We start from the raw sequence: 41,284 nt of genomic DNA, 5'->3' as shown, positions 1-41,284 counted from the left end.
CTTCAAGCCTTTAGGCCGCAAGCCCCCTCCGTCGCGCTACGCGCGCCACCTCCCCCAGCGGGGGAGGATCTGCGTCACCTCTACGCCGGCGCGAACACCGGGACCGGCGGGCCGTTCTCGGTGGGCTGGAACTTCACCTTGACCTTCTGGCCGATGGAGAGCCCGTCGGGCGCCACGTCGACGAAGTTGGTCAGGACGGCGGGGCCTTCCTTCAGGGTCACGTAGCCGATGGCGTAGGGGCCGGACGGCGAGCGTTGCATGACGCTGTAGGAATAGATCACACCCTCGCCGGGGCTCTCTTCCCAGACGGTTTCGTCGGAGAAGCAGAACGGGCACAGCGCGCGCGGATACCAGTGGGCTTCACCGCAGGCGGTGCAGCGCTTGATCAGGAACCGGCCTTCGGTCGCCGCGTCCCAGAAGGGCTTGCTCTCGATGGTCACGGCCGGGGCCGGGATGTTCCGCGTCATGTTGGCGGGACGGTCTTGAACGTCGCTCATGGCTCTTAGGCCTCCCGTTCCATGATGAGGGTCGCCGCGCCGTGGCGGGTGCCGAGCGAGCCGCCCGTACCGTGGGCCAGGGCGATATCGCAGTTGGGGACCTGCACCTTGGGGTGGGCCTCGCCGCGCAGCTGACGGACCGCCTCGATCACCTTGGTGATGCCGCCGCGGTTGGTCGGGTGGTTGTTGCAGAGCCCGCCGCCATCGGTGTTGAAGGGCAGCTTGCCGACGCCGGAGATCAGGTTGCCGTCGGCGACGAACTTCCCGCCCTCGCCCTTCTTGCAGAAGCCAAGGTCTTCCAGCTGCATCAGCACGGTGATGGTGAAGCTGTCATAGATCGAGGCGTACTTGATGTCGGCCGGGGTGACGCCGGCTTCGCCGAAGGCGATCGGGCCGGACCAGACCGCGCCCGAATGGGTGAGGTCGAGGTTCCTGCCGCCCATCGGGCCCTTGGGGGACTCGCCCGCGCCCATCACCTTGACCTTCGGACGGTTCAGGCTCCGGGCGATTTCCGGCGTGGTGACGATCAGCGCGCCGCCGCCGTCGGTGACCACGCAGCAGTCCAGCAGGTGCAGCGGGTCGGAGATCATCCGTGAATTCACCACCTGCTCGACGGTCACCACGTCCTTCAGGAAGGCGTTGGGATTGTACTGGGCGTGGTGGCTGGCGGCGACCTTGATCCAGGCCAACTGCTCGCTGGTGGTGCCGTACTCATGCATGTGCCGCATGGCGCACATGCCGTAGGTGTTGTGGGTCGAGCCGCCGTAGATGTTCTCATACCCGGCCTCGGGCGGGCCGTCGGTCAGCTGGCCGGGCTTGCCCGCGCCGCCGCCCCAGCCGCCCTTGTTCTGGCGCGGACGGCCGGCCAGGGTGACCAGCGCCACCTTGCACTTGCCCTCGGCGATCGCCTGGGCCGCGTGGCCGACATGCAGCAGGTAGGACGAGCCGCCGGTCTCGGTGGAGTCCATGTGCCGCACATTGCGCAGGCCCATATAGTCGATCATCGACATGGCCCCGAAACCGGGCGCGTCGCCGGCGCAGAAATAGCCGTCGATGTCGTCCTTGCTGAGGCCCGCGTCCTCCAGCGCGCCCTTGGCGCATTCGGCGTGGAGCTGCGGCGTCGACTTGTCGGGCGCGTCGCGGAGCGGATGCTCGTACGCCCCCACGATGTAGGCCTTGCCTTTAATGCTCATGCGTTTCCCCGGAAATTATTTTTGAAGAATGGAATTGGCATATCGCGGTGCAGCATGGGCTTCAACTGTCCTCGCGCCGGGCTTCCAGATCCTCCCCGGCTGGGGGANGGAGGGGCTCTTCTCCTGCAGGAGTCAAAGTCCCCCTCAGTCAGCTTCGCTGACAGCTCCCCCAGCGGGGGAGCATCTCTACGCCGGCTGTTGCTGCTTCAGCTGCGCGATGCGTTCGTCGCGCAGGGCGCTGCGGCGCACCTTGCCGGCGTCGTCGCGCAGCGGTTCGTCCACGAACTCATAGGTCCGCGGCTGCTTGTAGGTCACCAGCCGGGTCGCCAGGTGGGCGCGCAGCGAGGCCTCGTCGCGCGATCCCTTGGTCTGGACGATGGCGTGGATCAGCGCGCCCAGATCGTCGTCGGGGATGCCGATCACCGCGCAGGACTGCACGTCGGGATGCTCCTCCAGCGCCGCCTCGATCTCGGCCGGATAGACGTTGGAGCCGCCGACCAGGATCATGTCGGTCCGCCGGTCGGCCAGGTAGAGATAGCCGTCCTCGTCGAACCAGCCGATGTCGCCCAGGCTCTCCCAGCCGCCGGGCATCACCTTGGCCGTGGCGCCGATGTATTGGTAGGTGGCCGGTGCGCCTTCCGGGCGGCGCATATAGATCTCGCCGACCTCGCGGGCCGCCAGGGGCTGGCCGTCCTCGCCGACCGCCATCATCTCGCCGACCGTGACCTTGCCGACCGAGCCGCGATGCTCCAGCCATTCGGCGCCGGAGATCGTGGTCACCGCCTGGGCCTCGGTGCCGGCGTAGAGCTCCATCACGGTTTCAGGGCCGACCCAGTGGATGAAGGCCTCCTTCAGCCAGGCCGGGCAGGGCGCGGCCAGGTGCCAGAGGGTCTGCAGCGACGACAGGTCGTACTTGGCGCGGGTTTCCTCCGGCAGGTGCCAGATGCGGTTCATCATGGTCGGCACCAGATAGACCCAGCTGGCCTTGTGCTTCTCGATGGCGGCCAGGGTCGCCTCGGCCTCGAAGCGCGGCAGCAGCACCATGTGCGCGCCCATGCCGAAGGCCGACATCATCATGCCGAAACCGGCGTTGTGATAGAGCGGGGCCGGCAGCAGGGCGATGGAATCGGCCTTCAGCCGCCAGCCGCCGACCTCGGGAATGTCCTTGGTGCTGACGCCCGGCTGGCCGGCCAGGATCAGCTTCGGCCGTCCGGTGGAGCCGCCGCTGGTCGGCGCCTTGGAGATCGGGGCGGTGACGTCGGGCAGGTCGCTGTCGTCGTCCGACAGCGCCAGCAGGTCGGCCACCGACAGCAGCGGCCGGTCGATCTGGTGTTCGAACTGCGCGATCACCACCGGCGTCTTGGCCAGCTCCATGATCGCTTCCAGTTCGGCCTTGGGCAGGCGGAAGGCCACCGGCTGCGGCGTCGCGCCGATCTTCCACATGGCCCAGCAGGCCACGGCGAAGTCCGTCGAGTTGGGCAGGCCCAGCGTCACCAGGTCGCCCAGCTTCACGCCGTGGGCCAGGAGGCCGCGCGCGGCGCGGTTGGAGAGCTTGTGGAATTCCAGATAGGTCAGGGTCGTATCGCCGCAGCTCACCGCGGGGGCGTCGGGCTTGAGGTCGGCCAGCAGCTTCAGCTTGGCCCCAAGCGAGATCATCTCGTCAGCCATAATGTGGTTTCGTCCCAGAAGAATGCGTGGGCTCTAACGGCCCCATGGGTCTTGAATGTCGGTGCGCCGCCGAAATGCGGGGGCGGGCCTCGATACTTTCCCTCGCGGAAGCGCCGCGCGGCAAGCGCCGATTGCGGGCCGGGCGGATTCGGGCTTTAGAACCCCGGCAGATTTCAAACAACCATTCGGGAGTAGGCATGTCCGCGGAACAGATTCTCACCCAGGACTTCGGGACGCTGGCCGATGTGATCCGCGAGCAGGCCAAGGAGCTGGGCGCCACGCCCGCCCTGATCGACGCCAACCGCACCATCTCCTACGCCGAACTCGATGAGCTGATGGACCGCATCGCGGTCGCCCTGCAGCGCGACGGCGTGAAGACCGCCGACGTCGCCGCGGCCTGCGCCACCACCTCGGCGGAGTATGGCGCGACCTTCTTCGGCATCCTGCGGGCCGGGGCGATCGTCGCGCCGCTGGCGCCGTCCTCGACGGCCGAGAGCCTGGTCATGATGCTGAACGACAGCGGCGCGAAGGTCTTCTTCCTCGACGCCGGAGTCGCCAAGCAGTTGGAAGGCGTGGCGGGCCAGATCACCGCCAAGCGCGTGGCCCTCGACGGCTCGGCCGCCGGCGTGGCCTTCGAGGACTGGCTGGCGCCCAAGGGCTCCAAGCCCGAGCCGGTGACCATCGACCCCGACCAGGGCTTCAACATCATCTATTCGTCGGGCACGACCGGCGCGCCCAAGGGCATCATCCAGCCGCACCGCATGCGCTGGGGCCAGATCCGTCGCGGCGCCTATCCGATGGGCGCGGTGACCATGGTCTCGACGCCGCTCTATTCGAACACCACCCTGGTCTCCTACCTGCCGACCATCTCCAACGGCGGGACCGCCGTGCTGATGCCGAAGTTCGACGCCGAGCAGTTCCTGAAGCTGTCGGAGAAGCACCGCGTCACCCACGCCATGCTGGTGCCGGTCCAATACCGCCGGATCATGGAGCGGGCTGATTTCGACAGCTACGACCTCTCCGCCTTCCAGATGAAGTTCTCGACCAGCGCGCCCTTCTCCCCGGAGATCAAGGCCGACGTGCTGAAGCGCTGGCCGGGCGGGCTGGTCGAATATTACGGCATGACCGAGGGCGGCGGCTCCTGCGGCCTGGTCGCCCACGAACACCCCGACAAGCTGCACACGGTCGGCAAGCCGCTGCCCGGCCACGATATCCGGCTGATCGACGAGGACGGCAAGGAAGTCGCCCAAGGCGAAATCGGCGAGGTCGTCGGCCGTTCGGGCGCGATGATGGTCGGCTACCACAACCAGCCGGGCAAGACCTCCGAGGCCGAATGGTACAACCCTGAGGGCCTGCGCTTCATCCGCACCGGCGACGTCGGCCGGTTCGACGAGGACGGCTTCCTGACGCTCATGGACCGCAAGAAGGACATGATCATCTCGGGCGGCTTCAACATCTATCCGTCCGATCTGGAAGCCGAGATCGTCGTCCATGAGACGGTGCTGGAAGCCGCCGTGGTCGGGGTGCTGTCCGACAAGTGGGGCGAGACGCCGGTGGCGTTCGTGGCCCTGCGGCCCGGCCAGACGATCGCGCCGGACGTGCTCAAGGACTGGGTCAACGCCAAGCTCGGCAAGACCCAACGCCTGGCCGACCTGCAACTGGTCGACCAACTGCCGCGCAGCCATATCGGCAAGGTGATGAAGCGCGAACTGCGCGACGCCTACAAGGGACCCGCCACCGCATGAACCAGATCTCCGTCGCCGACCTCTGCGATCAGCACGAACAGACCATGGCGGTCTGCGAGACCCAGTTCCGCGACCTGGGCGGCCGGATCGCCTTCTCCGGGCCGATCCGCACCGTGCGCTGCCATGAGGACAACTCGGTGGTGAAGGCCACGCTGGCGACCCCCGGCGCGGGCTGCGTGCTGGTGGTCGACGGCGGCGGCTCGCTGCACCGCGCCCTGGTCGGCGACATGCTGGCTGGCGACGGGGTCAAGAACGGCTGGGCCGGGATCGTGGTGTTCGGCGCTGTGCGCGACACCGCGGTGCTCGCCACCCTCGACATCGGGGTCAAGGCGCTGGGGACCAACCCCATGCGCAGCGTCAAGCGCGGCGAGGGCGTGCTCGATACGCCGGTGGCGTTCGGCGGGGTGATCTTCACGCCCGGCGACATCCTCTTCGCCGACCAGGACGGGATCGCGGTCCTGGCCGCCGACGCCTGATCTTTGAAGGAGCTCCCCATGGGCGACGTCTTCCCCACCCTGAGCGACGACCCGGTCGCCGACCTCAACGCCATGCAGGAGGGCTTCCTGCCGGGCGAGCTTGGCCTGCAGGTGCTGGAGGCGCGCCAGGGCTATCTGCGCAGTCAGATGAAGGTGGCCAAGAAGCACATGGCGCCGAACGGCTTCATGCACGCGGCCAGCGTCATCGCCCTGCTCGATTCGGCCGCCGGTTACGGCTGCCGGATCTCGCTGCCCGACGGCGGGAGCGGCTTCACCACTATCGAGCTGAAGAGCAATTTCCTGGGCACGGCGCGGGAAGGCGACACCGTCGTCTGCGAGGCCCGGATGGCGCACGGCGGCCGCATGACCCAGGTCTGGGACGCCGTGGCGACCCATCAGGAGAGCGGCAAGACCATCGCCCTGTTCCGCTGCACACAGATGGTTCTCTATCCCCGTTGAAAAACAACGAAACAGCCGCTTGATCTGGAGGGGCCGGATGAGTAGGTTCCGCGCCTCGCTCAGCGGGCCCTCTCTTCCGAGGCCCGGCGTCGTCTCTGGAGAGGTGGCTGAGTGGTCGAAAGCACCGCACTCGAAATGCGGCGTACCTTTACGGGTACCGTGGGTTCGAATCCCACCCTCTCCGCCATACCGCCCCGCGCGCTGCGCCGGGCGGTGACGAAATCCCTAAAGTCTTACCGCGCCATCCAGGGCTTGGACTTCGACGACGAGTGCGCCGCCGCGGCCTGCTCGCGCTGGAACTTGCCGCCGCGCGGGGGTTTCGCCTTGGCTTCGATGGCGGCCTTCTTCAGGCGCAGGGCGCGCTGGATCGGGGTTTCCGCGGGCGAGGCCGGGTCATCAGGGGTGTCGGCCATGTTCGTCGTCCTCCGTGAAGCCGAATCCTAGCGGCCTAAGGGCCGGCGCGCCCGTGAAATCTTCCGGTCGGGCGCCCGAATGGCCTTGCCGTCGTGGGCGGCGGGCGGGCATGGGATGGCCATGAAGCAAGTCATCGTCGTCAATCAGGCGCTGAACCTGCCGCCGGGCAAGCTGGCCGCGCAGGTGGCGCACGCCGCGGTGGGCGGGCTGCTGCGCGCGCCGCGCGAGCAGCAAATCGGCTGGCTCGACGTCGGCATGCCCAAGGTGGTGCTGCGCTGCGAGTCCGAGGCGGCCTTGTTCGACCTGGTCGCCCAGGCCGAGGCGGCGGGCCTGCCGGTCATGCTGGTCCGCGACGCCGGCCGCACGGTGGTGGAGGCCGGAACCCCGACCTGCGTCGGGATCGGGCCGGGCGAGATCTCCAAGGTCGACGCGATCACGGGCACGTTGAAGCTGGTGAGGTAGAGAGATGGTTCACACGACACGCCGCGGCACCGGCATCATCGGTACGGTCGAAAAGCCGCTGGAGGCGGTGAGCTTCGAGGCCTCGGTCGAGCATAGCGCCACGGCCCTGCTCAGCTTCATCGGCAAGATCCGCGCGCTCAGCGGCGCCAGCCTGGCCGACTATGTCGGGCAGAACATGGTGCTGGAGATCGACGGCGGCCCGGCCCTGGGGGTGGTCATCGTCCACATCGAGGGCGACGACGCGGTGATCAACCTCTCGCCGCGCTGAGGATCGTCCGCCTACGCCCGGTCCGCGCGAAAAACGCTTTTCCGCCGCCCCCTATTCGTGCCCCCTTGTCGGCAGTGAAGCGACGGGGGGAGTGATGACGGTTTCCAAGTTCCTGACGGCCATGTCGGTGGCCGGGCTGATGTGCGCGGCTGCGCCGGCGGCCCTGGCCCAGACCTATTCGGCCTCGACCATCGCGGGTTTGAAGACCCGCGCCGAGGCCGGCGTCGTCGCCCGCGCCAAGCTGGCCCAGCAGATGAACGACTCGATCTTCTCGTTCGGCGAGCTGGCGTTCCAGGAGGTCGAGACCTCGAACTACGTCACCGCCGTGCTGGAGAAGAACGGTTTTACGATCGTGCGCGGCGTGGCCGGCCTGCCGACCGGCTGGACCGCGACCTGGACCCACGGCAAGGGCGGCCCGCTGATCGCTCTGGGCAGCGACATCGACGGCATCCCCAAGGCCTCGCAGAAGCCGGGCGTGCCCTGGCACGAGCCGATCATCGAGGGCGCGCCGGGCCATGGCGAGGGGCACAATTCGGGCCAGGCGCTCAACGTCGTCGCCGCCCTGGCGGTCAAGGAGCTCATGGAGAAGGAGAACATCTCCGGCACCCTGATGCTCTGGCCCGGCGTGGCCGAGGAGCTGCTGAGCGCCAAGGCCTATATGGTTCGCGACGGGGTGTTCAAAGGCGCCGACGTGGCGATCTTCACCCATGTCGCCTCCAACCTCGCCACGGCCTGGGGCCAGCCCAGCGGCACCGGCCTGATTTCGGTGAAGTACACGTTCAAGGGGGCGTCGGCGCACTCGGCTGGGGCGCCGTGGCGCGGGCGCAGCGCGCTGGACGCCGTCGAACTGATGGACATGGGCTGGAACATGCGCCGCGAGCACCTGCGGCCCGAGCAGCGTTCGCACTACGTCATCACCGACGGCGGCGACCAGCCCAACGTCGTGCCGTCGTCGGCCACCGTCTGGTACTATTTCCGCGAACAGACCTTCGAAGGCATCAAGAAGAACTACGAGATCGGCAACACCATCGCCGAGGCCGCCGCCAAGATGACCGACACCTCGGTCAGCCGCCAGGTGGTCGGGTCGGCCGCGCCCCGGCACTTCAACCGTCCGCTGGCCGAGGCCGCCAAGGCCAATATCGACAAGGTCGGGCTGCCGAAATGGACGCCGGAAGAGCAGGCCTTCGCCAAGGCCGTGCAGAAGAACATGGGCGCGCCGGAGAAGGGGCTAGCCGTCGAGCTGGCCAAGACCGAGGCTCCGGTCGAAAAGCCGGAGAGCGGCGGATCGGACGATATCGGGGACATCTCCTGGACCCTGCCGACCATCACCATCCTCTACCCGGCCAATATTCCTGAGCTGCCGGGCCACCACTGGTCGAGCGCCATCTCCATGGCCACGCCGGTGGCGCACAAGGGCGTCGTCGCCGGATCCAAGGTTGTGGCCATGACCTTGGTGGACGTGTTGACCCGGCCCGACCTACGCGCCAAGGCCAAAGATTACTTCGTCAACGTACAGACGAAAGATCAGAAGTATCTGCCAATGTTGAGCGCAACCGATAAACCGCCGATTGAAATAAACACCGATGTAATGGCTCGGTATCGGCCGGAAATGCGGAAATACTACTACGATCAAGATCGTTATCCGACCTATCTCGATCAATTGGGGATCAAGTGGCCGCCGACCGAACTGACGCCGCCAAAGGGTAAGCAAGTCGACTGAGCGGTGGTCGGTTCAACTCAAAAACAAGCGCTGCAATAGAATATTATTGAGGCTCAACTTGGGGTGTGTGAGGCTGGCCGCGGATTAACCATTGTGCGGGGGGCGGCGGACGCGTTCGCAAGTCTCTCGGCGCGCCGCGGAGAGACTCGATGAGGAAGCTCCTGGTATCGGCGACGGCCGTCCTGGCCGTCGCCGCATTCTCGACCCCGGCCCTGGCGGCCAAGATCGTGCTCAACGATGTCGGCGGCGTTGAAAGCGGCAGTCAGGCCTATAAGGGCTTTAGCATCGCCTCGAAGTTCTGGGAGCAGCGGCTCACCAACGACGTGACGATCAATCTCGACGTCGGGTTCAGGCGACTCGGCGACCGGATCCTCGGCCAGACCCTCAGCAGCTCGACGGTCGCGCCGATCGAGGTGGTCCAGGGCCAGATCGCCGCGGTCGGAAATTCCCAGCTCGACGCCATCGCCGCCGCCAATCTCCAGGTCCTGAAGCCGGGCGTGGGCGGTTACGGCGCGCTTGACGTCATCACCTCCGGCTACAAGCTGCCGACCGGCCAGGGCGTGGACACGACCACCCGGGTGTTCGACAACGACCTCAGCGGCAACAACGCGTTCCTGGACGCCAACACCGCCAACCTGAAGGCGCTGGGCTTCTTCGGCTTCGGCGACGCGGCCGACGGCCGGATCGAGTTCAGCAACCAGTTCAAGTTCGACTTCAACCCGGGCGACGGGATCGCGTCGGACTCGATCGATTTCATCAGCGTCGCCATCCACGAGATCGGCCATGCCCTGGGCTTCGTCAGCGGGATCGACACCTACGACATCCTTGGCGCCCCCAACGGGCCGCTGGCCACCGATCCGAATTTCGCCCTGCTGAACCTCAACGACTACGCCATCGCCTCGGTGCTGGACCTTTATCGCTACAGCGACAATCTCGGCGGACTGGGCGACGGCGGGCCGGCGCTGGACTGGTCTGTGGGGGGAAGTCCCTACTTCTCGATCGACGGCAAGAGCGCCTACCAAGGCGGTTACTTCTCGACCGGAAACTACAACGGCGACGAGAACCAGGCGTCCCACTGGCGCGACAACATCCCCGGCCAGTCGTCGCTGGGCATGATGGACCCGACGGTCGCCTATGGTCAGATGGGCCGGGTGACGTCGCTCGACCTGGCCGCCTATGACGCCATCGGCTGGAACATCGACTACGACGTCTTCGGCTCCGACCGAGCGTTCTCCACGCGCGACATCTATCTCTCCGCCGTGCCGGAGCCGGCGACCTGGGCGATGTTGGTCGCGGGCTTCCTCATGACCGGCGGCGCGGTCCGTCGGCGTCGGCGTCCGACATTCGCCTGAAGCCGTAAGGTCGTGGCGGCGCATTTCCGCCACGACCCGCCGTCAGGCTGCGCGGGCTTCACGGAGGACCTTCATGCGTTTCACCAAGTTCTGCCTGGCCGCCGCCGTCGTTCTGGCCGGGTCGGCCACCGCGGCTCTCGCCGCCGAAGGCCGGTTCATCCATCCGGCCGACACCAGCAAGGACGACCGGATCAGCAAGGCCGAGTGGGTCGCCTACAAGCTGCCCGCCGACGACTTCGCCAAGGCCGACAAGAACAAGGACGGCCTGATCGACGGGCCCGAATTCGTGGCTTGGGACACCGCCCGCAAGGCCCACGCGGGGCACTAAATTCAGCGCTTGGATCTTGCCTTTCCTCCCCTGCGCAGCGGGGGAGGGGGCCCGCGCGGCGCGCGTGGTGGAGGGGGCGAGACTGGGCTCTGAGTTTGTGACCGCCCCCTCCACCGCTTCGCGGTCCCCCTCCCCCATCAATGGGGAAGGAAAGACGGCCGCAGCCTGTATACGCCGTCCCGGCTGACCGGAGGATGACGAGTGGTGGGTGGCGGGCGCTAGGCCAGCGCCTGCTCCAGGTCGGCGATCAGGTCGTCGGCGTCCTCGATGCCCACCGACAGGCGGATCAGGCCGTCGGCGATGCCGATCCGGGCGCGGGTCTCGGCCGGGATCGAGGCGTGGGTCATGATCGCTGGATGCTCGATCAGGCTCTCCACCCCGCCCAGGCTCTCGGCCAGGGTGAACAGCCGCGTGCGCTCCAGCATCCGCCGGGTTCCGGCCAGGTCGCGGTCCAGCACCGCCGAGATCATGCCGCCGAAGCCGCCGGTCATTTGCCGCCCCGCCAGGGCGTGCTGCGGATGGCTCTCCAGCCCCGGATAGATCACCTGGGCGACGTCGGGGCGGGTCTCCAGCCAACGGGCGATCTTCATCCCGCTCTCGCAGTGACGCTGCATGCGCAGGGCCAGGGTCTTTAAGCCCCGATGGGCCAGGAACGAGTCGAACGGCGAGGCCACCGCCCCGATGGCGTTCTGCAGGAAGCCCAGGGTCTCGGCCAGTTCGGCGTTCGCGCCCGCCACCAGGCAGCCGCCGACGATGTCGGAGTGGCCGGAAATGTATTTGGTGGTCGAGTGCATGACCACGTCGAACCCGAACTCCAGCGGCCGCTGGCAGTAGGGGCTGGCGAAGGTGTTGTCGGCCGCCGCGATCAGGCCGCGCGACTTGGCCAGCGCCGCGATCGCCGCCAGGTCGGCCAGCCGCAGCAGCGGGTTGGTCGGGGTCTCCACCCAGATGACCTTGGTGCTTGGCTTGATCGCCGCCTCGATGGCCGCGACGTCGCTCATGTCGACGAAGCTGAACTCCAGGCCGGCCGAGCGCCGGCGCACCTTGTCGAACAGTCGGAACGAACCGCCATAGAGGTCCTCGCTGGCGATCACGTGGTCGCCGGCGTCCAGCACCTCCAGGAAGGTCGAGATCGCCGCCAGGCCCGAGGCGAAGGCGTAGCCGCGCGTGCCGCTTTCCAGGTCGGCCAGGGCGCGCTCGAAGGCGAAGCGCGTCGGGTTCTGGCTGCGTGAATACTCGAATCCCTGGTGCTCGCCGGGGCTCGACTGGCCATAGGTCGAGGTGGCGTAGATCGGGGTGATCACCGCCCCGGTTGTCGGGTCCGGGAACTGTCCGCCGTGGATCGCGCGGGTGGCGAAATCGAGTCGGTTCTTGCCGTGGTCGGTCACGCTGCGCGCCTGAGATAGTTGATGAGGTCGATGCGGGTGATCAGGCCGACGAACTCGCGGCCGTCCAGGACGATGGCCACCTGATCCTTCTCGAACACCGGCAGCAGGGCGTCCAGCGGATCGCCGGCCTGCAGGGTGTCCAGCTTGGCGGTCATGGCCGCCGCGACGCTTTGGGCGAAGCGCTTGTCGGGCTTGGAGTCCTCGACGGCTTCCAGCAGGTCGCTCTCGTCGATCAGGCCGATCAGCCGCCCGCCGTCCAGCACCGGCAGCTGGCTGACATCGGCCTGGCGCATTCGGTTATAGGCGGTCAGCAGGGTGTCGTCGGGACCGACCGTCACCGCCCCGCCATCGGCTGGCGAGCGGGCGATCAGGTCGCGCAGGTCGCCATGCAGGCTGCGCTGGGTCAGACCCTGCTCGGCCAGCCAGCTGTCGTTATAGACCTTGGACAGGTACTTGGCGCCGGTGTCGCAGACCAGGGTCACCACCCGTTGCGGCTGCGTCTGCTCGCGGCAATAGCGCAGCGCGCCGGCCAGCAGGGTGCCCGAGGACGAGCCGCCCAGGATCCCGGCCCTGGTCAGCAGCTCGCGCGCCGCACCGATGCTCTCGGCGTCGGTGATCGTATAGGCCTTGGCGACCAGGGCGAGGTCGCAGTTGGTCGGCACGAAGTCCTCGCCGATGCCCTCGACCACCCAGGAGCCGGGTTCGATCAGCTCGCCGGTGTTGACCAGCGGGGCCAGGATCGATCCCAGCGGATCGGCCAGCACCATCCTGGTCTTGGGCGAGGCCTTGGCGAAGTAGCGGCCCAGCCCCGTCAGGGTGCCGCCGGAGCCGACCCCCACCACCACGGCGTCCAGGTCGCCCTCCATCTGCTCCAGGATCTCCGGGCCGGTGGTGGTCTCGTGGGCCTTCGGATTGGCCGGGTTGGCGAACTGGTTGATGAAGATCGCGCCGGGGATCGCCGCGGCCAGCCGCTCGGCCATGTCCTGGTAGTATTCGGGGTGGCCCTTGCCGACGTCGGAGCGGGTGATGCGGACGTCGACGCCCATGGCCCGCAGGTGCTGGATCTTCTCGCGGCTCATCTTGTCGGGGACGACCAGCAGGATCTTGTAGCCCTTCAGCACGCCGACCTGGGCCAGGCCCAGGCCTGTATTGCCGGCGGTGGCCTCGACGATGGTCCCGCCGGGCTTCAGCGAACCGTCGGCCTCGGCCGCCTCGATCATCGAGCGGGCGATGCGATCCTTGATCGAACCGCCGGGATTGGCGCTCTCCAGCTTCACGAACAGGCGGCAGGGGCCGGTGTCGAAACCGATCAACTCGACCATCGGGGTGCGCCCGATTAACTCCAGCGCCGAGGCGGCTGGGGGCGGCAGCGGGCTTGAATCTCGTGGCATCGGGTGGCGGCTCCATGCGGTCGCGTTACGGAAACGCTCAAGGTCGGTTTCCGCGCCAGCACCGCCAGCATATGGGCGATTTTTCTCAGTCGACCAGACACAACGGCGTTTTCCCGTCGCCGAAACCGGCATGACGCGCGAAATCGCGCCCGCTCCCCATTCGCGCGGGGGGCTCGGCGACTAGGCGCGAGCCGTGCGTCCGGCTAAAGCCGAGGCATGGCCAAGACGACTCCTGCGACGCTGGCCTTGGACAAGGCGGGCGTCGCCTATGAACTGCACACCTACGACTACGATCCCGATGCGCCGCGGGTCGGGCTGCAGGCCGCCGAGAGCCTCGGGGTGTCGCCTGACCAGGTGCTGAAGACCCTGATGGCCCAGGTCGACGGCAAGCCGGTCTGCGCGATCCTGGCCTCCGACCAGGAGGTGGCGATGAAGAAGCTGGCCGTGGCGACGGGCGGCAAGTCGGCCCAGATGATGAAGCCCGCCGACGCCGAACGGATCACCGGCTACCGAGTCGGCGGGGTCAGTCCGTTCGGTCAAAAGCGGGCCGCGCCCACCGTGATCGACGAGGCGGCGCTCGTTCACGCCAAGGTGTTCGTGAACGGGGGACAGCGTGGCCTGCAGGTGCGCCTCGACCCCGCCGATCTCGTGAGCGCCCTGGGCGCAAAGGTCGCCGGCCTGACCTAGGTCTCTTCGGCGTCGCCGGGCCGCCCTTTTCGACCTAGAGTCGCGAGGCGCTCACAAGCCGGGCGTGTAGCGGAACCGTTGATATCCATTGCGTGCGGCGCAATAAACGGCCTTAAGTTAGCGTTGATAACTTTGGCCGACGAGCAGGGGTGATCCCCAGGATGGACGGGGCGGCGTGGGCATCATCGAGCGGGCGAGCGTCATGACCCCGGCGACTGCGGAACGTCGTCGCACCTATCACGTGGGAAATGTTCGCGGACAACTTCTAGCTGCGGCGCGGGACATCCTGCACGAGAGCGGCCGAAGCGGGCTTTCGCTGCGGGCCATCGCCGATCGGGCCGGCGTCGCGCCCGGGACCGTCTACTACCACTACGCCGACAAGGCCGCCTTGCTGGCCGGCCTGGCCGTCGACGGCTTCCGCCAACTCGCCGAGACGATGCGCGCGGCCTACGAGACCGCCGGCCCGGGTGAGGGGCTGCGCACCACGGGCTCGGCCTATCTGACCTTCCTGCGCGAAAAGCCCGAGCTCTACGAACTGATGTACGAGGCCAGGGACGCCGGTCGCCGCGAGGACGTCGCCGCCGCCGAGGCCGAGGCCTTCGCGGTGTCGCGCGGCGCGATCATGGCCGACTTCGCCGACCAGCACGCGCCGGAGGTGGCCGACAAGATCGCCGAGGCGATCTGGGCCTGGGGGCGGGGCATCGCCGCCGTGGCGCTTTCCCGGGGCGAGCCGGGATGCGGACCCGAAGATGAGGCGGTCGTCTCGGCGGTCCGCGGATTGGAAGCCCTGATCTTCCGCCGCTAGGGTTGCGCGGTTTCGAGCCCAATCGTCCTGTCTTTTCCTTAGCTTAGCCATATGGCGCCCCGATGGGGTCGCGACCCTTACGCCACAAGGCGCGGGAAAGTGCCGGCCTGGGGCTTTTCCCTCTATTCGAACACTGTTCGAGACCTCCAGCCTGGGTACATTAAGCACACGCGACGGACGGCATAACGTCCGCGTCTGGCTGGGAGGTAACACATGATCCAATCACTGCCGTTGCGCAGATTCTTCATTATGGGCGCATCCGTCGCCGCCCTTACCGCCGTCGCGGCGCCCGCGATGGCTCAAGACGCCTTCACCATTGAAGAGCTGGTGGTCACCGCCGAAAAGCGGGAACAGAGCCTGCAGGACGTGGCGGTCGCCGTCACCGCCTACACCAGCGAAAAGCGCGACCTCATGGGCGTCGCCACGGTCGAGGACCTGGCCCGCGTCACGCCGAGCGTCGCCTACACCAACAATGACCGCCTCTCGATCCGGGGTTTCGGTCGTCTGACCAACGCCATCGGGACCGATCCCAGCGTGGCGCTCTATTCGGACGGCATCTTCTCCAACTCGATGGCCGACTCATCGACCCCGTCGCTGTTCATCGAGCGGACGGAAATCCTGCGTGGTCCGCAGGGCACCCTCTACGGTCGTAACTCGATCGGCGGCGCGCTGAACATCATCGGCAAGCGCCCGAGCTCGGAATTCCAGGCTGAGGTTCGCGCCGCGGTCGGCAACTACGGAACCTGGCGCACCGACGCCCTGGTCACCGGCCCGATCACCGAAGGCCTGCGCTTCCTGGTCGGCGGTTCGGTCGAGCGTCGCGACAAGGGCTTCATCGAGAACGTCGGCCCCGGCGGGGACACCAGCGCGGTCAAGCGCTACATCCTCGAAGGCCAGATCGAAGCCGACCTCGGCGAGAACATCACCGCGCGTCTGCGCTATACGAAGTTCGACTGGGACGACAGCTACGGCGTCGGCAACATCCACGAAGCGGCGATCAACCCGTACGACACGGTCTCCGCGACCGGCCTGGGCAACTCGGCGCTCTATTACAACCCGACCTTCGGCTACACCAAGGTCAACCCGTCCATCGCCGATCCGTACAAGATCGACATGGACCAGACGATGGAAGGCAAGCTCAGCAACCACAACCGCTTGCACTTCGACGTCACCTGGGACCTCGGCGGCATGACGCTGAAGTACCTCGCCGGGTACCAAGCCTATGTCTACAACACCAACGGCGACGAGGACCGCTCCTCGCGTCAGGGTCTGATCAGCGTCAACGCCTTGACGCCGTTCGGCGCCTACACCGCCACCAACGTCTCGCCCAACGAGCGCTTCTTCTATCAGGAGAAGCAAGAGTGGTACTCGAACGAGATCAACCTCTCGTCCAACTCCGACGGCCCGCTGCACTGGATCGTCGGCCTCTATCAGTACCACCAGTCCTATTCGCAGCCTCAGGGCCTGCGCGTGCTGGGCGATGCGGCCATGCTGCAACCGTTCAGCCTGGCGACCGGCGGCCTGGCGGCCCCGAACCCCAAGGGTAACTACCTGTTCGTCGACGGCACGCTGGAGGTCGACTCCTACGCCGGCTTCGGCCAGATCGACTACGAGTTCGCCGAGAATTGGACCCTGACCGCGGGCCTGCGCTACAGCAAGGACGAGAAGACCGGCACCGACTCCGCCCGTTACGTCTCGCGCAGCAACACCACCACCACCTTGCTGCGGCAGTTCGCCAATGTTCCGCTGGCCGTCGGCCAAGGCATGGCGCTGGACTTCACCACCTTCGTGGTCTGCGGCGGGGCGACCCTCGCGGCCTGCCATGCGCTGCCGCAATACGCTAATCTGCGTGAAAAGGCCGGCGGTGGTCTGACCCGTGATCTGTCGGCCGAATACGACGCCTGGACCGGTACGCTCGGCGTCCAGTGGCAGCCGGACGGCGACACCAACGCCTACGCCCGCTACAGCCGCGGCTACAAGTCGGGCGGTTGGCTGGCTTCGAACGGCCTGACCCCGGTGCCCTACGCCGACCCCGAGTACGTCAACAACTACGAACTCGGCCTGAAGAAGACCATCGGCGGCCGCTTCCAGCTGAACTCGGCGATCTTCTACGCCGACTATAAGGGCTTCCAGGCTCCGATCAGCGTGATCCTGAACCCGGCGACGGGCTCGACCGGCACGCAGTTCCTCAACCTGGATGCGCGCAACTGGGGTGTCGAACTCGAAGGCCAGTGGGCCCCGCTCGACAACCTGATGATCTTCGCGAGCTACGCCTACATCAACGCCGAGATCAAAGACGGTTGCTGCTTCGTCGACACCAACGACCCGACCGCGAGCCGTCCCGGCGCCAAGCCGGTCGGCGCGGCCGGCCCGGCTCGCCAACAGGATCTGGTCGGCAACCGCCTGCCGATGACGCCCGAGAACAAGTTCAACCTGGGCGCCAACTACACCTTCCACTTCGACGCCGGCAGCCTGACGCTCGGCGGGACCTACACCTACACCGACGACATGCAGACCGGCATCTTCAGCCAGGCCAACTACACGGCCCCGGCGAACGAGATCGTCGACTTCCGCGCCCTCTGGAAGGACGGCCAGGATCGCTTCACCGTCATCGGCTACGTGAAGAACGCCTTCGACGAGGTCGCCTATCAAAGCGCCACGCCGACCGCGGTTACGTCCAACGGCACCTATCGCGAGACCGTGAAGCTGAACTTCCCGCGCACCTACGGCGTGGAATTCCAGTACCGCTTCTAGGGCTTCGCAGCCTTCTGAACGAACGGAGCGCCGCGGGAAACCGCGGCGCTCTTGTCGTTTCGGCGCCAGATCATCAGCCGACAGATCGTCGGGAGGACGTCATGAGACTGCTCCGCTCCAACCTCGCCGTAATCGTCGCCGGTCTGCTGGCTGCGACCCCGGCGTTCGCCCAGCCCGCCGCCGCCGGACCCGAGCCGTTCGCGCCGGAGATCGAGGCCTTCGCGGCCCACGATCGCGCCGCGCCGCCGGCCTTCTGCCAGATCGTCTTCACCGGCTCGTCGTCGGTGCGCTTCTGGACCAGCTTGGCGCGCGACATGGCGCCGATCCCGGTGATCAACCGGGGTTTCGGCGGCTCGCAGATTTCCGATGTGAACGCCTATTTCGATCGTGTGGTCGGCGCCTACCATCCCCGCGCGGTGGTGTTCTACGCCGGCGAGAACGACATCCACGCCGGGGAGGGCGCCGCCGAGGCGGTCGCTGACTTCGAGCGGTTCATGGCCCTGAAGACCGCCAAGCTTGGCGCCACGCCGGTCTATTTCATCTCGCTGAAGCCCTCGAAGGCGCGGCTGGGCGAGAAGCCCCGGCAGGACGAGGTGAACGCCAAGATCCGCGCCCTCGCCGACGCCCGCGCCGACCTCGACTATATCGACGTGGTCCCGGCCATGCTCGAGGCCGACGGTCGCCCGAAGGACATCTTTATCGCCGACGGCCTGCACATGACGCCGGCCGGCTACGCGCTATGGACCGCCGTCGTCCGCCCGGTGGTGGAGACGGCGGCCAAGATCCCCTGCGGCTAGAGCGCCCCTATCCGAGCGAGGAGCGCAGCATCCAGACGTGCTTCTCATGGGCGGTGAGGCGGTCGGAGATCAGGCTCGCGCTGACCTCGTCGCCGGCCTCCTGCGCGCTCGGCAGGGCGGCGTAGAGGGTGGCGATCAGCATCTCGTGGCTCTCGATCAGGTCCTTCAGCATCGCCTCGGCGCTCTTGGCCGGGTCGCCGTCCTTGATGGCCGAGAGCGCGCCGAACGCGACGTAGCCCTGCGGGGCCAGTTCGCCCAGGGCGCGGATGCGTTCGGCGACTTCGTCGATCGCCGTCCACATCTCGGTGTACTGGGTCATGAACAGCGAATGGAGCTGGGAGAAGTTCGCGCCCCTGACGTTCCAGTGGTAGCCGTGGGTCTTCAGGTAAACCGCATAGCTGTCCGCCAGCAGTTTCGACAGGCCTTCGGCGACCGCCTTGCGGTCCTTCGCGCTGGGTCCGACGTTCACGCTCATCTTGCAGCTCCCTCATATGCTTCGACGCTCGCCGAACGAATGCCCGCTGACGAGGTTCCCTTGGCCGCAATCCGGGCCCAGACCCGTTCGTGCATGACGAAGGCCATGGTCTGGAAGATCGGCTCGATCATTCCGATCGCCAGCGCCGCCCGCCAGTCACGCGTCAGCGCGTAGGCCACGGTGATCGCCACCACGAGGTGCATCAAACTGTAGCTCAGGGTCTTCTTGGCCGTCTGCATCGTTCCGAACCTATTTGCGAGTAAGTCGCAATATAACATTCATCAGCCTGATGGGAAGCGGTCGGTCGATCAGATTTTCTTTGGATGGGCTTTGAGGGGCTTATCGCTTTGGGCAGGCCGCTCCGACCTCGCGTGACATCCATCGTCTCGCGTGATGCACTTGCCTGGAACACCATGACCTGGCGCGTTCAGATCGCCAGGTCGCCTTGCATATCAAGTAAGAGCGGGAAGCCCGCCTTGGGGGAGGACGTTTGAAACACCTAGTCTCGCTGGCCGCGGCCAGCTTGCTGCTTGTCGCCTGCGCGCCGAAGTCCGGCCCCCCCGCCGACCCGGCCAGCCTGGCGCCGGCCGATCCGCGTCTGGCCGAGCTCTATGCCGGCGCCTGCAAGGCCTGCCACGTGGTCGCCGATTCCGGGGCGCCGCTGGTGCATGACGCCAAGGCCTGGGCGCCGCGCTGGAAGCAGGGCGAGGCGGTGCTGCTCGATCACGTCGTTCAGGGTTACAAGGCCATGCCCGCCATGGGCCAATGCGCGTCCTGCACGCCCGATGATTTCAAGGCTCTGACCCGGTTCATGGCCAACCAGGAGGGCAGGTCGTGATCTCGCGTCGCACCGCTCTGATCGCCGGGGGCGCCGGCGTGGTCGCCGCGGCCGGCGGCGGGGTCTATCTGGCCTCCCGCGACAAGCCCGAGCCGCCGGCCCCGCCCAGCGTCGATGGCGAGAACCACCTGCTGTGGCGCAACTGGTCGGGCGTCGCCTACGCCTATCCCGCCGTTCGCAGCGCCCCGCGCGACGAGGCGCAGGTCGCCGAGGCGCTCAAGACCTCGGCCGCGCCGGTGCGGGTGGCCGGCGCCGGCCACTCCTTTACCGCCCTGGTCCCCACCGACGGCACGCTGATGACCCTGGACAACCTGTCCGGCGTCGCCGGCTGGCAGGGCGATGAGGCCGTGGTCTGGGCCGGCACGCGGCTCGGCGCGCTCGGCCCGGCCCTGGCCGAACGCGGCCGGGCGATGGCCAATCTGCCCGACATCAACAAGCAGTCGCTGGGCGGCTGCCTGGGCACGGCCACCCACGGGACGGGCGCGAAGATCCAGGCGATCCACGGCGATGTCGTCGCCCTGCGGCTGGCGACGGTCGCCGGCGAGGTCATCGACTGCGACGCCGTCCAGAACCCCGACATCTTCCAGGCCGCCAAGGTCTCGCTGGGCGCGCTCGGCGTCATCACCCAGGCGCGGCTAAAAACCATCGCCAACCGCAACCTGCATCGCCGCGTGTGGATCGAGCCGTTCGAGGAGACCCTGGCCAAGGCCGAGGAACGCTGGGCCAAGCATCGCAACTTCGAGTTCTACGCGGTTCCGTTCACCGACCTGGCCGCCAACATCTCGCACGATGAAACCGACGCCCCGGCCAAGGCCCGCGGCCCCGACACCGACTCGGCCTTCCTCGAGGTGCTGAAGCAGCTTCGCAACCTGACCAGGTTCTCCACCCCGCTGCGCAAGTCCGCCGCCAAGGCGCTGCTCGGATCGGCCGCCCCGGAAGAGGCCATCGATCAGGGCTGGAAGCTGCTCTCGACCGAGCGCCCGGTGCGCTTCAACGAGATGGAGTACCACCTGCCGGTCGAGAACCACCTGGCCGGGCTGAAGGAGGTGGTGGCGACCATCGAGGCCAATCGTCCCGACGTGTTCTTCCCCATCGAGGTTCGCCGCATCGCCGCCGACGACGCCTGGCTGTCACCGTTCCAGGACGGACCGCGCGGGTCGATCGCCGTGCACTGCCATTACAAGGACGACTACGACTTCCTGTTCAGCCTGATCCAGCCGGTGCTGTTGAAACACGGCGGCCGCCCGCACTGGGGCAAACTGCACAGCCTGAAGGCCCACGAACTGGCCGTGCTCTATCCCAACTGGAACGATTTCCTGGAGGTCCGCCGTCGCCTCGACCCGCAGGGCCGGCTGCTCAATCCGTACCTGAAGACGCTGTTCGGGGTCTGAGCGGGTCGCGGAGGAAACCGTGCTATGGTCCCCAATGACCGAAAAACCAGTCGAGAAGCCCGCCGCCGCCGCCATGTCCGCCCTGCGTCACCGTCCAGGCGGCTTCGCCAATGCGAACCTGAACAACAAGGGCGGCATTCACCGCAGCGAAAAGGCCGCCTCCGCGCGGTCGGCCGCGAAGTCCAAGCCGTGGTCGGGCGCTAAGCCCTGACCAGGGCCTGATCGCCCGACAACATCAGGGCGTGGAAGCGCTCGCCCATCAGTCGGTAGCCCTGCGTGTCGGGGTGCAGATCGTCCGGCAACAGATGGGCGTCGGCCTTGCCGAACAGCGAGAGGCCGTCGAGATACCGGATCGCGGTGTCGCCGGCGGCCGTCCGCGCCGCGACGACCTCCTGCAGCAACTGCCGCATCCGGACCAGGGACGGGCCGCCCAGCGACTCCTCGTCCTCACGACGCGGAGCGTAGATCGGCGAGGCGATGACCAGCGGAGTCGCCACGTGCCGTTCGCGGATGATCGAGATCATCGCGTGGGCTGAATCGGGGAAGGTGCGTTCGCGCAGCTGGCCGCCGCCATGGACATTGATCCCCAGCTTCAGGACGATGGCGTCGGCGCGGGCGTCGCGGATGATGCGCGCCGCCTGGCCCGACAGCAGGCATGATCCGGCCCAGCCGAGGTTGAGGTGGTCGAGGCCCGCCAGCCGCGCGGCCACGGCCGGCCAGCCGCTGCTGGCGCCTTCGGCCTCCATGCAGTGGGTGATCGAGCTGCCGTGGAACAGGATGCGCGGCCGAGGATCGACGGCCGGCTGGGCGCTGGCTCCGTCGTCCAGCTCCAGCCTCGTGATCGAGACGGTGGCCGATTGCGGCAGCCAAAGCTCGACGAGCTTCTTGCCCTCCGGCAGCCCGTCGAAGGCGACCGCGAAGGCTTCGTCGCCGTCGAGCGTCGCGGTCTCCAGGGCGATCTTGGCGCCGCCCTCGCCGTAGGATCGGGCGAAGAGCTCGCCGTCCACATAGAGATCGTAGGCGCCGCGCCGCTCGTTTCCAGCGGGCTGGGCCAGCAAGCGCTGGGCGCCGGTCATCCGCAGGCTGCGCGAGGTCGTGGACAGGCGGATGCGGCAGCCCGCGGCGCACGAGGCGACCCAGCGGTTGAACGGGTCGTAGAAGCCCAGTTCGGCGACCGGCAGGCGCAGGGGCTGCAGCGAGCCGCTGCGCCGCCGCACATCCACCTGACCGGCCAGCAACGGCTCGATCTCGTCCAAGGACAGGGATTTCATGTGCGTCTCCCGACTAGCGCCAAACCTTTCTAAGGACGACGGCGGAAGGCGCAAACCGAAAGCCGTGCTGAGCGTCAGTTCGGATGCAGCGCGATCGGGGCGTCGGGATCGACCGGCATGGCCGGACGCGGCGTGAAGGACGGCGCCGTGGTGGCGGGCGGCGGCGGGGCGACGGCGGGGACTGGAATGGGCTCGGGGGCGGGGACCTCCAGGCGCGGCGCGGCGACTGGTGCGGCGGCCCGCGGCGGCTCGGCGCGCCGTGCCGGCCGGGGGCTGGCGGCGGCCACGACGGTTCGAGCGGGGGGCGTGGCCACCGGCGCCGGGGCCGGTTCGGCCTCGACGGGCGGCGGCAAGGCTTGCGTCGTCTCGATCGGCGCTGCGGCGGTCGCCACGATGGCAGGCTGCTGCGGCGGCGCGGCGACCGGGGCCGGGGCGTCCTTGCTGGTCAGGATGAAGAAGGCCGCGAGCCCCGCCATGGCGGCGAGCCCGGCCCCCAGGCCGAGGATCAGCGGCGTGCGGGACTTGCGCGGCCGTGCGGCCGTGCGCGACGCGAAGACGACGGGGGCAGGCTCGGGCGCGACCACCGGCGGCGGCGGACGCGGCGCCTCCATGGCCGGAGCCGGAGCCGGAGCCGGAGCAGGCGTCGGCGCCTGGGGCGCTGGCCTCGGCGCGGCCTGCGGGATCAGCGAGCCGCTCAGAATCCCCGACGGCCGCGCCGCCGGGGTCGGCGAGAACGCCGCCGCGCGCGGCGCCGGGGCCTGGGCGGGCGCCGGTCGGGGCCGGATCTCCGGCGCCGTGCGGTCCGCCGCCTTGGGCAACGGACCGATGCTCATCGGCTTCTGGGACGGCATACGGCCCCAGGGGCTGGAGCGCGTGAAGGGATTGTCGTCCTGGTCGGGCGGCGGCATCGATGATCTCCAGCGCCGATCGGTTGGCGCGGGCCAAGTCTAGGCCAGACTTCGACGGTTGTTAGGCGCCGTCTATCTCTGCGCGGTCCGTATCGGCGCCCCGGCCGCCTTGGTCGCGCATCCGCTGGGCTCCAGCATGCCGTGCTGGGCCAGGCAGTAAATGTCCTCGTAATAGGGACCGGCCGCGGCCAGGCACTGATAGAGGTTCAGCTTGGCCACCCGCAGGCACATGCCGCTCTTGGGTTCGCTCATCAGGCCCCTGGCCTTGCCGTCCTCGCCCAGCACGGTGAGCGCGGCCACCGCCAGGCCGCGACTGACCACGGGACTGGCGCCGCCGCCACGCCGCCCGCCCTCGGAAACCGCCGCGTAGAGCCTGGCCTGGTCGCCGTCGACCGGCCGATAACCCGCGCCGGAGATCTGCTTCACCCGGGTCAGCCGGCCCTTGGCGTCGGGCACGAAGACCTTGGCCCAGGCCTGCCGCTGGATGCTGTAGGACGCCTTCTTCACCCGCGCGCCGCCGGCGGCCAGGGCCTCGCCCTGGCGATAGAGGGCGGCGTTGGCGCGGGCCGCGCCGGCGTCGGCGCCGGGCAGGCTGGCGGCCAGGTCCGGCCGGCTCGCCAGCTGCTTGGCCAGTTGTTTGTCGCGGCCGGCCTTGCGCACCCCGGCCACGAATTTCGGATCCTGCAGGGCGGCGATGGCGGCGTAGGCGATCATGCCGGCCTCCATCTGCTTGGGATCATAGGACGCCCCGACCCGCAGGCCCTCGGCGACCGAGGCCGGCCCTGAGAAGTCGGCGTCGATGGCGCGCGCATTGCGCATGAAGCTCTCGAAGGCGCTAGCCTGGGCCTCGACCTGACGATCGGCCCGGATCGCCTTGGCGTCCCGCAGCGGTGGTTTGGCCGCGCAACCGGCCAAGGCGACAACGGCGGCTGCGGCTGTGAGGCCGAGCCTGATCTTGAAGTCCATGACGGACCCCTCCCATACAAAAGGGCCCCCCCGTCAGGGACGAGACTTCACGCATTCATCATGAAAAAACGGTTGCCGAGCTTGGCCGTGGAGCGAGGTCGGCCGGGCCGCCTAGGACGCCAGGATGTCGGTCAGGGACGGTTCGTCGGGCAGCTTGGAGAACAGCAGCTTGTCGATCCGGCGGTCATCCATGTCGATCACTTCGACGCGGTAGCCGCCGATCTGGAAGACGTCGCCCTCGGCCGGCAGCCGTCCGACCTCGTGCAGGACCAGCCCCGCCACGGTGTGGAAATGGGAGCTCTCGGTGAAGTCGGCGCTCAGCGCCTTGGCCAGGTCGTCGACATCGGCGCGGCCGTCCACCAGGAAGCTGCCGTCCTCGCGGCGCAGGATGGTGGTGGGGTTTCCGGCGTCGTGGCCCTCGTCGAAGTCGCCGGCGATCATCTCCAGCAGGTCGGTCGGGGTGACCACGCCTTCCAGCGCGCCGAACTCGTCGACCACCAGGGCCATGTGCAGCGGCGTCTGCTTCAGCAGGTCGAAGGCGCGCAGCAGCGAGGTCGTCTCGACGATGTAGAGCGGCGTGGCCATCAGCTTGGCGACGTCCAACGGGACGCCGTCGAGCAGGGTGTCCAGCACGTCCTTCTTGTGGATCACGCCGACCGGCTCCTCCACGTCGGCGCCGCTGGTGACGACGATCCGCGAATAGGGGCAGGCGCGAATGTCTTCCTTCTGTTGCTCGGGGGTGTCGGCCAGCGAGATCCAGTAGACGTCGCGGCGCGGGGTCATGGCGACCCGCACCTGGCGGTCGCCCAGGCGCAGCACCTCGCCGATCATCGCCTGTTCCTCGGGCTCGATCAGGCCGGCGCTGGCGCCCTCGGCCAGGGCGCTCTCGACCTCTTCCTGGGTGATCTTCTCGCCGCGCTGGTCGCGGATGCCCAGCAGGCGCAGCACGCCGACCGTCGACGCCGTCAGCAGGGTGACGAACGGCCCCATCGCCTTGGCCATCACGGTCAGCGGGCGGGCCACCAGCGAAGCGATGGTCTCGGGGAAGGCCATGGCGAAGCGCTTGGGCACCAGCTCGCCGACGATCAGCGACAGATAGGTGATGATCACGACCACCACGGCCGTCGAGATCAGCTCCGAATAGTCGTGCAGGGCCGGGATGGTCTCCAGCATGTGGTCGAGTTCGGCGGCGATGGTCGCCTGGCCATAGGCGCCCGACAGGATGCCGATCAGGGTGATGCCGACCTGGACGGCGGCCAGGAAGCGGGTGGGGTTTTCAGACAGGCGCAGGGCGGCGGCGGCGCCCTTGTCGCCCCGCTCGGCCCGGCTTTGCAGCTTCGCGCGTCGAGAGGACACCACGGCCAGTTCGGACATGGCGAACAGGCCGTTGAGCACCAGAAGCAGGAGCACGACGACCGAGGCGAAGACGATCATTAAAGGTTGGACCCAGACGAGGCCCTCTGGGAACCCCGGCCAAAGCCTAACGGCAATGCCGCCGCCGCGCGAGAATTGATCTCGGCGGCTTGGGGCTGGTGGATCGCGATCTGGCTTTCCTCCTCCCCCGCTGCGCAGGGAAGGAAAGAGGGCTGGTCGACTTGGTTCTAACGCAGGGTGCAGGCCACCAGGTAGTCGCCCAGGCGATAGGTCATTGGGATGGCCTGGCCGCCGGCCGGCAGGCGGGCGGGCCTTCACAGCTCCTTACCGGCCTCGGCGGGGCTCCCAACGAAAAAGGGCCGCCCCGAGGGACGGCCCTTCGTCTCATGGATGTCGTTCGAGCTTAGAAGATCTCGAACAGGCCGGCCGCGCCCATACCGCCGCCGACGCACATGGTGACGACGCCGTACTTGGCGCCGCGACGCTTGCCTTCATGCAGGATGTGGCCGGTCGCGCGCGCGCCGGTCATGCCGTAGGGGTGGCCGATCGAGATGGCGCCGCCCGAGACATTGTACTTCGCTGGGTCGATGCCCAGGTGGTCGCGGCAGTACAGGACCTGCGAGGCGAAGGCCTCGTTCAGCTCCCACATGTCGATGTCGTCGATGGTCAGGCCGTTGCGGGCCAGCAGCTTGGGGATCGCGAACACCGGGCCGATGCCCATTTCTTCCGGGCCGCAGCCGGCCACGGCCATGCCGCGATAGGCGCCGAGCGGGGTCAGGCCGCGCTTTTCAGCTTCCTTGCGTTCCATCAGCACCACGGCGGCGGCGCCGTCGGACAGCTGCGAAGCGTTACCGGCGGTGACGAACTTGCCTTCCTTGACGAAGATGCCGCCCTTGAAGACCGGGGCCAGCTTCTGCAGGTCGGCCAGGGTGGTCGAGGGACGGTTGCCCTCGTCCTGGGTGAGGGTGACTTCCTTTTCGGAGAACTCGCCGGTCTCCTTGTTCTGCACCATCATGACCGAGGCCAGCGGCGCGAGTTCGGCGTTGAACACGCCGGCGGCCTGGGCCGCGGCGGTGCGCTGCTGCGATTGCAGGGCGTATTCGTCCTGGGCTTCGCGGCTGATGCCGTAGCGCTCGGCCACGATCTCGGCGGTCTCGATCATCGAGGTGTGGATTTCCGGCACGTGCTCGTTGAGCCACTTATCGCTGGTGCGATAGCGGTTCATCTTGTCGTTCTGCACCAGGCTGATCGACTCCAGGCCACCGCCGATGGCGACCGTGGCGCCGTCGTTGATGATGTACTTGGCGGCCGTGGCGATGCCCATCAGGCCCGAGGAGCACTGGCGGTCGAGCGTCATGCCCGAGACGGTGTTCGGCAGGCCGGCGCGCAGGGCGGCTTGCCGGGCGATGTTGTTGCCGGTCGAACCCTGTTGCAGGGCCGCGCCCATGACCACGTCGTCGATTTCGCCCGGATCGACGCCAGCGCGTTCGATCGCGGCGCGGATCACGTGGCCGCCGAGCTCGGCGCCGGAGGTGTTGTTGAACGCGCCGCGATAGGCCTTGCCGATCGGGGTGCGGGCGGTGGAGACGATAACGGCTTCACGCATGGGAGAGGGTCCTAGCTTGGGGAGGAAGATCGGCCCTGGGATCCGCATCCGGATCCCAGGGATAGGAAAGGGTCGCCTTACAGGTCGGCGAACTTCTTGTTTTCAGCGACAAGCTTTTCCAGGAGCGCGGCCGGCTTGAACTGGTCGCCCATGGTGGCTTGGAATTCCTTCATCTTGGCCAGCACCTTGGCCGGACCGACTTGATCGCCATAGTGCATCGGGCCGCCGCGATAGACCGGCCAGCCGTAGCCGTTCTGCCAGACCACATCGACGTCGGAGGCGCGGATGGCCTTGCCCTCTTCGAGGATCTTCACGCCCTCGTTGATCATCGGGAAGATGCAGCGCTCGAGGATTTCCTCGTCGCTGATCTTGCGCGGGTTGGCGCCCGACTTGACGATGAAGTCGTTGATGACCTGCTCGGTGAACGGGCTTGGCTTGGCGATACGGTTCTCGTCGTAGTCGTAGTAGCCGGCGCCGGTCTTCTGGCCGCGGCGGTCAGCTTCGCAGAGCACGTCGCGGATGGTCGCGCCGTTGGACTTTTCCTTCACCCAGCCGATATCCAGGCCGGCCAGGTCGCTCATGGCGAACGGACCCATGGGGAAGCCGAAGTCGTAGAGCACGCGGTCGACGTCCCACGGCATGGCGCCTTCCAGCACCAGCTTCTGGGCTTCGCGCTGGCGCGCGCCCAGGATGCGGTTGCCGACGAAACCGGGGCAGACCCCGACCAGCACGGCGATCTTGCCGATCTGCTTGGCCAGCTTCATCGAGGTGGCGATCACCTCGTTGGAGGTGTGGTCGGCGCGGACGATCTCCAGCAGCTTCATCACATTGGCTGGCGAGAAGAAGTGCAGGCCGATGACGCTTTCCGGACGCTTNTTGCAGATGGCGTCGAGCTTGGTGAAGATGTCCTTCTTGATGTCCATGCGCTCGAACACCGCCTCGATCACCAGATCGACATCGGCGAACGAGTCTTCCATCGACAGCGAGCCGGTGATCAGCGCGCAGCGCTCCTCGACCTGGGCCGCCGTGATGCCGCCGCGCGAGGCGGTGCGCTCATAGTTCTTGCGGATGGTGGCCAGGCCGCGGTCGAGCGGCTCTTGCTGCTGCTCGACGATCACCACCGGGATGCCGGCGTTGGCGAAGTTCATCGCGATGCCGCCGCCCATGGTGCCGGCGCCGATGATGCCAACTTTCTTGATCGGGATCAGCGCGGTGTCGTCCGGCACGCCGGGGATCTTCTGGGCGGTGCGCTCGGCGAAGAACGAATAGCGCTGGGCGGCCGACTGCGGGCCGCTCATCAGTTCGCCGAACAGCTTGCGCTCGACCGCCAGCCCCTCGTCGAAGGGCAGGTTCACCGCGGCCTCGATGGTCTGGATGTTGTATTCTGGGGCCAGGAAGCCGCGGAACTTGCGGGCGTTGGCCTTGCGGAACTCGGCGAAGATCTCGGGCTTGCCGCGGGCCGCCTCGACCTTTTCGTTCTGGTCGCGGATCTTGCGCAGCGGGCGGCCTTCGGCGGCCACCTTCTTGGCGAAGGCCAGCGCGCCGTCCTTCAGCTTGCCTTCTTCGACCAGCTCGTCGGCCAGGCCGCCGGCCAGGGCTTCCTTGGCGCCGACGTGACGGCCCGAGGTCATCATTTCCAGGGCGCGCTCGGGGCCGACCACGCGGGGCAGGCGCTGGGTGCCGCCGGCGCCCGGCAGCAGGCCGAGGTTCACTTCGGGCAGGCCGAACTTGGCCGACGGAACCGCGACGCGGTAGTGGGCGCACAGCGCCACTTCCAGGCCGCCGCCCAGCACGGTGCCGTGGATCGCGGCGATCACCGGCTTGGGCGAGTTTTCCATCATGTTCTGGACGTCGAACAGGCTGGGACCGGTCATGGCCCCGCCGAATTCGGTGATGTCGGCGCCGGCGATGAAGGTGCGGCCCTCGCAGATCAGCACGATGGACTTGGCGGCGTCATTGGCGATCGCGGCCTTGAAGCCTTCGTAGAGGCCTTCGCGGACCTTGGCCGACAGGGCGTTCACCGGGGGTGAATTGAGGGTGATGACAGCGACGTCGCCTTCGAGCGAGAGGTCGGTCACCGAATTGATCTCGGCCATTTGCGCATCCTCGACTGATTGGAGAGGGGCGGCTCGTGGACGCGGCCACCCTCGATTCAAACGGTTGTTTACAGGCCCCGCCAAATCGGCGCGAGTCAAAAATCCGTTGGGTTTCCGGACGCCGAACGCGGGTTCATAAGCGCTACCAACGATCACCTTAGGGGAAGCAAGACATGGCTCAGGGACTGTTTTCGCTGGAGGGCCGCGTGGCCCTCGTCACCGGCGGCTCGCGCGGCATCGGCAAGATGATCGCCAAGGGCTTCATCGACCAAGGCGCCAAGGTCTACATCTCCTCGCGCAAGCCGGGCGCCTGCGACGAGGCCGCCGCCGAACTGGGCGAAAACTGCATCTCGCTGCCGCAGGACGTCGCGACGGTGGAGGGCTGCAAGGCGCTGGCCAAGCGGCTGACCGACGTCGAGCCGAAACTCGACATCCTGGTCAACAACGCCGGCGCGGCCTGGGGCGCGCCCTTTGATGAGTTCCCGGAAAGCGGCTGGGACAAGGTCATGGACCTGAACCTGAAGTCGCCGTTCTTCCTGACCCAGGCGCTGCATGGCGCCCTGAAGGCCGCCGCCAGCCACGACCAACCGGCCAAGGTCATCAACATCTGCTCGATCGACGGCATCCGCCTCAATCCGCAGGAGACCTATTCCTACCACGCGTCCAAGTCGGGCCTGATCTATCTGACCCGCCGGATGGCCGCCGAGTTGATCAAGGATTCGATCAACGTCACCGGCATCGCGCCCGGCGCCTTCGCCTCGGAAATGAACCGCGTGGCCCGCGACCAGGGCGACGAAATCGCCAAGCGCATCCCCTCGCGCCGCATCGGCCGTGACGAGGACATGGCCGCGGCCGCCATCTACCTGGCCAGCCGGGCCGGCGACTACGTGGTCGGCGAGACCATCGCGGTCGATGGCGGCGTCGCCCTGGCCAGCCCCGGCGGACTTTAAAACTTCCGGACGGCCACGCTTTCGGCTGTTTTGCGTTATGACCTGACTCAGAGCAGCCGACGTCGTCCCGTTTGACCGAACCCGATACCTCTCCGCCGTCCCGGGCGACCCGACGCAGATGGCGGCGCGGGCGCACGGTGCTGGCTGTCGTGGTGCTGGTCGGGGCGGTCGCCGGCTCCACGGTCTATGTGACCCGCCGGGTGATCGCCCGCGAGATCCTGGTCGGCTGGTTGCAGTCGCGCGGCGTCCCGGCCGAGGTGCAGTTCCGCGATTTTGAGTTCGGCGGCTTCTCGGCCCGGGTGCGGGTCGGCCCTGAGCTGGCGCCCGACGTGACCGCCGATCTGGTCGAGATCCACTACGGCTTCACCGGCTTCTGGGCGGGCAAGCCGCTGGGCGTCGAGGTCTCCTCGGTGACCTTGCACCGGCCGATCGTGCGGGCCAGCCTGAAGGGCGGCAAGTTCAGCCTCGGCTCGCTGGACCCGCTGATCGAGGAATTCACCAAGCAGCCGCCGTCGCCCGGCGCCGTGAAGCCGCGGATCGAGGTGCGCGAAGGCGTGCTTCGCCTGGCCACCGACTACGGCCCGCTCGCCGCCCGCGCCAACGGACGGATGGAGAACGGCAAGCTGATGGCGCTCGACGCCCGCTTCGATCCGGCGGTGCTGAAAGGGCGGGGAGGCAGCCTGGCCACCGGCGCGGCGCAACTGCTGCTGATCACCAACCGCGACCGGGTCGACATCCTGCTGACCGCGCCGCTGACGGACCTGAAGTTCGGCGACATCGCCGCGCGCCAGGCCAAGCTGCGGTTCTCCGCCCAAGGTCCCTATCCCGACTTCGAGAAGCGGCGCGGCGAGGGCAAGGTCATCGCCCGGTTGGACCTGGACGGCGCGGCGCTGGACGCCCGCGCCGACCAACTGCGCGACTTCAAGCTCCTGGCCCGGTTCGAGGGCGCCTCGACCGGATGGTTCGAGACCTTGGCCCTGCGCGGCGACGGCTCGATCGAGGCCGGCGCCCAGGCAGTCAAGGCCGGAGGCGTGGAGGCCAAGGGTCTGCGCGCCGACGCCACCGTCAGCGACCTGCGCTGGACGCGCTCGGCCGGCGACGTGGTCTCCAGCGAGATCAGCACCCGGGTCACCGCCGCCTCGGCCTGGGCCGGCGACCTGACCCTGGCGGGCGCCAAGGCCGACTTCGGCGGCCTGGTCGCCTTCGACGACCGCCGGCTGGACCTGGCCCTGCGCGGCTCGCTGGCCTCGCGCGGCGCCTGGACCGGCCTGGGCGGCGCCCGTGCCGATGACAGCCCCGAGATCGCCGCCCTGAAGGCCGCCGCCGGCGGCTTCCAGCTCACCGCCAATTCGCTGTCGCTCAGCGCCTCGGAAGGCGACCTCTCGGTGCGCCTGGGCGTGCCGGCCAAGATCCGCACCGACAGCGGCGGGCAGGTGTCGCTGTCGCGCGCCGGCGGTCCGATCTACGCCAATGGCGCGGGCGCCTTCGACCTGGCGGTGTCGGGCGGCGGCCTGCCGGAGCTCAGCGTCAACGCCCAGAACTATCGCCTCACCAAGGACGGCCTCGTCGCCACCGGCCAGGCTAAGGTCGCGGGCAGCTTCGCGCCGGTCCGTGAGGGCGTGCTCGACACGGCCGGGACCCTGCGGCTCGCCGGCGGCGCGCTCGACTTCACCGCCAGCCGTTGCGCCGTCGTCACCGCCGGCCATGTCGAGCTGGGCGAAAACGATCTGGAGAAGGTCGACGCCCAGGTCTGCCCGACCCCCGGCGCGCCGCTCGTCACCCTCAAGGACGGAGCATGGCGGCTGCGCGGCGAGGCCAAGGCCGCCGCGACCCAGGTTCCGTTCCTGGAGGCCAAGCTCTCCGAGGCCTCAGGCCGCATCGATCTCTCCGGCCAGGGCCAGGCCCTGCGCGGCCAGGTCGCTGTCGCCACCGCCCGGATCGACGATCTGGCGGCGGCGACCCGGTTCCGGCCGGTGCGTGGCTTTGGCCTGGCCCGCGCGGCCGGCGGCGGCTGGACGGGGGCGTTCACGCTCACGGACCTTGCCGGGCGGCGTCTGGGCCAGGCCGATCTGCGCCACGGCGCCGATGGGCGCGGCGCGCTGGAGTTCGACAGCGGCCTGCTGACCTTCGAGGAGGGCGGCCTGCAGCCGATGAACCTCTCGCCGCTGGCCAGCGTCGTGGCCTCGCCGGCCAGCGGCCGGGCGCGGTTCGACGGTCATATCGGCTGGGGCCCCGACACCTCCGAGAGCCACGGAACCCTGAGCGTCGAGCGTCTGGACTTCGTCAGCCCCCTCGGTCCGGTGGTCGGCCTGTCGGGGCAGGTGGCGTTCACCAGCCTGATCCCGCTCACCGCCGCGCCGGGCCAGAGCCTAAAGGCCGAGGCGGTGAACACCCTGGTTCCGCTGACCGACGTCGACATCAAGTTCGGCCTGGAAGGCGAGGCCCTGATCGTCGAGGGCGCCGCGCTGGCGGTCGGCGGCGGCACGCTGGCCTTCGAGCCCTTCACCGTGCCGTTCAAGGCCGGCGCGCCATGGACCGGCGTGCTCAATTTCCAGGGCGTGCAGGTCAAGGACCTGATCGAGGCCTCGCCGTTCGGCGACCGGGTCGATCTCGAGGCGCGGCTGACCGGGCGGGTGCCGTTCGCGGTGACGCCGCAGGGCGTGCGGGTGTCGGGCGGAACCTTGGCGGCGATCGAGCCGGGACGACTGTCGATCCTGCGCGAGGCCCTGACCACGGTGGGCGCCGAGGGCGGTGCGGTCACCGCCCCGGTGCCGGGCTCTGCCCCGGCCGAGGTCGCGCCGGAGGCCACCAACACCTTCACCGAATTCGCCTATCAGGCCATGGAGGACCTGGCCTTCGAACAGCTCGACGCCGAGGTGAACAGCCTCGACAACGGCCGCCTGGGCGTCCTGCTGCACATCAAGGGCGAGCATAGCCCGCCGAAGAAGCAGGAGATCCGCCTGACCCTCCTGCAGCTGATCCGCCGGGACTTCCTGAACCAGAGCCTGCCGCTGCCGTCGGGCACCAAGGTCGACCTGACCTTGGACACCTCGCTGAACATGGATCAGCTTCTAAAGGACTTCGCCGACTATCAGGCGCTGCGCGGTTCACAAGCGGTTCAGCCGTGACGGACCACTGTGGCTGTGCTTCTTGAGGCCGTGATTTTGGAGAACCGTATGAACAGAGCTCTTCCCGCCGCGGCCGCCTTGGCCGGCGTGGCCTTCTTGAGCGCATGCGCGCCCACCGTGCGGGTGGAGGTTGCGCCGATCACGATCTACGCCAAGCTGGACGCCGACGTGCGCCTGCGCCTCGACGATGACGTCAAGGCGTTGATCCAGCAGAATCCGAACCTGTTCTAAGGGGTATGACCATGAGCTTCTTCAAACTGATGGCGCCCGTCGCCGCCGTGGTCGGCAGCCTCACCCTGGCTGGCGCGGCTCTCGCAGATCCCGCCTCGGCCAAGGCCGCCGTCGATTCCGCCAAGGCGGCCGGCGTGGTGGGCGAGCAGGCTGACGGCTTCCTGGGCTTCGTGAACGCCGGCGCCGCCAGCGGCGAGGTCAAGGCCGCCGTGGCCGAGATCAACGCCGGCCGTCGCCAGCTCTATTCTCAGGCCGCCGCCAAGAACGGCGTCACCCCCGCCGCCGCCGGCGCCTCGGCGTTCCGCTCGGTGGTGCAGGGCCTGCTGAAGTCCGGCGAATACTACCAAAACACCGCCGGCGCCTGGACCAAGAAGTAGGGTCAGGTTCCTCTCCCTTGGGAGAGGCTAGGTGAGGGGGCGCCGCGCAGCGGCGCTCCAGCGCTAGCCGGTGCTATGGCCGGCTGGACCCGCCCCCTCCACCACGCTGACGCGCGGTTCCCCTTCCCCGCTACGCAGGGGAGGAAAGGGTTTGGCTGATTGAGTTTTGGGGCGCCGCGAAATTCCCGCGAAGCGGTCGGGGTGGGACGGCGACCGAATTTAACCGTCCCACCCGTCGGCACCCTCCCGCGAACGGGAGGCGTCTTCGATGTTCAATTCAAAAAAAGCGAGCCCGTCCAGAACCAGAAGGCTTGGACGGGCTCGAGGAGAGACTGTTGGGCGCAGGCCCCGTGACGTCAGGCCGGCAGCACGAGCTGTTCCGAGGCGATGGCGAACCGTGTGGTGGCCTGNCCCAATACTTGGGGCGCGCCGTTCTTCAACTTGGTGAAGGCCAGGCAGCTATATTCGCCGCCGACAACCCAGAACCGTTCCTTCGTCATGGTCCCTTGCTCCCCCGGCCGCAGCCGGAACTGAGTCTTGCTTGAATTGAACCGTCTGCTGGTCTCCGGCGGGGGCTGGATGGGCGGCCCGTCGCCGATGACAATGTTGCTGCTGATCAGCCTGTATTTTTTACAAGCCGCTGAGTGCATCTAACGCTTGTGGGGATTGGGATGATAGGCCAATCGCGTGCAACAAAGCTCAGTTGTCACAGTGAGACCTTGTCACAATTGTAAATATGTGACAATCAGACTCCATGGCCGCCGCCTCCACCGACCGCAAACTGTTCCTGGGCGCGCGCATGAAGCGCATGCGCCGCGAGCTTGGCCTGACCCAGACGCGGATGGCCGAGGACCTGGGGGTTTCGCCCAGCTACCTGAACCTGTTGGAGCGCAATCAGCGGCCAGTCACCGCCCAGGTGCTGCTGCGGTTGGCCGAGGCCTATGACCTCGACCTGAAGACCCTGTCGTCCGACCCGGAATCGACCAGCGCCACCGGACTGTCGGAGGTGTTCTCCGACCAGATGTTCCGCGACCTCGGCGTCGCCCGCCATGAGATCGCCGAGGTGGCCGACAGCGCGCCGGCCGTCTCCGAGGCCATCGTGCGGCTCTACCGCGCCTATCTCGACCAGCGCCGCCTGACCGAGCTCGGCTCCATCGGTCGCCCGGAGGAGGGCGCCGGCGCGGGGTCGGCCGTGCTGCCGTCGGACTGGGTGCGCGACTTCATCCAGGCGCAGAAGAACTACTTCGCCGAACTGGAGGACGCCGCCGACGAGATGGTGGCGCAACTCGCCTACGAGCCGCAGGAATTCGCCGCCGCCGCCCGCGAGCGCTTGGCCAAGCGTCACAACATCACCGTGCGGGTCGTGCCGATCGACGTGCTGCCGGAATCGGTCCGCCGCTACGATCATCACCGCAAGCGGCTGTTCCTGTCGGAGGTGCTGACCGTGGCGGGACGCTCCTTCGCGGTCGCCTATCAGCTGGCCATCCAGGAATACGGCCCGCTGCTCGACGCCATGGCCGACCGGGCTGGTCCGCCCGACCGTCCGACCCGCAATCTGCTGAAGGTGTCGCTGGCCAACTACCTGGCCGCCGGCTTCCTGATGCCCTACGCCGCCTTCCACGAGGCCGCCGAGCGCGCCGCCTACGACATCGAGCTGATCCGCTCACGGTTCGGGGTATCGTTCGAGCAGGCCTGCCACCGGCTGACCACCCTGGTCCGGCCCGGCGCGCGCGGGGTGCCGTTCTTCATGCTGCGGGTCGACTCGGCGGGGAACATCTCCAAGCGGTTCGCCGGCGCGACCTTCCCGTTCTCGCGCTTTGGCGGCACCTGTCCGCGCTGGAACATCCACGCCAGCTTCCGCACGCCGGGCCGGATGGTCACCCAGATCGTCGAAACCCCGGACGGCCAGCGCTACTTCACCCTGTCGCGCACCGTCAGCCGGATCGCCACCTCCTACACCAGCGACGATTCCGAACTGGCCATCGGCATGGGCTGCGAGCTGAAGTTCGCCGAGCGCCTGGTCTATTCGCGCGGCATCGACCTGCGCGATCCGATCGCCACGGCCATCGGCCCGGCCTGCCGGATCTGCGAGCGCCCGGCCTGTAAGCAACGCGCGGCCGAACCGATCAACCGCACCCTGACGGTCGATGACTTCACCAAGTCGATCTCGCCCTATCCCTTCGCCTCCGGCTGAGGCGCGCTGTCGCCTTGCGCCGATAGGGGCTTCGGCTACTAAGGAGGTTAGGCGAAGGCTCCGGACCAGGGGCCGCGCGCGGGGCGGACCAGGATTGATGACGGAACGTAAGGGCGTGCGATCGACGGACCGCTTCCGAAAGAAGCGTGAAGCCATCCTCGACGCCTCCACGGTCATTCTGAACCAGCACGGCGTGAAGGGCCTGACCCTCGCCGTCGCCGCCGCCGCCGTGGATCTCTCCACGACCAGCGTGACCTACTACTTCAAGCGCAAGGACGACCTGGCCGCCGCCTGCATCATGCGCGGCCTGGACTGGCTGCTGGCCGCCGCCGACACCGCCGTCGCCGAGCCCTCGCCGCCCGAGCGCCTGCACAAGCTGCTGGAGCTTTACCTGGAGCGGCTGCGCCTGGCCGCCGTCGGCCTGGCCCCGCCGCTGCCGGCGCTCTCCGACATCCGCGCGCTGAACAATCCGCGCCGGACCGAGGTGGTCGAAGCCTTCGTGAAGCTGTTCCGCAAGGTTCGCGGCCTGTTCGAATCCCCGGACTTCGTCTGGCTGGGCCGGGGGCGGCGCTCGGCGCGGACCCACATGCTGCTCGAGCAGATGTTCTGGGCCGCGGCCTGGCTGCGCAAGTACGATCCCGAGGACTATGTCCGCATCCGCGAGCGGATGTACGACATCCTGGTCGGCGGTCTGGCCGTCGACGGCGCGGCGTGGGAGCCGACCGCCATCCCGCTGGCCGATCTCGCCGCCCACGAAGGCCCGGAGATGAGCCGCGAGACCTTCCTGCTGGCGGCCACCCGGCTGATCAACACCCGCGGCTATCGCGGCGCGTCGGTCGACAAGATCTCAGCCGAGCTGAACGTCACCAAGGGCTCGTTCTATCACCACAACGACGCCAAGGACGATCTGGTCGTGGCCTGCTTCGACCGCACCTTCGACGTCATGCGCCGGGTGCAGCGGCTGGCCATGGGCCTGGACGGCGATCAGTGGATGCGGATCTCCAGCGCCGCCGCCGCCTTGGCGGAATACCAGCTGTCGGACTATGGCCCGCTGCTACGCACCTCGGCGCTGTCGGCCCTGCCTAGCGAGATCCGCGAGGAGCAGGTCGCCCACTCTAACCGCGTCTCCGACCGCTTCGCCTCGATGATCTCCGACGGCATCGCCGAGGGCTCGATCCGGCCGGTCGACCCGTTCATCGCCGCCCAGATGCTGAACGCTACCCTGAACGCCGGCGCCGAGCTAGGCTTCTGGGTCAAGGGCGTGACCCAAAAAGCCGCCCCCGACGTCTTCGCCCGCCCGGCGCTGATGGGCATCTTCGTGCGCTAGATGGGTTCTTTTCCTCCCCCGCTGCGCAAGGGAGGAAAGGGCGAGCGGGGCGCAGATGNTCAGCAAGCCCCCTCCGTCGCGCGTGCCGCGCGCCACCTCCCCCAGCGGGGGAGGATCTGAGGCGCCAGGCTCAGGCCTGTAGGGCCACGACGTTGGGCGCCGCTCCGGCCGCCGCCAGCTTCTCTGACCAGACCATCTCGACCACGTGCAGCAACCGCTCGGCGGTGATCGGCTTGGTCACGTGGCCGTCGGCTCCGGCCCGAAGGGAGGCCTCGGCGTGTTCGGGCATGGCGTTGGCGGTGAGGGTGTAGATCGGCGTGCGGCGGCCTAGCCGCGCCTCGCGCCGGCGGATCGCGGCGATGGCGGTCAGCCCGTCCATCACCGGCATCTGCATGTCCATCAAGATCAGGTCGAAGTGTGAGCGCGCGGCCTCGTCCACCGCCTCGGCCCCGTTCTCGACCGCGATCAGGTCGACCCCCGCCGCGCCCAGGATCAGCTCGACCACCCGCCGGTTGGTGGGATGATCCTCGGCCAGCAGCACGCGCATGGCGTCCAACGCGGTCTCCTCGGCCTCGGCGGTCTCGTGCTCGCCCCACATCTCCACCGCGCCGTGACGACGCGGCAGCTCCAGCGACAGGACGAACGTCGCGCCCCGGCGCGGAACCGCTTGGGCGCTCAGGTCGCCGCCCATCGCCTCGGCCAGCGAGCGCGAGATGGCCAGGCCCAGGCCCGTGCCGCCGTACTGGCGGGTGATCGAGCCGTCGGCCTGCTGGAAGCGGCCGAACAGGCGCTGGCGGGTCTCGTCGTCGAACCCGATGCCGGTGTCGGCGACGGTGAAGGTCAGGTGCGTGGTGGTCTCGTCCCGCTGCGCGGCGACCAGCAGCTTGACCTCGCCCTGATCGGTGAACTTCACCGCATTGCCCAGCAGGTTGGTCAGGATCTGGCGGATGCGCGGCCCGTCGCCCTCGAACGAGCCCCGCGCATAGGGCTCGATCTCCACCGTCAGCTTCAGGTCCTTAGCCTGGGCGCTGGCCTCGAACAGCGCCGCGCAGGCGTTGACCGAGGTCGCCAGGTCGAAGGGCTCAGGCCGGATCTCCAAACGCCCGGCCTCGATACGCGCCAGGTCCAGGATGTCGGTGAGCAGCGCCTCCAGCGTCTGGGCCGAGGTCTCGATCAACTGGACCATCTCGGCCTGCGGCGGGGTCAGGCTGGTCCGGGCCAGGGCGCCGGCGATCCCCATCACCCCGTTCAGCGGCGTGCGGATCTCGTGGCTCATATTGGCCAGGAACTCGCTCTTGGCCTTGTTGGCGGCCTCGGCCTCGCCGGCGAACTTCACCAGGTCGCGCTGGGCGTGATGGCGCGAGCATTCGTTGGAGGCGATGGCCGCCAGGTCGATCAGGAAGTCGACCATGCCCCGGTCGTGGGCGCGGGGCTCGCCGCCGGCCACGCAGACCACGCCGATCGGCTGCCCGTCGGCCAGCCGGATGGGCGCCCCGGCATAGAACCGCACCCCCTCGGCGCCCGACACATGCGGGTGGTCGCAGAAGCGCGCGTCCTCCAGGGCGTTGGTCACCCACAGCACGCCGTCGTCGCGCACCACGATCTCGGAGAACGACTGGTCCTCGCAGACCTCCTTCGTCCATTCGGGTCCGACGCTGGCGTGCCAGCTGCGCTTGGCGCCGACCATCACCACGTCGCCCAGGTCGAGGTTCGCGAAGGCCCGGGCCAGGCGGCCGATCCGCTCGAAGGTCGGCTTCAACTCGTCCAGGTCCAGGGTGGCGATGGCGGCGAGGCGCGCGGCCTCGGCCTGCAGGGCCGATCCTTCCTTGGACATGTCTTCTCCCCGACCCGTATTTTGGCGGGAGCTTCGGTGTACGGAGTTAAATTTCCGTCTTTATCGGAACGGTGTTCGGCAACCGCTGGTCGTTTTGTTGTGGACCGAGGTCCAGCGCCGGCCACGAGCGCCCGCCGTCGTTCCAGCGCCATCCAAAAATACAAATTTCCCAGCGGGTTAAGGTCGCCCCTAGAGCAGCTTGATTTCCCGCAGGCGCTGCTTGAGGAACTCATCGGCGGTGATCGGCGGCAGGCCCCGGTCGGGATGCTCGGCGTCGACGCAACCTGGCAGCGTGCGGATCTCGTAGTCCGGATTGAAGTGCAGGAAGAACGGCGTCGAGTAGCGCGCAAAGCCCCGGCGTTCCGGCGCCGGATTGACCACCCGGTGCGTGGTGGAGGGCAGGACGTGGTTGGTCAACCGCTGCAGCATGTCGCCGATATTGCAGACCACCGAGCCGGCCGGCGGGTTGATCGCCAGCCACTGGCCGTCGCGGTCTAGAACCTCCAGCCCGGCCTCCTCGGCGCCCAGCAGCAGGGTGATGACGTTGATGTCCTCGTGCGCCCCGGCCCGGATATTGGGGCCGTCCTTGGGCACTGGCGGATAGTGCAGCAGGCGCAGGATCGAGTTGCCCTGATCCACCGTGGCGTCGAAGAAATCGCGGTCGAGCTTCAGATAGACCGCGATGGCCTCCAGCACTTGGCGGCCAAGGCCGTCCAGCGTGTTGAACAGCCAGGCGATCTCGGCGTGAAATTCCGGGACCTCGGCCGGCCACACATTGCTGGGCATATAGGCGGCGAACCGGTGGCCGGGGGGCAGGTCGCGCCCCATGTGCCAGAACTCCTTCAGGTCGAAGTGCTGGGCGTCCTTGGCGGTCTCGATGCCGAACGGGGTGTAGCCGCGCTGGCCGCCGACCCCGACCACATAGGCGCGCTTCATGGCCTCGGGCAGGGCGAAGAAGGCCTTGGTCGCGGCGATCGCCGCCTCGATGCGGGGCTGCGGCAGGTCGTGGTCGGAGATCACCGCGAAGCCGTAGCGCGCGAACGAGCCGCCCAGGTCCTGGGAGAAGCCCGCGAAGTCGCCCGCCAGGCGCTGGAACGAAACCGGTTTGATCGATGCTGTCGTCACGTCTGATCCTTCACCCCGATTGATCGGGAACCTTGACCGTAGCGACGGCGTTCGCAACGGATGTCCTTTAGCCCTCGAAGTTTCGAGCAGGAGATCAACGATGCGTAACTGGACCGCCCTTGCGGCATGTATATTGGGCGCCGGCGCCATGTCGGCCTGCACCACGGTGGACCCCTACACCGGACAGACGGTTCGCAACAACACCGGCACCGGGGTTCTGGCCGGCGCCCTGGGCGGCGCGGCGCTGGGCTACCTGACCAACACCAACCGCAGCGAACAGGGCCGCAAGAACGCCCTGATCGGCGCCGGGGTCGGCGCGCTCGCGGGCGCGGGGGTCGGCAACTACATGGACCGCCAACAGGCCGAGCTGCGCCGTGAACTGGCCGGCAGCGGCGTCGACGTCCAGCGCCAGGGCGACAACATCGTCCTGCAAATGCCCAGCGACGTGACGTTCGGCTTCGACCGGGCGGACATCCAGCCGCAGTTCTTCGACACCCTGGCCGACGTCTCGCGGACCCTGAACAACTATCCGCAGACCCTGGTCGACGTGGTCGGCCATGCCGATTCCACCGGCCGGGCCGAGTACAATCAGCAACTGTCGGAGCGCCGCGCCCTGGCCGTCGCCGACTTCCTGACCGGCCGCGGCGGCGTGCTGCGCGACCGCCTCTATGTGGAAGGCCGCGGCTCCAACCAGCCGATCGCCGACAACGCCACCGAGCAGGGCCGCGCCCAGAACCGCCGCGTCGAGATCGTGCTGCGGCCCTACACCGGCTGACGCGCGCCAGATGC

37 protein-coding genes, 1 tRNA gene and 2 pseudogenes are annotated in these 41,284 nt (G+C 68.1%); 23 read left to right on the top strand and 17 right to left on the bottom strand.

Annotated elements, in window-relative coordinates:
• Positions 1 to 80: 80 nt before the first annotated feature.
• The 3 genes from ASE02_RS19175 to ASE02_RS19165 all read right to left on the bottom strand — a co-directional run bounded on the left by ASE02_RS19175 (position 81) and on the right by ASE02_RS19165 (position 3,358).
• Entirely contained in the window at positions 81 to 497 is a 417-nt protein-coding gene (locus tag ASE02_RS19175) for a Zn-ribbon domain-containing OB-fold protein (RefSeq protein ID WP_082602210.1), read from the bottom strand.
• 5 nt (positions 498 to 502) lie between these two features.
• A complete protein-coding gene (locus ASE02_RS19170; RefSeq protein ID WP_056736385.1) occupies positions 503 to 1,690 on the bottom strand; it encodes a thiolase domain-containing protein in 1,188 nt (395 codons plus the stop codon).
• A 186-nt stretch (positions 1,691 to 1,876) separates the two neighbouring features.
• Positions 1,877 to 3,358 carry an AMP-binding protein gene (locus ASE02_RS19165; RefSeq protein WP_056736383.1) on the bottom strand — a complete coding sequence of 494 codons (1,482 nt, stop codon included), beginning with the start codon at positions 3,356 to 3,358 and terminating at the stop codon, positions 1,877 to 1,879.
• 197 nt (positions 3,359 to 3,555) lie between these two features.
• On the opposite strand from ASE02_RS19165, the gene ASE02_RS19160 reads away from it, so the two are divergent.
• From ASE02_RS19160 to ASE02_RS19145, 4 genes are all read left to right on the top strand, one after another.
• A complete protein-coding gene (locus tag ASE02_RS19160) occupies positions 3,556 to 5,103 on the top strand; it encodes a class I adenylate-forming enzyme family protein (RefSeq protein ID WP_056736381.1) in 1,548 nt (515 codons plus the stop codon).
• Complete coding sequence (gene rraA, locus ASE02_RS19155; RefSeq protein ID WP_056736378.1) at positions 5,100 to 5,579, top strand: ribonuclease E activity regulator RraA; 480 nt, start codon at positions 5,100 to 5,102, stop codon at positions 5,577 to 5,579. The genes ASE02_RS19160 and rraA overlap by 4 nt, the downstream gene beginning before the upstream one ends.
• An 18-nt stretch (positions 5,580 to 5,597) precedes the next feature.
• A complete protein-coding gene (locus ASE02_RS19150) occupies positions 5,598 to 6,038 on the top strand; it encodes a PaaI family thioesterase (RefSeq protein ID WP_056736377.1) in 441 nt (146 codons plus the stop codon).
• Between the two features lie 97 nt (positions 6,039 to 6,135).
• Positions 6,136 to 6,225, top strand: a tRNA-Ser gene (locus ASE02_RS19145).
• Between the two features lie 46 nt (positions 6,226 to 6,271).
• Here the strand turns inward: ASE02_RS19145 and ASE02_RS19140 are convergent.
• On the bottom strand, positions 6,272 to 6,451 hold the full coding sequence (locus ASE02_RS19140; protein ID WP_056736375.1) for a hypothetical protein: 180 nt from the start codon (positions 6,449 to 6,451) through the stop codon (positions 6,272 to 6,274).
• Between the two features lie 121 nt (positions 6,452 to 6,572).
• On the opposite strand from ASE02_RS19140, the gene pth2 reads away from it, so the two are divergent.
• From pth2 to ASE02_RS19115, 5 genes and pseudogenes are all read left to right on the top strand, one after another.
• Entirely contained in the window at positions 6,573 to 6,914 is a 342-nt protein-coding gene (pth2, locus tag ASE02_RS19135) for an aminoacyl-tRNA hydrolase (protein WP_156406129.1), read from the top strand.
• Between the two features lie 4 nt (positions 6,915 to 6,918).
• Positions 6,919 to 7,182, top strand: coding sequence for a hypothetical protein (locus tag ASE02_RS19130; protein ID WP_056736371.1), 264 nt, complete (start codon positions 6,919 to 6,921; stop codon positions 7,180 to 7,182).
• 199 nt (positions 7,183 to 7,381) lie between these two features.
• Positions 7,382 to 8,902 (top strand): annotated as a pseudogene (locus ASE02_RS19125) (amidohydrolase); the annotation flags it as partial.
• A 149-nt stretch (positions 8,903 to 9,051) separates the two neighbouring features.
• Positions 9,052 to 10,254, top strand: coding sequence for an NF038122 family metalloprotease (locus tag ASE02_RS19120; RefSeq protein ID WP_056736370.1), 1,203 nt, complete (start codon positions 9,052 to 9,054; stop codon positions 10,252 to 10,254).
• A gap of 73 nt (positions 10,255 to 10,327) precedes the next feature.
• Positions 10,328 to 10,582, top strand: a complete 255-nt coding sequence (locus tag ASE02_RS19115; protein ID WP_056736368.1) for a hypothetical protein — start codon at positions 10,328 to 10,330, stop codon at positions 10,580 to 10,582.
• 218 nt (positions 10,583 to 10,800) lie between these two features.
• On the opposite strand, the gene ASE02_RS19110 is transcribed toward ASE02_RS19115, so the two are convergent.
• Both ASE02_RS19110 and ASE02_RS19105 read right to left on the bottom strand, forming a co-directional pair.
• Entirely contained in the window at positions 10,801 to 11,970 is a 1,170-nt protein-coding gene (locus ASE02_RS19110) for a cystathionine gamma-synthase (RefSeq protein ID WP_056736366.1), read from the bottom strand.
• Positions 11,967 to 13,361 carry a cystathionine beta-synthase gene (locus ASE02_RS19105; protein WP_056736360.1) on the bottom strand — a complete coding sequence of 465 codons (1,395 nt, stop codon included), beginning with the start codon at positions 13,359 to 13,361 and terminating at the stop codon, positions 11,967 to 11,969. The genes ASE02_RS19110 and ASE02_RS19105 overlap by 4 nt, the downstream gene beginning before the upstream one ends.
• A 216-nt stretch (positions 13,362 to 13,577) precedes the next feature.
• Between ASE02_RS19105 and ybaK the strand changes: the two genes are divergently transcribed.
• From ybaK to ASE02_RS19085, 4 genes are all read left to right on the top strand, one after another.
• Positions 13,578 to 14,048: a Cys-tRNA(Pro) deacylase gene (gene ybaK, locus ASE02_RS19100; RefSeq protein WP_056736356.1), complete on the top strand. Its 471-nt coding sequence runs from the start codon at positions 13,578 to 13,580 to the stop codon at positions 14,046 to 14,048.
• A 175-nt stretch (positions 14,049 to 14,223) separates the two neighbouring features.
• The gene (locus ASE02_RS19095) at positions 14,224 to 14,853 is read left to right on the top strand and encodes a TetR/AcrR family transcriptional regulator (RefSeq protein WP_056736355.1); all 630 of its coding nucleotides are present in this window, start codon (positions 14,224 to 14,226) and stop codon (positions 14,851 to 14,853) included.
• A gap of 213 nt (positions 14,854 to 15,066) precedes the next feature.
• Positions 15,067 to 17,607: a TonB-dependent receptor gene (locus ASE02_RS19090; protein WP_056736354.1), complete on the top strand. Its 2,541-nt coding sequence runs from the start codon at positions 15,067 to 15,069 to the stop codon at positions 17,605 to 17,607.
• A 101-nt stretch (positions 17,608 to 17,708) separates the two neighbouring features.
• The gene (locus tag ASE02_RS19085; protein WP_056736353.1) at positions 17,709 to 18,404 is read left to right on the top strand and encodes a GDSL-type esterase/lipase family protein; all 696 of its coding nucleotides are present in this window, start codon (positions 17,709 to 17,711) and stop codon (positions 18,402 to 18,404) included.
• A gap of 7 nt (positions 18,405 to 18,411) precedes the next feature.
• On the opposite strand, the gene ASE02_RS19080 is transcribed toward ASE02_RS19085, so the two are convergent.
• Positions 18,412 to 18,879: a Dps family protein gene (locus ASE02_RS19080; RefSeq protein ID WP_056736352.1), complete on the bottom strand. Its 468-nt coding sequence runs from the start codon at positions 18,877 to 18,879 to the stop codon at positions 18,412 to 18,414.
• Positions 18,876 to 19,118 carry a DUF2061 domain-containing protein gene (locus ASE02_RS19075; protein ID WP_056736351.1) on the bottom strand — a complete coding sequence of 81 codons (243 nt, stop codon included), beginning with the start codon at positions 19,116 to 19,118 and terminating at the stop codon, positions 18,876 to 18,878. Before ASE02_RS19075 ends, ASE02_RS19080 begins: the two co-directional genes overlap by 4 nt.
• A 251-nt stretch (positions 19,119 to 19,369) precedes the next feature.
• Between ASE02_RS19075 and ASE02_RS19070 the strand changes: the two genes are divergently transcribed.
• The 3 genes from ASE02_RS19070 to ASE02_RS22500 are packed head-to-tail and all read left to right on the top strand — an operon-like array spanning position 19,370 to position 21,319.
• Positions 19,370 to 19,717 (top strand): cytochrome c5 family protein, encoded by a 348-nt coding sequence (locus ASE02_RS19070; protein ID WP_056736346.1) that lies wholly within the window; start codon positions 19,370 to 19,372, stop codon positions 19,715 to 19,717.
• On the top strand, positions 19,714 to 21,108 hold the full coding sequence (locus tag ASE02_RS19065) for a D-arabinono-1,4-lactone oxidase (RefSeq protein WP_056736344.1): 1,395 nt from the start codon (positions 19,714 to 19,716) through the stop codon (positions 21,106 to 21,108). Before ASE02_RS19070 ends, ASE02_RS19065 begins: the two co-directional genes overlap by 4 nt.
• Positions 21,109 to 21,142: 34 nt before the next feature.
• Positions 21,143 to 21,319 carry a hypothetical protein gene (locus ASE02_RS22500; protein WP_156406128.1) on the top strand — a complete coding sequence of 59 codons (177 nt, stop codon included), beginning with the start codon at positions 21,143 to 21,145 and terminating at the stop codon, positions 21,317 to 21,319.
• On the opposite strand, the gene ASE02_RS19060 is transcribed toward ASE02_RS22500, so the two are convergent.
• The 7 genes and pseudogenes from ASE02_RS19060 to ASE02_RS23090 all read right to left on the bottom strand — a co-directional run.
• A complete protein-coding gene (locus tag ASE02_RS19060) occupies positions 21,309 to 22,379 on the bottom strand; it encodes a GDSL-type esterase/lipase family protein (RefSeq protein WP_056736343.1) in 1,071 nt (356 codons plus the stop codon). The genes ASE02_RS22500 and ASE02_RS19060 overlap by 11 nt on opposite strands.
• Before the next feature lie 74 nt (positions 22,380 to 22,453).
• A complete protein-coding gene (locus tag ASE02_RS22495) occupies positions 22,454 to 23,287 on the bottom strand; it encodes a hypothetical protein (RefSeq protein WP_156406127.1) in 834 nt (277 codons plus the stop codon).
• 72 nt (positions 23,288 to 23,359) lie between these two features.
• On the bottom strand, positions 23,360 to 24,253 hold the full coding sequence (locus ASE02_RS19045; RefSeq protein ID WP_056736338.1) for a hypothetical protein: 894 nt from the start codon (positions 24,251 to 24,253) through the stop codon (positions 23,360 to 23,362).
• Positions 24,254 to 24,364: 111 nt separating this feature from the next.
• Positions 24,365 to 25,687, bottom strand: a complete 1,323-nt coding sequence (locus ASE02_RS19040) for a hemolysin family protein (RefSeq protein ID WP_200957724.1) — start codon at positions 25,685 to 25,687, stop codon at positions 24,365 to 24,367.
• Positions 25,688 to 26,030: 343 nt separating this feature from the next.
• The gene (locus ASE02_RS19035) at positions 26,031 to 27,233 is read right to left on the bottom strand and encodes an acetyl-CoA C-acyltransferase (protein ID WP_056736333.1); all 1,203 of its coding nucleotides are present in this window, start codon (positions 27,231 to 27,233) and stop codon (positions 26,031 to 26,033) included.
• Between the two features lie 77 nt (positions 27,234 to 27,310).
• Positions 27,311 to 28,108 (bottom strand): annotated as a pseudogene (locus tag ASE02_RS23095) (3-hydroxyacyl-CoA dehydrogenase family protein); the annotation flags it as partial.
• A gap of 1 nt (position 28,109) precedes the next feature.
• Positions 28,110 to 29,329: enoyl-CoA hydratase-related protein (locus tag ASE02_RS23090; RefSeq protein ID WP_235536756.1), on the bottom strand; the 1,220-nt coding region annotated here is incomplete at its 3' end.
• A 173-nt stretch (positions 29,330 to 29,502) separates the two neighbouring features.
• Between ASE02_RS23090 and ASE02_RS19025 the strand changes: the two genes are divergently transcribed.
• The 6 genes from ASE02_RS19025 (at position 29,503) to ASE02_RS19000 (ending at position 37,536) form a co-directional block, all read left to right on the top strand.
• Positions 29,503 to 30,279: an SDR family oxidoreductase gene (locus tag ASE02_RS19025; RefSeq protein ID WP_056736329.1), complete on the top strand. Its 777-nt coding sequence runs from the start codon at positions 29,503 to 29,505 to the stop codon at positions 30,277 to 30,279.
• A 137-nt stretch (positions 30,280 to 30,416) separates the two neighbouring features.
• Positions 30,417 to 33,407: a YdbH domain-containing protein gene (locus tag ASE02_RS19020; RefSeq protein ID WP_056736327.1), complete on the top strand. Its 2,991-nt coding sequence runs from the start codon at positions 30,417 to 30,419 to the stop codon at positions 33,405 to 33,407.
• Positions 33,408 to 33,455: 48 nt separating this feature from the next.
• Positions 33,456 to 33,638 carry a YnbE family lipoprotein gene (locus ASE02_RS19015; RefSeq protein WP_056736326.1) on the top strand — a complete coding sequence of 61 codons (183 nt, stop codon included), beginning with the start codon at positions 33,456 to 33,458 and terminating at the stop codon, positions 33,636 to 33,638.
• A gap of 11 nt (positions 33,639 to 33,649) precedes the next feature.
• Complete coding sequence (locus ASE02_RS19010) at positions 33,650 to 34,015, top strand: YdbL family protein (RefSeq protein WP_235536755.1); 366 nt, start codon at positions 33,650 to 33,652, stop codon at positions 34,013 to 34,015.
• A 754-nt stretch (positions 34,016 to 34,769) separates the two neighbouring features.
• Positions 34,770 to 36,209: a short-chain fatty acyl-CoA regulator family protein gene (locus tag ASE02_RS19005; protein WP_056736325.1), complete on the top strand. Its 1,440-nt coding sequence runs from the start codon at positions 34,770 to 34,772 to the stop codon at positions 36,207 to 36,209.
• Between the two features lie 97 nt (positions 36,210 to 36,306).
• A complete protein-coding gene (locus ASE02_RS19000) occupies positions 36,307 to 37,536 on the top strand; it encodes a TetR/AcrR family transcriptional regulator (protein ID WP_056736324.1) in 1,230 nt (409 codons plus the stop codon).
• Between the two features lie 130 nt (positions 37,537 to 37,666).
• Here ASE02_RS19000 and ASE02_RS18995 read toward each other — a convergent pair whose 3' ends face one another.
• Both ASE02_RS18995 and ASE02_RS18990 read right to left on the bottom strand, forming a co-directional pair.
• Positions 37,667 to 39,370, bottom strand: coding sequence for a GAF domain-containing hybrid sensor histidine kinase/response regulator (locus ASE02_RS18995; protein ID WP_056736321.1), 1,704 nt, complete (start codon positions 39,368 to 39,370; stop codon positions 37,667 to 37,669).
• A 189-nt stretch (positions 39,371 to 39,559) separates the two neighbouring features.
• Positions 39,560 to 40,495: an isopenicillin N synthase family oxygenase gene (locus ASE02_RS18990; RefSeq protein ID WP_056736319.1), complete on the bottom strand. Its 936-nt coding sequence runs from the start codon at positions 40,493 to 40,495 to the stop codon at positions 39,560 to 39,562.
• A 100-nt stretch (positions 40,496 to 40,595) separates the two neighbouring features.
• On the opposite strand from ASE02_RS18990, the gene ASE02_RS18985 reads away from it, so the two are divergent.
• Positions 40,596 to 41,270, top strand: a complete 675-nt coding sequence (locus ASE02_RS18985) for an OmpA family protein (protein WP_056736318.1) — start codon at positions 40,596 to 40,598, stop codon at positions 41,268 to 41,270.
• Positions 41,271 to 41,284 lie beyond the last annotated feature (14 nt).

This window comes from Phenylobacterium sp. Root700 (assembly GCF_001429025.1).
GTDB lineage: Bacteria > Pseudomonadota > Alphaproteobacteria > Caulobacterales > Caulobacteraceae > Phenylobacterium.
Note: the sequence above shows the minus strand (reverse complement) of the source record. Positions and strands in the feature narration are given on the sequence as shown.

Coding starts and splice junctions, on each gene's coding strand:
- ASE02_RS19085 (WP_056736353.1), top strand. CDS start 17,709: ATGAGACTGCTCCGCTCCAACCTCGCCGTAATCGTCGCCGGTCTGCTG.
- ASE02_RS22500 (WP_156406128.1), top strand. CDS start 21,143: ATGACCGAAAAACCAGTCGAGAAGCCCGCCGCCGCCGCCATGTCCGCC.
- pth2 (WP_156406129.1), top strand. CDS start 6,573: ATGAAGCAAGTCATCGTCGTCAATCAGGCGCTGAACCTGCCGCCGGGC.
- ASE02_RS19000 (WP_056736324.1), top strand. CDS start 36,307: ATGACGGAACGTAAGGGCGTGCGATCGACGGACCGCTTCCGAAAGAAG.
- ASE02_RS19090 (WP_056736354.1), top strand. CDS start 15,067: ATGATCCAATCACTGCCGTTGCGCAGATTCTTCATTATGGGCGCATCC.
- ASE02_RS19170 (WP_056736385.1), bottom strand. CDS start 1,690: ATGAGCATTAAAGGCAAGGCCTACATCGTGGGGGCGTACGAGCATCCG.
- ASE02_RS19015 (WP_056736326.1), top strand. CDS start 33,456: ATGAACAGAGCTCTTCCCGCCGCGGCCGCCTTGGCCGGCGTGGCCTTC.
- ASE02_RS19115 (WP_056736368.1), top strand. CDS start 10,328: ATGCGTTTCACCAAGTTCTGCCTGGCCGCCGCCGTCGTTCTGGCCGGG.
- ASE02_RS19165 (WP_056736383.1), bottom strand. CDS start 3,358: ATGGCTGACGAGATGATCTCGCTTGGGGCCAAGCTGAAGCTGCTGGCC.
- ASE02_RS19175 (WP_082602210.1), bottom strand. CDS start 497: ATGAGCGACGTTCAAGACCGTCCCGCCAACATGACGCGGAACATCCCG.
- ASE02_RS19010 (WP_235536755.1), top strand. CDS start 33,650: ATGAGCTTCTTCAAACTGATGGCGCCCGTCGCCGCCGTGGTCGGCAGC.
- ASE02_RS19045 (WP_056736338.1), bottom strand. CDS start 24,253: ATGGACTTCAAGATCAGGCTCGGCCTCACAGCCGCAGCCGCCGTTGTC.
- ASE02_RS19160 (WP_056736381.1), top strand. CDS start 3,556: ATGTCCGCGGAACAGATTCTCACCCAGGACTTCGGGACGCTGGCCGAT.
- ASE02_RS19040 (WP_200957724.1), bottom strand. CDS start 25,687: ATGATCGTCTTCGCCTCGGTCGTCGTGCTCCTGCTTCTGGTGCTCAAC.
- ASE02_RS19150 (WP_056736377.1), top strand. CDS start 5,598: ATGGGCGACGTCTTCCCCACCCTGAGCGACGACCCGGTCGCCGACCTC.
- ASE02_RS19075 (WP_056736351.1), bottom strand. CDS start 19,118: ATGCAGACGGCCAAGAAGACCCTGAGCTACAGTTTGATGCACCTCGTG.
- ybaK (WP_056736356.1), top strand. CDS start 13,578: ATGGCCAAGACGACTCCTGCGACGCTGGCCTTGGACAAGGCGGGCGTC.
- ASE02_RS19005 (WP_056736325.1), top strand. CDS start 34,770: ATGGCCGCCGCCTCCACCGACCGCAAACTGTTCCTGGGCGCGCGCATG.
- ASE02_RS18995 (WP_056736321.1), bottom strand. CDS start 39,370: ATGTCCAAGGAAGGATCGGCCCTGCAGGCCGAGGCCGCGCGCCTCGCC.
- ASE02_RS19105 (WP_056736360.1), bottom strand. CDS start 13,361: ATGCCACGAGATTCAAGCCCGCTGCCGCCCCCAGCCGCCTCGGCGCTG.
- ASE02_RS22495 (WP_156406127.1), bottom strand. CDS start 23,287: ATGCCGCCGCCCGACCAGGACGACAATCCCTTCACGCGCTCCAGCCCC.
- ASE02_RS18985 (WP_056736318.1), top strand. CDS start 40,596: ATGCGTAACTGGACCGCCCTTGCGGCATGTATATTGGGCGCCGGCGCC.
- ASE02_RS19140 (WP_056736375.1), bottom strand. CDS start 6,451: ATGGCCGACACCCCTGATGACCCGGCCTCGCCCGCGGAAACCCCGATC.
- ASE02_RS19060 (WP_056736343.1), bottom strand. CDS start 22,379: ATGAAATCCCTGTCCTTGGACGAGATCGAGCCGTTGCTGGCCGGTCAG.
- ASE02_RS19120 (WP_056736370.1), top strand. CDS start 9,052: ATGAGGAAGCTCCTGGTATCGGCGACGGCCGTCCTGGCCGTCGCCGCA.
- ASE02_RS19080 (WP_056736352.1), bottom strand. CDS start 18,879: ATGAGCGTGAACGTCGGACCCAGCGCGAAGGACCGCAAGGCGGTCGCC.
- ASE02_RS19025 (WP_056736329.1), top strand. CDS start 29,503: ATGGCTCAGGGACTGTTTTCGCTGGAGGGCCGCGTGGCCCTCGTCACC.
- ASE02_RS19035 (WP_056736333.1), bottom strand. CDS start 27,233: ATGCGTGAAGCCGTTATCGTCTCCACCGCCCGCACCCCGATCGGCAAG.
- ASE02_RS19130 (WP_056736371.1), top strand. CDS start 6,919: ATGGTTCACACGACACGCCGCGGCACCGGCATCATCGGTACGGTCGAA.
- rraA (WP_056736378.1), top strand. CDS start 5,100: ATGAACCAGATCTCCGTCGCCGACCTCTGCGATCAGCACGAACAGACC.